This is a genomic window from Peribacillus acanthi (assembly GCF_003073175.1).
In the GTDB taxonomy this organism is placed as follows: Bacteria; Bacillota; Bacilli; order Bacillales; family DSM-1321; genus Bacillus_BN; species Bacillus_BN acanthi.
This window is the reverse complement of sequence record NZ_QBBX01000013.1, coordinates 1-57,671: the sequence shown is the minus strand read 5'-3', so window position 1 is coordinate 57,671 and position 57,671 is coordinate 1. Positions and strand designations below refer to the sequence as shown.

Below are 57,671 nucleotides of genomic sequence, written 5' to 3'. Positions count from 1 at the left end.
CCTTAATGAAAAAGGCGGCCTGGCAAGCATCGAGCAAGGGCACAATAACGGACAAGAACGTCTTAGAGATTTCTTCGACTTGGTGCATCCCACTCAAGTCGGTGGTGATTTTCGCGATGTTGGAGTTTACCCATGCTTGTTCTTGGTTCGTTTTGCTTAAGGTTTGTTCCTTTTCCATTTGAAGTTCCAACGACTCGGCCAGATAATTGAAGGAAGCTCCGACATCATCAATCTCATCATGGGTTTGGATGTCAATTCGGGTCGTCAGGTCTGATTGTCCATTTGCCACATTCTTCATGACCGTCGATACTTTGTTTAACCGCACCACGATGTCCCATACCGTCTTGCTTAAGAACCCGATCCCTACGATTACGACTAGCAAGGTAAGGATGCTACTAATGGTCATATCTCTTTGGAAATCCGTCTTCATCTTACTCAAGGATTGGTTCATGTTTCCTTCGAAAGAATCCGTGATGGAGTTTGTGATATTGAAGAAATCCTCCTGTAACTGATAGCCATTATTCAAAATGACAGTCTTCGCTCTTTCATGTTCGCCTTCTTCGACAAGAGAGGTGACCTCCTTGAGGTACTTGTTGAACGTGTCATTCTTATCTTTTAAATCACGGACCAAGACCCGTTGCTCGACATTGCTTACCATGGATTCTAAGGTGGATATGTCTCGTTGAACGGATGCTTGTTCCTTTTTTAGATACGCAAGTTCTTTTTCTATGACGTCCTTTTCCGTGAAATTGACGAGGTTTCGTATACTAATAGCCTCATCTTTGATTTTCCTTTGAATGTGGAAGGTAAGGATAGACGTATCATAGCTTTTTTCAAGGCTGTCACTATTTTTTTGGATGGAGTAGAGTTGGTACCAGCCTATTCCCACTAGAAAAAGGGTTAGGATGATTAATAGACTAAGTCCTACTACTAACTTAGTTTTGATTTTCATGTTTGCTCCCCACTTCTATGATAAGTCGTGTGCTAAGTTTTAAGATTTATAGTTTTACCGTCCTATGAGATTCCTCGATGCAAGCTTGGTAAACGATCGCCATCGCTTGCAGACGATCAGACACATTCAATTTTTGTAGGATGCGTGTGATGTGATTTTTGACGGTATGTTCACTGATGAAAAGGGTCTCCGAGATTTCCTTATTGCTCAGCCCATCTATGATTAACCTAAACACTTCGTTCTCCCGCGATGAAATGTTATACAGAGAACAGATTCGGCTGAGGGCTATTTCGGTTATTTCTTGTTTCTCTTCTTGCCTATCGGTAGTCGACTCAAGAGCCATCGGCGTTGAATCAGGAACCGCTTGATGATGGATTGTGGACTTTTCTTTGAATACCCTTTGCCTATTAGAAAGGAATGTCTCCAGTTCATGAATCGGGACAGGATGGCAAATCAAGTATCCTTGGACGGTCAGGGACTCCTTTTGTCTCAGGATGTTCAATTGCTCCTCTGTTTCCACCCCTTCAGCAATGACCGACATTCGTAAACTTTGCGCCATAGACATGATGGAATACACCAGTGAAATGCTGTCAGGCACATGAATTTTCATATCGTGGATAAAAGACTTGTCTATCTTTAGCGTCTGAACAGGCAGGTGTCTAAGATAGGTTAAAGAAGAGTAGCCTTTTCCAAAGTCATCGATGCTGATTCTTACACCCAGTTTCCGTATGTCCTGTAGAACGGATCGAACACGAGCCTCATTTTCAACGAGAATGGATTCTACGATTTCAATTTCCAGCATTCCAGCATCTATAGAATGGTCGGTTATATATCCTTTTATTTTTTCCACTAAATCCTTTTGTAAGAATTGCCTTGGGGAGAGATTGACGGCAAGACGGATCGGAGCAAAGCCATCATCCATCCAACGTTTAATCTGTACGCAAGCGGATTCGATGATCCATTCCCCAATCTCTACTATCATTCCTGTTTCTTCCGCGAGTGGAATGAATTCAGATGGCTTTAGAACCCCCCAATCTGGATGGTTCCATCGAAGGAGGATTTCTGCACTGGTGATCTCTCCTGTGTCTAGATCCATTCTTGGTTGGAAATAGAGAACTAATTCATTTCGTTCGATGGCTTTCCTTAACTCATTTTGCAAGATAAAGGATTTGTAAGAATGGATATTCATCCCAGAATGGAAGATTTTAAAGGTATTTTTTCCTTGTTCTTTCGCCCGGTACAGGGCAGCATCTGCACTCTTCAGCAAGACCGAAGAATCTTCCCCGTCATACGGGAAAATGCTGACGCCTATGCTCGCGGTGATGAATAACTCGTAGTTTTCGATATGAAAAGGGTGTTTGATCCCTTCTAATATCTTTTCGGCAATCTCGATGGCCTGTTCCCTGCTCGTGTCTGGCAACAGAATCACGAATTCATCGCCACCAAGCCGAGCCACGAAATCCTTTTCACCGACAAATCCCACCAACCGCTTGGAAAATTCCTGCAACAACTTGTCCCCAATCAAATGACCTAACGAATCATTGATGAACTTGAACAGGTCTAAATCGAGATAGAGAATCGAAAATGGAGCATGAATGCCCTTTGCCCGCTGTAATTCTGCATTGAATACATCGTGGAATTGTCTCCTATTCGGGAGATTGGTCAATCCATCATGATACGCCATATGTGTGATTAATTCTTGGTTTTGTTTTCGTTTCGTGATATCTCGGAACGTGCAAGCGATGATGCATTTATTTTTGATATACCTTTTCCCTATTTGGACTTCGGCATAGAAGGTCGTACCGTCTTGCCGCTTGGCGTTTACCTCATTGGATCCTTCCAAAAATTCATCCAGGGTATGAATGGATGCGATGATGGCATGCATGAATTGCTTCGATTTTTCGTCGGATAATAAGGAATAAATAGGTTTCCCAAGCATTTCATGCGTTTCGTACAGAAACATCCGTACAAAAGCGGGATTCACTTTTATGACAAGTCCATCACCGTTCAGCAAAATCATGGAGTCAATCGAAGTTTCGCTAATCACACTGGTGATGGCTTCGGATTCAAGCAATTCCAGGCTTTTTCGGGTTAATTCCTGGTTAGCCTTTTCGAGTTCTTTCGTTTTTTCCAAAAGAATGTCCGCCTGTCGGATGTTTCTTTGGTTGATTCTATACATTTCCACAAACACTTCGACCTTGGATTTTAGGATGAAAGGATCAAATGGCTTCAGGATGTAGTCAATAGCCCCGACTGAATAGCCTAAGAAGATATGTTTGGAATCAATATTGTTGGCCGTGATGAAGATGATGGGGATGTTTTTCGTTTTCTCACGGGCCTTGATGATCTTGGCCGTTTCAAAACCATCGACTCCTGGCATCTGAACATCCAAAAGGATGACGGCAAAATCGTATTTCAACAGCTGAATCAACGCCTCTTCCCCGGAAGACGCTTTAATAATGTTATACTCGGGGTAGCGCCAACATTTTGACATAAAACCCACGGTAAGACATTAAATAGAAATGGAAAGCTGATTTTTCCAACTCTAAGGAAAAATCAGCCTAATCTTTATATCTTTAATGGACGTAATTCATTTGAAGGTACCTTTTTTGCATCAAAAGTATATTCTCCTAACAAATTAATGTGTTCCCAACCTAATGGGGAAATGTGTGGTAATAACTCCTCTTTTAACAGTCCCTTTGCTTTTAATATATTTGTGGCTTCTGTGAGATAAACTGTATTCCAAACGATGATAGCATTTATTAGAATATTTAAGGCACTAGCACGTTGAAGTTGATCTTGCAATCCTCTTTCTCGTAACTCTCCACGTTTCCCAAAAAATAATGCTCTTGCCAAAGCATTCATAGCTTCGCCTTTATTTAATCCTCTTTGGACACGCCTACGTAATGATTCATTTGAGATATAGTCTAATATAAAGATTGTTTTTTCAATTCTGCCCATCTCACGCAATGCTGTTGCCATTTTATTTTGACGAGAATAAGACCCTAACTTTCCTAAAATAAGTGAAGCCGACACTTTACCTTCACGTATGGAATGTGCTAATCGTAAGACATCATCATAGTTATCTTGAATAACCTTAATGTTGATTTTTCCTCGTAGAATACTATTAATCTTTGAATAATCATAAGATTTATCCATGACATAAAGTTTAGAGTCTGCTAGATCTCGCATTCTAGGAGCAAAACGAAAACCTAATATATGGCTTAATCCGAACACCTGATCAGTATAACCAGCAGTATCCGTATAATGCTCTTCAATGGATAATTCTGATTCATGATGAAGCAACCCATCTATAACATGGACGGCATCTCGAGCGTTTGTGTTAATAACCTTTGTATAAAAAGAAGAAAATTGATCGCTGGTGAATCTATATATAGTAGTGCCTTTCCCTGTTCCATAGTGTGGGTTAGCATCGGCATGAAGAGAAGAAACGCCAACTTGTACACGCATTCCATCTGAGGAAGAAGTAGTCCCATCTCCCCAATGTTTTGATAAAGAAAGGTGATGTTGAAAATTTACCAAAGATGCTTGAGCTTTACTTAAAGAATCCTCATGTAAACGCCATTGGGCTGCATTAGCTAACTGATGATAGGTGATTCCCGGTGTCGCTTCAGCCATTTTAGTAAGGCCGATATTCGTCCCCATGGCCATAATCGCAGCCATTACAATAGACTTTTCTTCCCCCTTAGGAGGCCGGTTAGTAGATGCATGAGATAGGTGTTCATCAAAGCCTGTCCAATTGGAAACTTCAATCAATAAATCAGTAAGTTTTACCCGAGGTAACATGTTATATAAAGTTTGGCTAAGAGATTTTGCTTCTTCCGGTGTATCTTTCTCTAAACGATCTAGTCGAATTTTTGCATTGTCAATACTTATTCCCTCAAGAGAATCTAGGTTTTCCAGGATATAATCTAATCCTTCTTTTAAAGATGCATTTCTCTCCACTATATATTCTTGAGCAGACATACCAACGGCTAACCTGTTACCTGTATTCTTAGTTTCATCCCAATTATCTTTTGAGACCAAGTACTCCTCAAAATCCTTATGTAACCTACTTCCTACAACCCATATATCTCCAGACCGGATATGATTTTTTAATTCGGTTAATGCTGCTAATTCATAATACTTTCGATTAATAGTTCCATTTTCATCATACACATATTTTTGCCATCTCTTTGGAACAAAATCCAATGGTGCACCTTCGGGAACATGGCGTTTCTTATTTTCGTTCATTTCACGCAAGACATTAATAGCGCGAAATATAGGTTCAGAAGCCTGAGTTGTATGGAATTCCAATTTGCTGAGTAGTAAAGGTGTATACTTTCTAAGGTAAGTAAACCTGGTAACCAACAAATCTAAGTAATCGTAGTCCATAGGACGAGCTAAACGTTTTGCTTCTTCTATAGAATCAACGATCTTTTCCCAAGGCATTATCTTCTCTAATACTTTAAATGGATCTAGCCCTTCATTTCGTGCTTTTACTAAAGCTTCTCCAATATCCGCAAAGTGTAAAATCTTTTCATTGATAGATTTCCCATTCTGCTTTTGCAGTTCCTCTTGTGCTTTTCTACCCTTTGATTGTAAGATCATAATTTGTCGGTCATGAATTTCGATAGCTTGATCAATTAAATCTTGACTAAGAGTTAAAAGGTGAGCTACAAGAATAGCATATCTTTTATTCTCATTAAATCTTCGATAAGAATGAGGTTCATAACGCGCGCCTAGCCTAGCAAGCTGAAGAAGTCTATTCGAGTGAATACTTCCAAACTCTGTTGAAAGATTTAATGAACGGACATATTCTAATCTCTCAATTACTTTTAAAAAGGCATCTGGTGATGATTGACCTGGTATTTCCCTGATCCATCCAAGCTTAGTTTTTATTTTATCTGATGGAGTATCAATTAATTTCTCCAATTGTTGTTTCTGCCATCGAGATAACGGTTTAGAGAGTGAGTTGTATACTTTTTCCTCTGCCCTTCGGCGTGTTTCCCATACTAATCTTTCAATAGTTGTCATAGCTGGCAATATGATTTTTCGCTTTCTCATTTCTTGTAAAGTCATTCTTATTAAGAACATGGAATTTCCATTTTCAATCGCATGGGGGAGTAATGTCTGCGAAATAACACGATATAAATATGCAGAAAAATTGGTAAAGCCATAATATTTTCGTATTTCTTCCATATGTTCATGTTTCGTTTGCTCTCGTTCAGAATAACGATTATATTCACTTGGGTTTATTTGTAACTGTTTGGCAACATAGTTTATCACCTTATCAGGAATACTTTTTATATCTGAAATTGACCAACCTGGATAACGAAAAAGACAAATTTGAATAGCGTATCCCAAACGATTATGATCTCTTCTTCTACGTCTTATTACCTCAATATCATCTTGTGTAAGGGTATAGTAGTAGGCCAGTTCCCAATTGCTTAAAGTAGAAGGGATTGTCAAAAAGTCCTTTCTTTGATCAGGTGTAAGTAGTTCTCTTGCTCTCAGGTACATAGGAAATGCCCCCTTTTCATCAAAGGTTTAAATTTTTTCTAAGGCTCGATACAAAACAGATTTACTCACACCCGTCATATCCGTAATTTCTTTGATGCTATATTGATTAGAAGAATGTAGTTTTAAAGCACGTTCCACCAACTTAGGATCCTTTGAGGGTCTTCCACCTTTCCGACCTCTCATTCTTGCAGATTGTAATCCTGATTTTGTACGTTCACTAATAATATCCCGTTCTAATTCAGCTATGCTAGCCATTGTTCTGAAGAAAAAGCGTCCCATAGCCGTTGATGTGTCAATATTATCCTGAATGGAAATAAAATTGACCTTTTTTTCTTCAAAGGTTTCAGCTAACTCAATAAGGTGCTTTGTGGATCTTGAAATACGGTCCAATTTATAAACGACCACAGAATCTTCTTCACTTATAGCCTTGAGAAGTTGTTCTAATTCTGGGCGTTCTTTTTTCGTTCCGGTCATTTTCTCTTTGTAAATAACAGCTGCCCCTGCTTTTTCTAAAGCGTCAATTTGAAGATCTAAGTTTTGGTCTTGAGTCGAAACACGAGCATAACCAAAAATTTTCCCCATTTTATCCTCTCCTTCTGAAATAATTATTCCCAAATTCGGATAATGCGTCAATTTTTGGGAAGTAGTTAAAGGGAAAGGTTTAGGGATTGAAAATCATCAAAAATAAGTGAATTACTGATAAGTAGAAATTCCTCCCTAAAACGTTCGTTTTAGGGAGGAATTGTATCTATATAATTCTAATTATTTGGTAATTATTACTACAAGTTCTATTTAAATGAAAATGATAAAATCTAATAGGTTTCTAACCAAAAATATAAACACCATAATGAGGAGACATTACAGAAATGAGTAAAAAATTTAAAAAACAGGCTATAAGATGGTTATCAGTCATGCTTGCAACAACTATTATCTTTTCTTTTTTACCGAAGGATGGGGTATTTACAGTTTTTGCTGAAATTGATGAAAAGCCAATTGTTCAACAGGTAGAATCATCAGCTCCGAAAACTAACTTATTTAAAGAAGAAGTTAAAGAATTGCGTACTGCATATTCTAAAACTTTTCTTAAATCAAATGGAACGTTTGTAGCTGAAATTTCCCAAACTCCAATACATTTTAAAAATGACAATGATCAATGGGAATCAATAAATAATGAACTTGTATCAGATTCGAAAGAAAATGTATATGAAAATAAGGCAAATGATTTCACTGTGAAATTTAGCGAAAAACATGAGGTAGAAACACCTGTTTTCAAAATTGAGGATGAACAATATTCAACTGAATTACAGTTAGAACCTTTAGAACATACTGGGGAACAGGCCGCGAATGTGGAAGGGGTTGTAGAAGGAGAATCAATTACATATCCAGATGTATACTCAAATATTGATATAAAGTATACAGTTGGCTCAGATCGTATTAAGGAAGATATTATTTATACTGAAAAACCAGAAAAAGGTTTTCCAACTGTATTTACTTACAAAATGGACTTAGAGGGAATGAATATCAAACAGGAAGGTGAAACCTTGTACCTGTACGATTTAAAAACAAATAAGCCCGTTTATTACTTTGAAACACCATATATGTATGATTCTTTTGTTCCTAAAGGATATAAAGCGACAGAAGGAATTTTTTCTATACCTGAAGAGGCGATATCATACGATGTAAAACTTACTTATGAGGTTATAAACAATCAATTGTACTTATATTTATCTCCAAACAAACAATGGTTAGAAGATTCTAAGCGCGTATATCCAATAACAATTGATCCTACAATGGTAAAAATTCAATCTAGCACATATGTTGAAGACACCAACTTACGAAGTGGTTTTCCAACACAAACTGGAGGAAATGATTTAGAACTAGGTGGTGGATCTTCTGGTGGCAATATTATACGTACACTATTAAGATTTGATTTGACAACAATTCCATCTGCTACAACAATTTTGTCATCGAATCTTAAATTATGGTTTTCTTCAACAAATAATAATACACCAGTTGATATTAGTTTATTTAAAGTCTCAAGTGATTGGAATGAAAATGAAGCTTCTTGGACCTATTCAAAAAAATTACCCACATATACTGCTTGGAATTATAAAGGTGGAGATTATGTAACAAGCAATAAATTATCGACAGTAAGTGGGTTAACATCACCTACTACACTAGATGCTGACATGAAACAATGGGATATTCCGGTTCATATTATTCAAAACTGGCGTAATAATTTGAGTACTAATTATGGGTTTATGTTAAAAAGTGATACTGAAGCTACGAATATATATAAAAAATTCGTAGCTAGTGAAAATGCAATAGCTACCGAATATAAACCTTTGCTAGAAGTTACTTACAAAACACCAGATCAAATAGCAGAAGAATATGGCTTTACCCCTGTAGATCCTACAACAATTACACCTGACCAAACCATGGTATTTGATTCTGTTGAAGCCTTTGAACAATATTTACAAGAGGAGGATTTAAAGTCTCAATTAGCAATGGAAAATGAAGAGATAATCACAGAAAATGAAGTTACAATTGCTGGAGGCTCAACTAGTAAACTTTACAAATATACAGAAATACAAGGTGTCTCAAAAATTACAGCACTTGCTAGAGTAACAAGAGATAGTTCAAAAAAAGTAACAAATGTAGATATTTGGAGTGAGCAAACGGGAATCATTCTTGGGATTAATTGGGATGAAAAAACAACATGGCATGAGTTAAACAGTTTAAGAACTGGTGGTAAAGCTTACGTAAGAGGTATTAAGACCTATGGGATATCTGTAGTAGGACAATCCCTGGGTTATAATAAGAGTGTTACTTATAAAGTACCATTTTAAGGAGGGACAATTTTGAGCACTTGGAATATAAATTGGATTGATGTTACCGTGCAACTTGTTAATCTGGGAATAATTATCTTCCTGGTTATATTATTTACAAAATTAATTATTCGTAAATCTCGAAATAATAAAAACAATAATTAACTATTTGAATAACCTTCACATAGGTATAGTACTAGATTATAGGGATTTTTATGTGCCTAAGTACCTCAATTAATGAAATATTAATCTATGAAATGAAAAAAGCTGATTAATCGATCAGCTTTTTTCATTTTTATAGATTAGTGTTATTTTTTTCAAAATGCTGTAGATAGCCCCCTTAGTGAAAATAAGTGCGTCACTGGTATAAAAACAAATAGGTATAATTTCTTACCTTACTCCATTAACCATATTTTTTTCAAGAAAATCTCCTACTGTTAGCGTTTTTTCTTTAACTTATAAATCCACTTTCCAACACAACTACCCTCTGCTATTGCTATCGCATCGTTTTGTTGGAATAGAAATCTGATGAAAATTCTAAACAAAAAAATGTGTTAAATAATAGATTTATTCAATAAATAACTTCCATTATTTGTATTAGAGTGGGTTTTATGACAAATTGTTGGAGCTACCCCTACTCGTTTTTTTCAATAATTGCCTCCAAGGCAATCAAATTCTCTGGTCTGTCGTCCACTAAGAGGATATTTACCTTTTCTATCCCAGTCATGATAAGCACCTCCTGGTATTAAAGAAAGTTTACGATGTTCTTGGTTCTATGGATGTTTCCAATAAATTCTATAAAAATTAGTAAAAAGCAAAAATAAAACCACCTAGCGCAAGAGGTGGTTTTGGACCAACCTTTCTTCGGCAACCTGGCAACCATAGAAATGCTCTTTAGGCCCATAGCTTTGCGTCCCAAACTTTCATTTGGTTTGCGGTATCGGAAAGTATCAATGATAGTATTAGATATTTATTACTAATTCTATCATTGTAACATAAAATTGACAAAATTTTTTGAGTATTTATGCATGGGCAATTGGACGAGAAAACCCTATTCTCTTTTAACCACCTTTACCAATCTACCCAATTATTTAACTGTAATCAAAAACTATTACCATTCCATAAACCATTATAAAGGATAAGAGAATGAATTGTTAGGGAACAAAATATCCTGTTTTTGGGAAAGATGAAAATTACGTTATTCCCAATGGGTGACATTGGATTCAAGGTTTCAATAGGCAGCATTTTTAATGATAATGAGCTAGGGAACAGAAAGAATGCGTATAGGTAAAATTTCATTAATGCTCTAGTTTTACATAGCTCTCTCAGATTAAATTAAATGTACCAAGGTTCAAGAAACCACTTTTAAGTTCGTCAGAATACTCCTCTCACACACACTAGTTTTTTCCAAATACTAAGATTGAAAGGGAGTGAGTGTACATAATCCTTTTATCTCTCCCAATCAACCATATTGGTAAAAAATGTCCTTACAAACTTTACTTTGGTTCTAAGTAACGATAATATATGATTATCAATAGTTAAAAACAGACAAACCATAATCAAGGGGGGAAACTATGCTCGTACCACAACATGATCGGTTTATCGAAATGGACAAGGAAAAACTCGAGCGCATTAAATTTTACATCCAGAACTCCAAAAGCAAGAACACCCAGAAAAGTTACTCCGCCGATTGGAAGCATTTCACCGAGTGGTGCGACCTACATAAGCGCTCCCCTCTTCCAGCGGATGTCGGAACGATTTGCCTGTATCTCTCAGACCTTGCTGAAACTCATAAATTCTCTACTCTTCGAAGACGTCTCTCTTCCATCAGTCAAGCCCATCGATTTCACAGGCAAGGAAATCCCACCCGACAAATCGAGGTGCAGACACTCCTTGAAGGAATCAAGCGGGAAAAAGGATCGCGCCAGGAATCGAAACGTGCGTTAATGTTGCCGGTACTCCCTCAACTACTGGATCAAATCGACACCTCCACCTTGATTGGAATTCGGGATAAAGCCATTTTGTTGTTGGGGTTTGCCCTTGCAAGCCGGCGGTCAGAACTAGTCGCTATCAACATCGAAGACCTTGAAGTCAATGACTTGGGGATGGATGTACGAATCCGGGAAACGAAAACAAACAATGACGACCTCATCAAGGCCGTGGTGTTCACCCACAATGAGTATTGTCCGGTGAAAGCGGTGCGTGACTGGGTCAAAACATCCGGAATTACCACGGGTCCCCTCTTTCGGGCGATAGATCGTCATGGGAACATTAAGGACCGGTTAAGTGATCAATCCGTGGCCCATATTGTGAAGAAGTACATCGAAAAAATTGGGATGGACTCGAAGGACTTTGCCGGACATAGTTTAAGAAGCGGACTTTCAACGAGTGCAGCCATGATGGGGATGACCGATATCGCAATCATGAAACAAACCGGACACAAAACCAGAGAAATGGTCGACCGGTATGTACAGGCTGGTTTGAGGTATAAAAATAATGCGAGTAGTATTTTGAAGAATTTATAAAAAATGAGGTCCTACTCTTTGTCTAAAGAAAGGACCTTTTTTTGTATGTATATATAATAGAAGAAACTCGGTATTTACATTAATCTTTCACACCACGATGAATAATCTTTCCTTATCAACAAACAGCCACAATTGATTGCAACTATACAAAATGTGAAAAATGAATGGCGATCTCAAGTATTAAAAAAAATTTTTTCGCAGTCTTATTCCAAAGTTTTACTGCTGAATTTATTATACTAATTTTGTTATTTCCTTCTTCTCTTAGTGAATAATATATAAACAGCGACTCACAACTGGGTATTTGTAACTTGATAAATTCATCAACCCATAATAATTATATGCATACAAAAGAGAGTATTGCATTTAGCAATACTCTCCCCACAAATGGAATATTTGGATTAGGGCATGACCCATGCCTTCCAGTGGTATATTATAGTTTTATGCTTATGATTAAAAATTATGTATGTTGTTATATAATAATTCCCAATTCCTAGGCAATACATTAAATGAGTAAATACTGAAATTCGTTTTCTTTATTAGCTTTTTCAAATCCTCTTTTAATAATTCACTATCATTAGGTGCCAATATTTTTTTTAGAGCATACATTCTTGAGAATAAATCGGTATCATTTGGTAAAGTATTTATTGTATCAAGCCTATCAAGATGCACAATCGACGATGTCTTTCCTGTTAACATATTATGATGTGAACATGTATTCCTTAAATTTCTGATTGCAGCAATCCAAGTATCCATATTTTTAGTATCCAATTTACTGATATTTTTTCTTGTAGTATTAGGAAATCCATATCTTAGAACCTCTTTTTTCAGATCACCTCTTAGGTAGGCATATATATGTTCAATGGTACCAAAATCAAAATACATAAATGCTGTCCATGCTGGAATTCTCTTTCTGTACCTTGGTCCACCTCTTCGATAACTGTTTAATTCTGGATATAGATGTGGTTTTGCTATTAATCTATTTTCTGCTTTTTTTAAGTCAGTATAAAATTTAGGAAACTTGCTAATATAACGCGCCCTTTTATTTCTATCACTTTCTCCCTGAGAAGGAGTATATGAATTAGTATCTAGATAGAAAGTAGAATCATTTAGTTTTAATGAAACTGCATTTGCTATATGATTTTTTATTTGTATTTCTGCTTTTTGCGTATATTTGAAAAATATTCCTCTTAATGCAACGTCAAAATCATATAAATCAAATAATAGCTTTTGTTCTGGTTTAGATCGAAGGATATGTGTATATGATAAAAGGTATTTACCATACCTACTAACTCTAAAGTAACCCTCTTTTTGAAGTATGGTTCTCATTTTTGTTCTTTGTCTAAAATTCACATAAGTTTTCATTAAAAATATTTGATCTTCCAAAGTTAGGGGTGTATCTAGATTTGACATATTTTACCTCCTTTGGACAAAAAAAAAGAATGGTATACCATTCTTAATCCCGCAAATGGAATATTTGGATTAAGGCACTACCCTTGCCTTCCAACGGTTAATTTGAGTGTATAATATTTTACTAACATAGTCAAATTTATTTAAGTAATAATTGGATATTATTTATCTAAATATTATTTCTATTTTTCTACAAAATAGTTGATTAGCTATTTGATTATTTTGTTAATATGATTAGACATAAAGGCTTTCCCATATAAAATAATTAACGAGTAAACTCTTTAGCTCAAGTTCTACTTTACTGACCTTAAAGATTTCAGTAACTTTGGATAGAGTAATTTATTTTTATTACGTCTATTAAAAAGACAGAGAAATTACCTAGTTTGATTTTCGTAACAACCCATTTATTACCGTTTTAAATTTTATTCCTTTGACATTGAAACTACATCATATATATGTTCTACAATTTCATTTATATTAAACTTATCAGTACTTAACGCAAATTTATCTACCATATATGGGTTGTATTGTCGTACTTCTTCAACTGATACATTATGCCATATGGGTAATATTATTATCCTTTTTTCATTTATCTCTCGATTTAAAAAGCTTTTGAATTCATAATCAGACCAACCACTCTTAATAAAGTTGGAGGATAGGAAAACAACAACGAATCTTGAATTTAAAATCCCCATATTCATCATGTCTGTTTGACTTTGGCCTATTCTAAAAACTTTGACATCTTCAAAAACTTTTAACCCTTTTTCACTTAATTTTTCTGACAACTCTGTAACAAGTGTTTTCTTGTCAAGGCTTGAATGTGACAAAAACACATCAAATTCAATAATCTCCTTTTCCTTAGCCGTATGTTTAATATCTTCTGCCAATTGGTTAATTTTTCTTGATATTTCCGAAACACTATTCAAATAATTTTCATTCATACTTTTCTGAGATTGTATGGACTTCAGCATTATATCGTATTCCCTTTTCTTTTCCTTCTCTACTCTTTCCTTATATCTATTAATATCATCAATATTTTTACGAATCTGTTCCATTATCTGTGTCATTTCTTTTTCATATTTAAGTAGGTTTTTCTGATGTCGTTCCAATCTTTGAAAATCTGATCCTGCCAAATTTCTCTTTTTAGAGATAGTTTGGATTTTCTTTGCTTCGTCATCCCTTCTTTTTCTTACAAAAACTAACTTCCCTGTAAGATCACTATCTTTTTTTAGAGTTCTTTTTAAATTCGATTCGCTTACTGTCATAAATACACCTGCTTTATTAGTTTGTATTTCTATCGTTTCTTAACCCTCTAAAACATCGACACCTCAATCTGAACCATTAGGGATTCTATAGACCTTATATTTGTATTTGCCCTGGTTCAAGCTTGTCCACTCATTGAAGAATCACATTTCTTTTCTAATTAGATAATCTCTCATTTTACTAAATAATGACTTGTCATGCTTTATATTAACTCCTATAAATTTAAAGAATATCTCTTTACTGACTACTAGAATGGAACTATCTTCTTGGATACAATCTGGTGGTAGGAAGTTCGTTATATTTCTCTTGTCTTTTGGATTCTGAGCAAATTCATCAATTCGGATAAAAATAGAGTTATCGTGACGGACATCAAAATATTCTCGGTTGGTACGGAAGTGTTCTCTCCAGATTAACTTGCCACGATTATCGAAATCGTTGAAGATTCTCTCTGGAAACCAAGGTGGTACATCCATGCCACATTCACTAAAATAATCTTTAAAAATCTCACGAGCAGCGAATAGGAAGTCATCGGGTCTATAAAAAAGGCGATTATCATCCAACCATTTTGCCATGCGATACGTGAAGTCCCTAAATAATGTTGTATTTACGCGACTCAGAATATCATTCAAATATTTGCTAGACTCAGCACTGTTTTTCTTATCAAATGTATTGTCAATCTGAAGGGCAGCTTCCTCTTCACAACCGATACTCCCTCTGGACCGCTACCTATCAGAACGAAAACACAGAAATCATGATGGGGTTCGAAATGGAAAGCGTAAAAGATCATACCCCCCCTGTCCTCTTTGTTCAAGTCTATCGAAATAAGAACAGTGAGTTTGCAAGTAAGATGAAAAAACAGTGGGAGGGAAGCGGTGAGAAGTTTGACTACTACCAGATAGACAATCAGGAGGTATTTGCCTGGTTTGAGACTTCCTTGCTGCATTTCCTAACCCTTGATAAACAGAAGGAACGACTGGTTGAGTGGTTTTCATCGAAGCTGGAGATGACAAAGCGAATAATCGACAGCTTGTAATAACAATTGATTCTTTAAGTATTGGTAGATTTTCACTGTCCCCAAACGTGAAAATAATTTAAATGGATTAGCACCCGTTCAGCCTTACTTTGTTTAAAGGAATGCTTGGGAAGTATAGATTGTCTGATGAACCATGAAAAAAGAGCTCAAATTGAGTGCCAAAAATAAATGCTATCTTTTGTAAAAATCGCTTCCACTGATTTTGACAAAGATTTAAGGAATTTTGTCCATTTCGGAGGGAAGTGATAGCTGCTGTTTTTACGCATAGACTCCATTATGATAACGTAGAATACACCTAATAGCGGTGTATAGCTTCGGCCGGCTTACACTTAAGGGGACTTGATGCGTCTAGTCCTCTTTTAATTTGTTATTGAGAAATGATTAACCCCTCATCTTGTCAAGAATGAGGGGCTTTCATTTGAAAAGAATGCTATAACTTTCATGTGGCATCTAATTATCTACAATCATTTTTCGCATACTTTGCTTTATCCTCTAGCAATTCATTTGCCACCATTGTGAGGATGATAGAAATATTCATAAAATAGATCGTCGAATCTCTAACAGACTGACGATTATACAAAAGACAGTTTATTAAAATATAAGCTATTTCTTCGTATCCACTTTTTTGAGTTTTTTCTCTATGTCAGCAATATAAAAATCCGTAATTTTAATGATTGTTAAAATACCTTCCACCATCGGTTCAATTTCTTCTTCGTTGTATTCTAAATCCTCTTTGTCGTGAAAGGCTATGATTGATAATGATTCAAAATGATGAACATATTCAAACGATGCGATAATGGCTTCTCTATAGACCTCTTCCATAAGCAGAAAAACCTCACTACCTAACAAGGGATTTGCAATATCTCGATATAAATTAACGGCATCTTGATGTAAAGGTACAATCAAGTGGTTTAGCAACATTTCTTCGTCAATTTCATCAGCTTCTAAATCCGCTTCTAATTGTATTTTCATATTTTCATAACGATATGAAAAGGGAGATAGAATGTTACGAATCACGTATAACTCTCTAAGATGTTCAGGTGCCAATGCTTTTGAATGTTCCATTCCTAGTTCAAGTTGTAGACCCATAATGTTAATAGAGGTTTTTTGAAGGCGTATCTTCTTAAATGTTTCTATAATTTTACTCACTCTATACCTTCCTCGTTTCTAGTTTCCATTAATTATATCATATTATGGAAATATTAGGATAAATCACCCGATTAATTTAAGGTATTACCTTCCAACCACTCGAGGTATACACTACTTTTTGAACACTTTTTTAATCTTTTAGGAGTAATTTAATTGGTAAAAAGTGTTTTTTCCTCCAAGCTCTCTAATCAAAGGAAATGTGGTATTTTACCTTTATAAGTACAGGTGTTCAGTCTGAATTCACATTAAAAATATTGAATTTCAACTATTTCTCCCTAAAAAATTTTTATTACCTCCGATAATTAATCCATATAAAATATGTATAAAAGACAAAAACTCTGTATTTTTGCACATTATACTTATAATTTAGTTAGGAAAAGTGTAAAATATACTTAACAAAAAAATTCGGATGTGATATAAACCATGTCTTTTATTCCTCAAGAAAAAATATTAAAAGTGTTGATTGGCTTTAATCCATGGTGGAATACGGGGGTAATTCCCCAAAATTTGACTAAACCGGTTAAGCGTTTGGCTTTTTACGAAGCGAACAAGATTTTCTACCACCCACAAATACGTAGGGAGGTCATCTTATCTGGTCCTAGGCGTGTAGGGAAAACTACAATCATGTATCAAATGATGGAAGAGGTCCTGGAAACGACATCCCCTAAACAGGTGTTATATGTTTCATTCGATCACCCTATGTTAAAGCTATGTAATATTGGCGAGATATTGGATGTTTTCGTGAACAATATTTCCAATGCGCCTGATGAACTTTTCCTATTTTTTGATGAGATACAATATGCCTCGGACTGGGATTCATGGTTAAAGACTCTGTATGACCAACATCCTCACTACAAAATTGTGGCTACTGGTTCTGCAAGTCCGATCATATCTACAAAAATGACCGAAAGCGGAGTCGGCCGATGGACACAGATTAAAGTTCCTACCCTTTCATTTTATGAGTACATTGAGTTGTTAGGGATAAGCAAACCTTCTCTGCCTAAAGGAATCAAGCCTACTTCATTGAATCAACTCAAGCCAAATGATTTAACGAAATTGATGATTTCATTGTCCCCACTTCAAAGGCATTTCCACCACTATTTATTAATAGGAGGATTTCCTGAAGTGGCCGTTACCCAAGATATTTCTTTTGCGCAGAAAGTCATAAGAGAAGATGTTGTGGATAAGGTAATTAAAAGAGACATCGTTTCATTATTCAATGTCCGGAATGTCGCTGAATTCGAAAAAATATTCCTATACCTTTGTATGACAAGCAGTAATATTGTCGTCCAAGACACCATAGCAAAAGAAGTGGGGGTATCTAGACAAACCATCAGTAACTACTTGGAATTACTGGAACAAGCGAACTTAATCTACTCTAGTAGGCCCATTGAAATGAAAGGGAAGAAAGTACTTAAATCAAAACCTAAGGTATACTTGGCGGACCCTGCCATCCGCAACGCTGTTTTAATGCTAGGCGAAGATGTATTGACCGATCCACTTGAAATGGGGATCATCATCGAAACTGCTGTTTACAAACATATCCATACATTTTTCTATTCCCAACATTTGGACATTGGCTATTTCAGGGATAGTAAAACACAGAAGGAAATCGATATCATTGTTTCTTTCCCAATAGGGAGAATTTTGATTGAAGTGAAGTATAAGCATAATTCGACCATCGCGGAGAATGAGGCGATAGTCGACTGGGCTAACGATCCACAAACCAAAGGAGCGATTGTGGTTACTAAAAATGACGATGATTATGGAATAACGAAACATGAAACCCATACCTCAATCATTCGAATTCCAGCCTTTGCATTTTTGTACCTATTGGGTCAGGCTGAAAAAGAAGGGTATGAACAATGGTCTACTGGAAGGTAATTGATTTGTTATTTTGGGTGATTCTAATTCCTTAACTTGCAATGTCACATTCATTGCAACTCCTACACTAACGACGGCGATTAGTATGATTCCTATTGTGCAGGCAAAAGCCCTATAATACAGGTAAATGGACATGTCCATCATCTTATCATAGGGCTTTTTACATTTTAAATTATAAGTCAAAAAATATTTTCCAATCCTCGATAAATTGCGCTTCGGTTACCCCAAAATGCTTCTGTAGTGCCTCTGGTACGCTTTGCGACCTTAAACTCTCAATGAATTCGAAAAACAGCTTGTGGCCATATTTTTCTTCTATATAGAAAATCATAGATTCATAGATTGCAGATCCAGCGTATACATGCTCATTGGGTAAACTATTGATAGTTTGGATATTGCTATTGGTGGCTCTAAGGTCACCCATGATTTGTTCCTTATAGACGTCTTTATCATATTGGTATCGCATGGTGATTTGGTCCTGTTCAAGATTGTATTTGGCATAATCGATGAATTGATGTCCAACAAAACAGGCCATCCCTTCATTTAGCCACATCATATTGGACCGATTTTTATCCCTTATGGGGTTCAAATCCAATGCTACATCTTGGAAGGCATGAGCGAATTCATGAACATATACCCCAATGAAATTCTCTTCCACTCTAGTACTATAAGGCCTGAAGAAGTCTCCTTTGATGAAAATCCTTTTTTCCCTTGCAAAATATTCCCCACTCTTTGTCTTCGTTACGGGTTCATCGAAAGAAATAAAAACTGGAACTTGTTGTGGCAATTTTTTCACCCCGAAATATGGGGCGATATCTTCCATAATAGTGTCTGACAAATCAAGGATGAAATGGAATTTATCGAATGCATGCTGGGTGAGATAAATGACGGTATAGTCCGTCTTGAAACCGTACCATTTGATGGCCCCACTTGTGTCTTGTGACACGGTATTCCCATTTGCGTCCGTAAAGAGAACCTCTGCACGGCTCAACGTTTCAAGATTTTTCATTTTTAGTTCTTGCTCCAGGATGAGTGCTTCTTTTTCTTCAATTAAGTCATCCTTATTTGCCATGATTTCTTTCAAACGTTGAATTTCCTTTTGTTGTTTCTGAATCGTTCCATCTTTGGATTTAATTTGAGATTGCAACGATGCTTTTTCTTTCGTCCTTTGGTTGATGCTAGTGGTCAAGTTTTTAATCTGTTTCGTCAACTCTGCCACTTTTTTCTGGAGCTGCGCAACGGTTGGGGTCTTGGTGGCACCCAAAGCAGGCGGCCCGACTACCGTTAGGCAAAGCATGGAGATTACTATGGCTATCACTAATTTCTTCAACACTAGTATCCTCCCAAAATTCATATTAATAGTATAAATTTACCATTATACAACTCGTAATCCTACTATATTTTCAAAAGACTATTACTAGAGAACTAAAAGTTCCAACTTCATGAAAAATCCTAAAAAAAGGACGGATTCCCTCTTTCAAGAGTCGTACTCCTTTCCCAATTGGTTCCAATCTACTGATTATCTAACCTCTATTATGGAATCCTGTAAATGCTGCTATGATTACGCCCATGAATGCCTAGTGGGGATTTTCAAGGAAGACGTTACCTTTCCACCTTAACAGTTGATCCCATGCCGTTTTCGGTCAGCGCCATTTCGCGTGCTTCTATTAATTGGCCAATATCATTTATTCTAGGGCGTACTTTTAAGACTGCTTCGATATATGGGTCCATCCATCCAGAAATATATTCTTCCGAACTTGAGGCTGCATAAATATTTTTTAATTGTTTGGGTAATTGTTTTGGGTCAAAGATATAATTAGCAATGAAGTTTAGCTCGTCTCGATCTAGTTGTAACTCTTCAATATTGACCATGAACTGCTCTTTTAACACTTCAATAGTATGTATGGAATCGTCATCAATTACTTTATCTAATGCTTTCTTAGACAACTTACCACCTATGACTCCCCCAACGACACCAACAATAAACGTACCTACCACAGGAACAACGGAACCAATGGATGCACCAATGGCGGCACCCCCAACACTTGCACCTGTCGTACCGATATTCTTAAAGAATTGCCCTCCTGAAATCTTCCCATTGACGATATCCAGAATACTGCCGGTGGATAATACAACCGTTGTAATGGCCATCGTAACGATGTTCCCTCGCATCAACTTCGATAAATGATTCATCGCAGCTCCGCCATAAATGGGTGCTTGTCCAGCAGCATTACGGAAAAATGCATTAACAATTTGGGCGGATGTTTTACTTCCCAATACATTTTTCACCACATAATCAGTGGCAGGCCGTAAGCTTTTTTCAATCGCCGTTCTACCAATCTGTTGGGTCAATACATGCTGCATGACATGCTGACCGAATATTTTCGAACCATCTTTCATAGCTTGGTTCAGTGCTTCATCCGCATCTTCCCCACGCCAAATGCTTGTTGCAAAGGAGATGGTTGCAGAGATCCCAAAGCTTTGGATTCCTGTTACCATCCCTTTAGCCGCATCGAAGGTAATGCCTTCAATCGTACCTGCCTTAGCGATTCTTTGAGCGGTTTTATAGGTAATGTTGCCTTTTCGGATAATTTTCTCGGCCTCTTTTGGATCCGTAATGCCTAGATATTCCATATCCCCATTTTTGATACGGTCACGCATAGATTGCAAAGCTTGATCGTATTGATCTTTGGGCACTTCAATTTGCATCGGTTTACCGTCTAACGTATAACGGAACTTTCCTTTTTCAAAACATTCACTAATACACTTTCCGCCGGTGCTGCAATATTTCGTCTGAATGTAGTCCCCATTGACAATACGGTCTGCTCCGTCCTTGACATTGTCATCTCCCAAAATCGATGCGTCCTTGAATAAAGCTTGATCGATGATATGGTTTGCTCTCTCTGCAGCTATCCCATGCCCTCTTGTACCGTGCATTCGTACATTGTCTGCATATACATCCGCAGCATGGTACATGCTCCCACCTAAAATGCCCGATTGAATGAACATTGCATCGAGATACTCCATCTTTGGTAAGTCCTCTAAGGATATTTCCACTTCTACACCACTAACAGTTAAGTTATGATGGTACATGACATATAAGGCATCTATATATTTTTGAATGTTCCATTCATATTCCTCTACATAAGCTTCGCGCAGACCATTTTTCAAATGCATAATGACCTCGGCTTGAATAGCTCTTTGTTCTAAGTAACCAAAGCGCCATCCTGAAATAAACATACTCCAATCGTATTTTGTCGGCAGTTCAAGTTTCATAAGGTGTAGTTGGACTTCATGGCTTGCATTTAAATATCTTTCGTCTTTTTCACTTAATTTCCTTAAAGAGTCTAATAGTTCATCTACATATTCTGTCCGACTTTCATCTGGAATTTCATCGTAAGGAAAGATAAATGTGGGCAATGTATAGTTAGATTCGAAATCTTCTAGATAGTCTTTAAAATCGCCCATTTTTCGAGAATAATAGGAAGAAAAGCTTTCATCCGTTTCATATAAACCTAATGCATACCGATATCTTAGCGCCATATCATAAACTGCTAGATTCCGTTCAACCATATCATTATAGGGTGTTCCAAAATCGAATTCTACCTTCAACAGGGATTCATAATGACTGGCGACTTCCATAATCACTTCGATATCCCGATTTAACAACAATAATTCTAAGCTATGATCAGAATTCTTTAATGCATCATCCGCTTGTTCCAGTCTACTTTTAATCTTTTCACGGAAGATTGGAAACACCAAAAGCTCCATCTCAGATTTTTCAACTTCTTCACTATCAAAAGCAATACTGTCCACTGTAAGGCGTGTTTCTAAATCTAGGGTATAAACCGGTAAGTGTCTCATTCATCCGCTCCGTATATTATTATGTTAAAAACTTCCCTGCCGTTAATACGATTTATTCCTTACATACTCCAGATTATTTTCCAAGATTCCATCCGGATTGGTACGCAAATAACCCTGTCCACTTCCATCTCGATAATACCCATCTACCACTGTGCCATCTGCTCGTACGTACCCTTCGACAAAATGAGGTTGTACCATATGTAAATGTAAGGGTTGCATTTGGAACTTATTGGCGTGGAGTAGTGGGTCATGATGATGTAACAATTGTGCATTTTCCTGACCGGCCATGGCATGGTCAAAGCTATTTATGGACAAATTCGATTGGGAATCAGGAATATTGATAATCTGACTATCTGTCGAATCAAACTGATTGTCGAAAGAATCGGCTGGTAATATAGGGTACTGATTCAAAAATTCAAACATGCTCATTTCTCCTTAAGGATAAAATATACTGGTTATTGTAATTCTTTTACTAATCCGTTCACTATTGCTTTTGAATCAAGGAGTATCTTTTCTTGTTCGAGTTGGATGTCTCTATCCTTCTGTTTATTTCGTATTTCACTTTCAAGTGAGTGCATCATCCTGGTCGTTTGAACGCTAAACTGTTTTAACGTTTCCTCCTTTATCTCGTGGATTGACCTCTCAATATAGCTTTCAACAGAAGCCGTAAAGGAGTCTTTGACATAAAATAGTTGTTTCCTTGCTTCTGATTTAATTTCAGGCTTGATAGTGTCCAATTGAATCTTGAGCATTTTCTTCTGAATGAATGGAAGACCTGCCATTCCAATAATAGGTATCAATATAGGCCCTCCTAGAATCATAGCAAGTGTACTTACACCTCCTACTAACAGGCCTGAGGTCACCAATGGATCCATCGTTTCTTGATTATGAAACTCTATTTCTTGTTCTTCGGAAATTCTATAATCCCTATAACTATGGATTTTTACCTGTTCTTGAAATGACTTCGATAAACCGGAGGAGATTTCTATTTCTAGTTTCCCTAGTAAAATATGTATTTTGTCGGAATAGACTTCAATCCACTGTTTCATCATTTTTTTAATGGAGAGCGGCAGCTGGGATGTTAAAAAGCCATTGATATCGGGGCCATTATAGAATTCAATCCTTTCTTCTACTTCATCATGTATTTGGTCGAATAAGTGACCAATGGACTTTGTGACCATGAAAAGAATTTCCAACTTCCGTTCCTGGATATAGCGCTCTAATACTTGCTCTCGTTGCCCATGTTGGTCCTTCCATTGTTCAATTTGTTCGAAGTCCTTCCTTAGTGCTTCCACTTCCTTCCCATTCATGTCTAACCTTTGCTCTATGAATTGTTGCAATTGACTTAAGGAATGGATAGCTCTGGTTTTATAACGCTTGTACTTTTCTTCACTTCTTGAACCCGAATGGCAAAGCTGTTCCATCCTGGATTCGATTGGCAAGATTCCCGATAGTTGAACAAGGTCATCGTCCTGATTCATCTTACCTTCCAACGCTTCGAAGGCAGATAACGGGAAAATTTCCACTTCTTTCATGCCTGTACCGGATTCAATCCTTTTTTGAATTTCAAGCAATACTTCTTCTATTTCCTCTTCATCCATTCTATCCACAAAATTGGCGATGAATATGATGCGGTCTAACCCTTGCTTCAATAAAGTCTCAGAAAGGAAGGTGTATTCGGTCTTTCTAACAGGGGCTGTCATGTTCAATACGAAAAACACGACATCCGCTTTCGGTATGAATTGATAGGTAATGGAAGAACGAAGACGATTAATATCATTTAAACCAGGTGTATCAATCAGGACTAAATGGTTTTCTAATAGTGGAGATGGAGTTTGAATTTTTAGATAATCGACTTCATCAAAAGAAAACTCACTGGATGCCATATAGTGTTCTAGATGTTCTAATTTTACAGGTTCTTTTTCTGCAACACCTTGTTTAATGATTTGGAATCCTTGCTTTTCTCCCCATAGGAGGGCATTAATCGTTGCCGTCGTTGGGGTGACACCTGTAGGGAGTATATCTTCTCCCAGTAAGGCATTCAGGAATGTTGACTTTCCATTGTTGAATTCCCCTACCGTTACGACCATAAAAGAATCCTCTTCTATATCTTTTTCGATTACTCGAAAGGCTTCTTCACCGGGATAGGCTATATCAGACGACACGGTCTTTGCCTGATGAAGGATGTTGATCAATTTCTCTTTTTTATCCAATGTTACGGTCATCTCACACCCCCACTTTCTCTCTCAGGAAACTATTTTCGAGTTCGACGATAATTTCCTTCACTTTATTTTCACGCTGGCTGAGTTTCGCCATTAACTCTTCTATCTCAAGAGTCGACATCTGATTATTTTTGATTAAGATATCCAACTGGTTCTCTTTTTCTTGAATTTGTTGCTTAACGATTTCTTCATATTGTTCCACGACCTTTAAAGAGACGTTAGACCATTCACGTTCAAACTGTTTAGTTTTTTCAGAGATAGGCTCCCTAAATCGACGGTCGACTTCTCTTTTCAATTTCTCTTCCACATGATCACGGCCATTAAAAATGCTAGCAAATGCATTGATTCCGTCTAAAATGAAACCTCCAACTACAATCAAGCCGCCTAACAGTAATGCACCAGGCAAAAGCCAAAACGTACTGATAATGGTGCTGGCAATGAATAACCCGGTTATTTTTCCTCCGTGACTGGATATTAGGTTCATCAATTGACCCGCCGTATACTCTCCTGAGTCTGCCGTTAACATGGAAGAGAATTGATCATCAAACATGGTGAACGCATTCTCAAGTTCTCTACTCTCAACGGTAATAATCGTTGAAATTTGTGTTTCGATTTTATTTTTAAAGGATTCATGCAAGTCTTTTTCTAATGGTGCCGTAGCCAATTCGATTTCCCTTCTTACACTATCCACATGACACCCTTTATAATAATGTGTTTGTAACGTTACGTCGGCCTTATCGGCAATCTTACGTAGTTCTTGCTCATACCACCTTTTGATATTGCTACCTTCCTGGATCATTTTCATCCGGATGCTATGAGCCGTATTTTTACCGATATGACGTGTATGTTCCAACTGATCATTCAATTGTTTCGTCTGTTCCTGTAAATCAGAGATATTATTGTTTAAACTCATGCGTTCAAACGGAATATGTTTTTCTAGGATTTCCTTCGAAATCTTTAATCCGCTCTTAATGGGTTTCTCAAGCTTTGCTGCCCCACGCTCATATTGTAAGAAGTCCAGCAAAGCAGATTCAAATGCTTGGAATCCTGTTTTTTCTAGAGGGAGTAAGGGTCTCCGTTGCTTCGGTAACACATCCCCACTGGCCAAGCGACGCTGCAAAAGGGCATGGCGAGATGAAACAAAAAATATTTTCGGTTCCTTTACGATTTCGTTTAGCTCATTCTTTACATAGTGGTAGACCTTCTGGACGTCCTCTTCCGTTCGAAGATAATCCAGAAAATTAATGACAAAGAAAATCTTGTCGATATCAGATGATAAGATTCGATCCCTTAAAAAGCTCAGTTCCGAAGCCGATAAGGCGCGGGTTGCATTCAATACGATGATGGCAGCATCGCTTTTCGGAATATAATGGTTCGTGATGGCTTCACGGGCCGGGTCGAGGTCATTTGTTCCTGGGCTATCGATGATGACAATATTGTTCCTGCATAAAGGCAATGGATATCCAATTTCTGCGTGGTCAATTGATTTGATTAGTTCTATCGATCTTTTAATATATAAAAGACCATTCTCATCACCTTCTGTAGGCTCGCCGGGAGCCACGATCTTCTTGAAAAGTTCTTCATTGACCACTTTAGGGGCTAATTTAGGATTCCGATAGTGCAACCTGAATTTCGGTTCATCATTGTAATAGATTTTATTCAAGATGGCTGTCGTTGGCTTGACCGATGAGGGAAGGATTTCTTTTCCGAGTAAGGCATTGACAAACGTCGATTTCCCATTAGAAAACTCCCCCACCACAATCAGCTCAAATTGTTCCCGATGTAGGGTCAATATCGCATCCGTTACCTGCTTACTCGAATGAGGCAGGTTCATCTCTTCAGCTAAATCATCCAACCTCATAAGTTGTTTGATAACACGTTCTTTTTTTTCTTCAAAAATTTGTAATGATTGTGACAAATTTACTCCCCCATTGTTTATTTCTGATCCTATTATTTACGGGTACTTGATATAAAAATCATCTTCCCAATAATCGGTATCACTCGAACAATCTGACTTGGTAAATAGAATTCCTCCATCGACTTGCTGAAAATTAAATGTGCAACTGTCGTCCGAGTAAGTGGCTAAATCGTTATGAATCGATGCCCGTCCTTCTTTGGTTTTCTCTTCATACCCGCTGTAACTGCCGCCATTTTCATCATCGACCCAATAGTTATCGAAATAGGTCAATACAAAGTCAAAGTACTGTTCTGTTTGATTCGTTATCATTAATTCAGTGCCTACATGATTTCCTGACAATTGCCCGTAATAGCTACCCTTCCACTCATAGAAAATGGTTTGGGAATTCTCAAAAGAGCCTTCCGCTTCTTCGCTTTCTACCATGGAAGACTCCCTCACCTCTTCAGTAACAAATCTTGTATATTGAGGTTTACCTGAGATCCATTGGCCTTCACCGATTCTAATCCAATGTGCCTGTTCTTCTAGCACTTCAAATGTGTCACCGTAGGATGCAACCCCTACTTTTTCACTTTCTAAATTTGGCTCGCTCCTAATGTTCAAGCTATCAACAATCACTTCTACTTGGCCAAGAGATACAGGAGTTTCTTCTGTATCCTCAAGTTCAATGGCCACCTTTTCATCCCAAATAGAGCCGACAACCTCCACTGCTTGGCTCTTCAAATTCCACAGCTTTCTATAGCCATTAGATTGATAGAGATAAAACAAGAGAAGACTGGTTAATACAGACATCGTATAAGGTCGCAGATAAGTGGTATTCAAAGAGGGAAAATCCACCATCATAGGTTGATACTCCTGGCATATGTACAATGGGACTTGATCTTGGACATTGTAAGGAAGATCCCATCTAAACCCTATTTCCATATCGTCTTTCTTTAACGAATCACGATTCGAATGGTAAATATTCAGTAAATGGGATGACGTTTTTATCTGAAGTATTTCACTTAATCTAGTTTGTATCTGTCCCAATATTTGAAGGGGAGCGTTGTCTACCTTTTTCCAATTTTCGAATACAGGAAGCAAATCTTTAGCAATCCATCTCTGCAGTTCATCAATACATTGGTATTTTTCAATAATCAAAAGGGATGGCTGATGTTCATGATGTTCTTTTTCTAGTAGCTCATAAAACTGTTCCTTTTTTTGGTTAGCCTGCCTCCATAAGTTCTTCCTGCGATTAATCAAATCATTTTGGATTTTCACTAGGGATTTTTCCAGATAAGTTGTTAAGGTTTCCTGTTGATGTTTGATGTCTTGTACTAAATCAAAACAATACTCGTGTTTTTGCTCAAGGCGGGACAAGGATCGGTCAATTTTTGATAGGTTTTTTTTGCTTGCAAATAACTGTTTTACACGGAAAGGTCCTCTCCCCACCACTTCTACATGGTCATCCTTCACGGATAAGTAATACTCCCTAAAGTCTTTTACCTTCGTTTCATAAGTGGTGATTTTACTGAACAAGCCATCAATTTGTTCAGTAAGATGTGTATCATGTCGTTTTAAAGGAGATTGTTTCAAAATAGACTGGAACTCGGATAATGTGCTTACTTTTTTTGAAAACAAGTCTAGCTGATTGGCTTCTTGCTTCATGGTTTCCAGGTGGTTCACAATCTCTTCCTTTTTCCCGGTCAACTCTTTTTGTCTTGAATGAATCATCGTTGTCAGTACTTGGGTATGTGTATCATAGTGTTCTTTTTCTAATACACTTAAGATCTCTATTTGCAACTCTTCAAACATAGCTAAACATCGCTTCAACATTCGGTTGTTTTTCTTCGTTACATCGTTTGCGATATTCTGTAGATGTCTTTGCAGCTGGTCAAAGTTACTCCATTCCCATTTTTCTTCGTCATTTTCAAGTTTAGCCTCTAAGGCATCCTGTGCCGAGATCCCTATTAAGTCCCTAAGTCGGTGCTGATGTTTGCGCCATTCCTCTTGAAGGTACTCATCGATATCTTCATCCGATTGCTCAAAATGCAGGTCGATGGCATTCACGATACCAAGTGGAGTGATTCCTTCCGTTATGGCATGGTCAATGGCACTCGCTTCTGTTGATCTTCCAACCAACCCATAACGGAAAAGCCAAATTATATCATCTGCTCGCTTCATAAATCGAAGCGTTTCAACGGTATGTTCTTCAAAAGGGGAATTCAGTCCAGGTGAATCAATAAAGGTGATATCCTTCAAGAGATCAATTGGTGCCTGCAAGATTAGATAATCCATTTTCTTTCGAAGATGCGCCCCGAACAAATCCCCTTCAGAAGATATAGCCTTTAATTGTTCCTGATCAATCCATTCCTTATTGCCATTTTTGAATACGGCTTGATAGTAATACCTATCCCCATACGTGATGATTGTGTTAATCGCGGTGGCTGGTGTCACATCCGTAACGAGCAATTCTTCACCTAAAAGGGCATTGATAAAGGTAGATTTCCCTGCCTTGAATTCTCCCATAATCATGACCATGTTTTTTTCAGAAGAGTCATCAATCCATGTATTTAAACTTTTCAATGTGTTAGAGAGCGGTAGAGTCGCATGAAGGAATTGCTGTAAGTTGTATAGACGTTTTTGTAACTCTAAGATATTAGGCATGATTGGGATTTCCTGCTTTCTCTTTCTATTAAAAAGGGCTATTCAATCCCTGAATAGCCGGCAAAAAATAATCTTTAAAAGAGTATTCTGCAACCCGGCGATCATAGATTAAACCCTTAGACCCGTAGCTTTGCGTCCCCATCTTTCAATGGGTTTGCCAAATATTTATTTATAGAATAGTTCCGAAGATTTACTAGTTTTGAATCATCAATTAGACCTTTTCATGTGTGATATGGTGAGGGTGTCACCAAAATTTCCAATCTTCACCTACCCATTACTTTTCTACTATATTATAACAGTATTTTTCCATCTTTTGTGTTATTATTGTCTATTTCGATTTGAATAGATAGCAAAAATAGCGTGTATTGCCATGCATCTAAAGAAAATAGATCCCCTTTAAACGGATGAATAGTTCATTCCTCCCGAATCGCCATCGCATCTGGGCTACAGAAAAGACAAACAGCTACCACCCAGTAATCAACGAAAGCCTAAAGGATTGACTCTCTTATTACAGAGTTACCTTGTACACCCTTTATGTAAAATTTATAAAAATGTTTTATTTAAATGTATTTTTGAAGTATCATTAATTTAAAAATGAGCATAATTTTAAATTAAGGGAGGTTATAATGGTTGCAATACGAGAAATTATCGAAGATTTTTTATAAATATGATAGTAAGACGCACTTATTGGAATATGAAAAAAGAATATCTGGCTATGGATCCTATAAAACAAACCTTACCATCAAGCCATTCAGAAAAGGTAATGTCATCGACAAGGACGAGAATTTGTTCTTTGTGAATGTCGATAAATTAGCAAGGCTATATGAAGAAATTTTACTGAATAGCTGCACCATCCAATTGGCTGTCAAACAATTACCCCCTTTCGCAGTTGAACCATACTTTCATAAACTGATTATTAATGAAGCCCAGAGCAATAACGAAATAGAAGGCATCCGAAGTACCAAGGAAGAACTTTCACATGTTCTAGAACATGTCATCGATTCAAAATCGGCTGCAAAGAAACGTTTCCTAGGGATGATGAAGACCTACAATTTCATCGACAAGTTAGATCCTTTCGATACTGTGGAAGATTTCAAGAAATTGTATGATGAATTAGTCGCTGATGAAATTCCCAAACAAAAACAGCCGGATGGAACATTTTTCAGGGCTAAAGGAGTAAATGTCACTGACGGGGCGATAGTCACCCATAGGGGAATCGAACCAGAATCCAAAATAATAGAAAAAATTAATGAATTGATTCTTTTCTTAAAATCTTCCGAAATTCCTGATCTTTACAAATTCATGATAGCCCATTATTACTATGAATATATCCATCCATTCTATGATGGCAATGGCAGGACAGGTAGGTTGCTCGTTTGTAGCTATGTATCAAGGAAGTTGGAAAGATATTCGGCCATTACCCTTTCTTATGCGATAAACCAAGATAAACCCAAATACTACAAAGCTCTGGAGAATGTCTCCGATCCATTGAACAAAGGAGAACTTACCTTTTATTTAGTGGATATGCTGGAGTTATTGAGTTCGGGACAAAAAGCCATTATCGAGGATTTACAGCTCGGTTTGGCTAAGGCTCAACGGATAGAGGAATATATAAAAGCTATGGACTGGACCCATAATACCCTGATAAAACAAGTTTTGCATATCCAATTGGACATCTCAATGTTCGCTGGAGAGAATAGTTTATTAACCAATGCACAATTGGTAGAGGTATTGAATACATCTACCCATAAACTAAATAAGGCGATGGATGAACTTCTGGAACGGAACATCGTATATCAAGTGAAGCAACGACCTAAAACATTTGCGATAAACGATGCTTTTATAGAGAGTGTATTTGAGTGAAGCAGCTGAATCCCAAAGATGCCTTCTTTGGGATTCAGTAAAGTAGGGATGTTCCTTTTATGAAACTATAGATTTTATTAGAAACATTACCAAGAATACCTTATAAAAGATTTACCGTATGACAAATTCAAAGAAACTCTCGACAGCTGATAGTTATCCCATCATTTTTACAATGTATGACGAATCCTCAGATGGGCAGTAGAATGAAATCTAAAACTCTATCATCCAAGAATTCCCCTATTCGATACCCATAATAGACGATTCTTGCCAAAATCCACTTTACCACATTGAAAATTAAGCGGCCTGCCCACATCAAGACTCGTAGGATAATGCCTAATAATCCTACTCTCCATAAGATGAATCCGACAATCAGGAAGAAAGCACAACCTAGCCCCTCTTCTCCTGCAATAATTAATCCTGCCAATAATATAATAATAGCACCAATGATATATAACATCTTTCCTCATTAACTCCTATCAAGTCATTCTACTATACCTTCATTCCAAATCTTTACTCAGTTGTTCTCCTTGGTTTTTATCTACCAATGTCTATTTTCCATAAAAGATTCTAGCAATCTTCAAAATGTAATGTGGTCTATACATTTGAGCCCATGCAAACCATCCAGCGATCAAGATTATTCCCATAATGAAAAGATACATAAAGATGACGGCACGTCTTAAAGAATCTTTATTATTCGATTTCAAGGTTATCTCACCCCATAAGAAATACTCAAACCTTCTTATTATGAATCTAGTTAACATCATAGAGTATAAAATGATTGAATTTAGGAGGTGTCTTGGTGATATTTCAAAAGATTCCGCCTTAAATAGTTTCGGATACATGTTCTATCCAATGCAGAATCCATTAAAACTCGGTATTTCACTCGGCATGCACGATAGGAATCGATTTCTTGTTCATTACATTTTTGTTTGTTCTCATAGGAAACACATATGAAAGGTTTTTAGTTTATGTGTGCTATATCCCAATTCCTACCCATAGCATATTGTCCTTAATCTCGAATGATTTGATTGTGCCCCACGGAATATCCCTTATACTTTCCATCGCATCCAAATCCATCGTGATATGACCTGAATCATAGGTCATCATAGGAGGCTGGTTGAAGACTTTCTTTTTGATCCAATCCTGGTTGATGGGTTTCATGTCTACGACTTCAAAATTGATTTTTCTCCCAGCGGCACTCATGGCTTTCATTTCAACTTTGAAGAAAATGTTCATTCCCATTTTCTTAGCTGACCCACTAATGACCATCCTATCCCCTACAAACTGGACTTCCAAATTACTGATTCCCTCAAAGGTTTGCCTATGTAAGAGAGAAAGAATCATCTCTGAAGTGATAGGCACTGGTACATATTGGTCTTCCCATTTCTTTTTTGCTTTGGATAGGAGGCTGGAATCGTCTTCTAGCATCTTTGATATTTTTTCATTCAAGTTCGTAAATAAATTTTTCATAGGGATAACCCCTCCAATTAAGTCATACATCTCATATTTTTTTGGATAATGATGCTGGTAAAATCTAAATCAATCATGAAACAAAGGCTAATCCTAAAGACCATATTCAAATGGGCTTTAGGATTAGCCTTCCTCCCTTAATCTCACTATCCTAGTCGACGTACTGAATAATAGTTAGACCCTTTGCATCCCCATACATATTCACCGACATTCTAATTATCTTCATTTTAGAATTCAGCAGATATGCAATTGTTTAGGAACATTTACTAGCATGATCCACCCATTGATACACTTTTTCATAGAGTCTGCTATATTCTTCATAAGAAATGAGGTCATTTTCAAATCTTGTTTTTAATTTCAATAGTTGGGATACGATAGATTCCTCAATATTTGATACGTGCTGCATTCTACTCTCCTTATGGATTACTTTTATATGACATTTCAGAGTTCAATAATTTTCAAACACCTTCATCTAGCTGCTCTGTTTTTCTAATGATTTATGGTTTAAAAGGTTAAGGATTTTATCCAGCTCTTGACTGGCTTTGATGGTTTGCTTCGCTGCGAGGCCATATTTTTGGGAAACCTTAAACAGATTTTCCCTACTATTTTCAACTAAGACCGTGAAAACTAAGCTTTCCATACCATCCAGCTCCTTTTTCCTAATATATCCTTATTTTAGGATAGATGACCTAGAAAGAGAATAAGGGAATCCTTAAATGTGGATATTACGTCCTCAGATGTCAAAATCTAGTATTCTCATGGAGGAAAATAAAGTAAGCAGAAAATTTTTTTTATTTTGATTCTATTAAAGGTATCCAATCATTTTAGAAAATTGTGGTGATCAACGAATCTCAAGACCATCCTGTAAAGAAGTCAAAAGCACATTACAGACCTAATAAGAGACATAACAAGACAACCGCATTGTACATTCCTCCGATCCAAGATATTATAGGTCTATTATTTTATCGGAAAAACCATTCAAGTTGGAACGCTAGATGTATATCATCGCATACATATCCCATTGAATGAGTGGAGGTTGTCTTTGGAACAGGAATATCGGATTCTCTTGTTATCCTCTCATCGCAAAAAACAGGAATTCACCATCATGGCGAGTAGCATCTATTTTTTGAAGAAAAAATTGGTGTGGTATATGAGGAATGAAGGTTATTCCACAGCCCATGCGTGGAATGAGAACGGAGAGAAAGTCATCGATCGTTATACGAGACTTAAATAAAAGATGCTATTTTAAGAGGAAATCATTTTGAAAAATCCCTTATGACCGGATAAGGGCAAAATTATATAAGAAGTAAATGTCTGTCAAAAACATGCCTGATTGAATCTCATAGGCTTCTGCTTGAACAAAAGGCTAAGCAAGGAAAAAGCCCATTTACTAGTAGGAAGAGATTTGCCTATTTCATAGATATGGAATGGGCTCAAAAAACAGAAACTCGGGAGGGCCTTTAAATCCATTTTGGTGATGCTCCTAATTTTCCCCCATGATCCACCACGAAATAATTTCTTCGATTCTCTCGACGGTTCATGGGTAGGATTATCCAATCTTCCTATCTCCCACTATCTTGAAAGATTCCTTAAATTGTTATGGCCCGCGTTAACAGTTGAATATCCCTGCGAATTTGTTCCTTCACGAATTGATCCATGCATCTATAGTAATCATCAATCAAGCGTCCAATTTCCCTTAATAACAGTTGGGTTTCATCATATCTTATCATGGGGTGACACCTCGCTGCACAATGACTTTCATTTCTACATACCCGTAGCTAATAAATTCCAAACATGTTTATAGGTATTTTAACCTACTTATTTTTGGCTGCTGAATTTTTTTCCATCGCTTGATTTTCTTGGATATCAGTATATAAAGAATTTTAACCTGAAGTAATCACCCGACAATTCACTAACTATCATTCCTGAAATGTCTAATTTTTTCCTAAAAAGCGGGAATTTGTACCTAAAAAGAAGTGTAACCTTGTAAAAAAACGGGAAATGGAGTGTTGTTACGAAGTATTGGGACCAAAATTCGTTTCATTTTATTTGCATCAGAGAGGAAATCGTTAGATGAATCATAAAGGAAGAACTATTGCCATCATCGTGATACTGTTAAATTCTATATACTGGATCGTGTACTCCTATATTTTGCATGACGGATATACCACCTTCATGAGATTTTCTTTCGAATGGCTGCCGAGAATCGTGATTTATGTTCTGTTGTACGTCGCGGGAAAAAAATTTGATATCCTCCAGAGGCACAATCAATATGATTACTTAACCGAATGCTATAACCGTAAATACCTCGAACATTGCCTTCGTAAGATGATGAACAAGGGTACGCCGTTCACCCTCTTGGTGATAGATCTCAATCATTTTAAGGTTATCAATGATACCCGTGGGCACCTCGAAGGCGACCGCATTTTAAGGGAGTTATCGATCACGTTGAAAGAAGCACTTTCCAAGGAAGAACAGCTGGGAAGGTGGGGCGGGGATGAATTCATCGTCATTTCTCCCCTGGCTTCCCCAGAATTCCTGATGGAACGACTACGCCGATCATCAGAGCTTCTTTCGGTGCGGGAAAAAATCAACCTGTCCATGGCAATCGGTAAAGCCTTCTATCCTTACGATGGAAAGAATCTTTATACACTTATTGAAAGGGCCGATCAAGACATGTATAAAAATAAAAAGATGATGAAGGATGGAGCTTCATGACTAGGCATACCAAGGATCATCTCTTATGTGTAAGATAATCAACCACGAAATGCAATCCTATAGGGAGCAAGGATTCCGACCGGTGAAGGGACTTTTCTGTTCTTCCTTGCTTCTTATAGGATTGTGTCCAAAATCTCATAAAGTTTCTTGTCTACTTCGACCCAATATGGCCATTAAACCACATTCTGGTTTTTCTTCCAGTCCATCAAAGGAAATGCGACCGTGAAAGTGGTCCCCTTCCCGATCTCACTCGTCACATGGATGGTGCCATTCATAGCCTTAACTATGCCATATGTGACCATCATGCCTAATCCGGTTCCTTTCGCTCCCTTGGTAGAATAGTATGGCTCTCCTAGACGTTGAAGCTGCTCAGGGGTCATTCCCACTCCATAATCCTGAATCCGAATGAGGACGAAGGAGCCTTGGGAAGATGTCTCCATGTTAATCCTCCCACCATCGGGCATCGATTCTACCGCATTTTTTACGATATTTAAGAAACACTGGTGAAACTTCTGCTTATCTCCTTCAATATAGTAAGTGGTAGGAAAATGAGATAGGATTTCGACCGAATTACCATTGGCAATAGGATGCAACATATGGATGATTTTCTTCAATTCTTGATCGACGACGACTCTTTCCCTTTGCTTGATGGAAGGCTTGGCAAAGGTCAAATAATCCTGGATCACCCTTTCAGCTGATTCCAATTCTTCTTTCACAATGGCAAGGTACTCCACTTTCTTCTTCATTTCTTTTGGTTCCTCCAACAAAAGCTGCACAAATCCTAATGCAGCGGTTAAAGGATTGCGAATTTCATGGGAAATAGCCGCACCCATCTGTTCAATGGCATGTAATTTTTCTGTCTTGATCAATTGTTGGTGCATGATCATACTTTTTTTAGCAAACTCAATGCAATAGGCAATCATGAATATCGCCAAGGGGGGGACCACCATATAGGCAAACCATGCATCGAAAACATTCACAGTCGGACTGGACACACACAAGAAGGATACCGTCAGAATGCTAATAATAAAGGCGACAATGACCGAATATTTGATCCTGCCCTTTGGCGTTCGTTTCCAGAACGAGGGACGAAAACGCCAAAAAAAGAGCGCCAAGGACAGATACAGGATGACATTAATGAGGAAACCCATATCAATCCCATGCATGCCCCTCAATACGATTGTCAAGAAAGAGAGGAGTGGACCAATGCCAAGATACAGCCCGCCTATCACAACCGGTACCATTCTCAAGTCAAAATGATAGTCTGGCAATGGCTGGTAGGAAAAATGTAAGGTGATCAATAAAGAGAAAATGAAGTAAAAGGTCGCAATCTTTTTAGTGATAGACAGTTCTCTTTTCCTTTCCGTCCAAATTAAACAGATGATTAATAAAACCATCAATAAAGATAATGTAAAAAAGAAATGTCTAGTGATTTCCATGCCTTCACCGCCAATTTGGAATACTATAGGTAAATTGTATTATTATTCCTTAATTTGGACAATCGTTTCAAGGATTTATCCACCCATTTTTCTTTCAAAACAAAAATGGACTCTATTAAAACTTTTAAAAGTTTTAATAGAGTCCAAACACTGACAACATGTTGACCAATAAGGCTATAAAGAAAATTCCAAGAGCAAAATTGCTCTTTTCACATGGATCCTTCTAATCAACTTATCTGACATTTCCCTATTTAATCTAAAACAGATCAATATTTGAATGTTTAAGAATGACTTTTTAACTCTCCTGCTCTTTGTTCAGAAACAACCAAGTCAAATCCTTCTAAACCGGACATTTTTAATGCGTTTCCAATTCTTCTTTCAATAGTTTCTTTTAATTCTGTTCCTTTCTCTAATGAAATAGGATTCTGAAAGACCATATTAATATTAAATACATCTTCAACATCCTTAGCTACTGGATTAAGAGCAGCGTTTTCTTTTGTTACACTAGCATTAGATTGCGCACATAGGTTCAATAATAATACTTCTATAATCCTTACTTCTCTTTCACTTAATGCATGATCTTTTTTTGAAAGATTTACATTTGTTAAGTTAATCATTCTATGTACTCTCCTCTATGACTATCAATTTCCCTTCAATTGTTGGATGCTGGTTTCAATAGACCCATCGTTTCTTCTATACCATGGGATTGTGTTGAATATCTTACCAGTATTTATTCTAACTTTTCCCATTTTATCCTTCTTCATTTTTTCTTTTCACTCTTATTCTCCTTCTATGCAGCTATTTGCTTGCCCCATTCCATGTTTGAAAAACGAATGTCTTACGATGTTTTCTAGAGTTGGATCAGCGCAACCAATGTCATTCGAGCTTGAGTGAGTCATGGATAAAGCCTAGACAACCATTATTGTAATGAAGGAATAAAAGAATATTGGAAGAAAGGAAGAAAGGTTGGTTGCAATGAATATAACAACCAACGTATATTTCCATTTTGACGGTTTTATAAACTCGACCTAAATATGATTTGGCTTAGAGTGGAAGGGGAGAATAAAAAGGCTATGAAATCTTATAAATGGATGGGGAGTTTGTCGATCGGCTTCATATGAGTATCCTGAAAAGGGAGTTTTTTCAAAAGGGAGAAGGCTAATTAAAAATAACCTAGGTTTGAAGGAAAGTGTTTGGGAGTGGAAAGGGTCATGGTCATTCAAGTATGTGAATACCATCCCCTTCCCCTCCTTCTGGCTCCACTCCCTAAAAACCAACACATCCCTATTCTCGCACCACTTTATAATAAGAGCCTGTCTTTGAATTAAAAACAACAATCATCTTAGAGTCCTTGATTTCAATCAAGTATCTCTTACCTTCTTCTGTCTTGATGGTTTTGGGAGTTTTTCCATCCACTACATCAACATTCTCTTTTTCTTGAATGTAGATAACCGCTTTAAGATAGGAATATTGAGGTAGTGAAAAGATATAGAGCATTAGAACGAATAGAAGCAAAATAAAACTTATAGAATTTTTCCACGTAGAAGTTTTGGGTTGGTCTAAATCACTGATACCACTAAAAGCAATGTAAATCACAATCAATAGAATAGGTGCAAGCAAATCCCAGTGTGTGAGGAATGCATACTGTCTGGAACTGACACCCATAAATAACACTTCACCTAATGAAATAACTATCATCGCCACAATAATGAGTATCCTGATTCTCATAAATTTCCCCTTTATCTACATCTAACTAACAAGAAAACTACTGATGTATCATGGATGCCAACATCAAACCAAACCCTATTTCTCTATTCAAATCTAAATCTGCCTCTACTATTAAGTAAGCTATCTTTCTAATAGTTTCTCTATTCAAAAAGACATGGACCAAATAATTTACTTAATTTTACCAGTAGTTGAAACATCTGTATATTTGTTAATGTTGAGAGGAGACCTATACACGTGAGGTGAGAAATTGGACGTGAATACGAAAACACAAATGGCTAGAAGGAATGTACTGTTAGCATTAGTAACAGGTTTGCTTATTATTTCCATCTTACTCTTCATCTGGCAAAAGAATGAATATCAAAAAGACGTAATCAGGCAATACATTTTAGATCATTCGTCTACTTCTCACCAGTTATCACAAGCATTATCTGATTTTGAAAAAAACAAAGATCAAGAAATCCTGGCTAATCAGCTTGAATGGATACGTTTTTACCATTATCCTCATATGTCGAGGACTTATGGAAATGAGAAATATATTGGTAAGTATGTTCCGTTTCTCTCTAATTATCATGACTCCCTGCAATCGGTAGACCAAGTATTAGTGGATGCGATGAACAGTGCCCACCACGGATCTCTCACAGAAAAGCAGATTCGCTCCTTACAGGAAACCAGAAAATTCCTCCAAGCTTTTGATCAAGCGGTCGCAAGAAAAGATTTTTCATCTGTTAGCCTTTCCGAGTTAAAGGACCGATTGGATAAGTTTTATGCCACATACCCTAAGGAATAAATGAAGGTTGTTCCCTAACCTTAAGGAACAACCTTTAAGGTTGCATCCGATTTATTTTTTTGGATGGTTTAAACTCTCTACTGTAGCCAATAGATTCTAATACGGATCTTGGGGGCTATTTGCCGGATTATGAAGTTTTTTTTGATTTCCTGCTTCTCAAATGTATAAGCAGATATGCAGATCGAATTCAGTTGGAAAAACCACTGCTCTTGTAATTGTGCTATGCAGGTACTCCAAAAGAGAACGGCTTAATGCTAAAACTGTCTCTTTTTCCAATTCAATTCGATATCCAATTCTTATTCTACCCTTCACCAAGAACTAACGTTGAAAGGAAGATTCGAATATTTATACAAACGTTTAAACGAAGAAAAGAAGAAACCTTGATTGAAAAAATTATCGAACTAGTGTTGTTGGGATTTGCCTACTTTCGGCTTAGTCAAATATCTTCCTACGTTTATATGTATGGTCACCGCGTGAATGTTTAGGAAGTGTATTCTTTACACCGATATATATAAACATAAAACGAAGGAACGAAGATTCGAAGGAAGAAAAGAAGAAACGTTGGATGTGATTTATTGATTTGTGCGGATTTTAAGAATTGAATCCAACACCGTTGATAGCCCTGTGTCATCTTTTGAATTTTCACTCCCTACACTACCATTGTTGGAAAAGTTACTAATTACTATTTTTTGAGGCAGACAACCTAGTAACAATAAAGAATCGTGCCACCTTTATTAAGGAGATTAATAGGTTCATCTATTTAATAGATGAGATCCAATCCTTACATAATCCACGACTGATACGAATTAATTCAATATTTTATTCTCCTCTATATTTCTAAAGATTAAATATAATAGATTTACGTATAAAATTTGAATTTATTGTCTATTCTGTAGCTAGTAATGAATTTCTTCGCTTTTAAACTCCCCTCTTTGATTTATAGATTTTATATAGCAGTTCCTTTGATAGATAAACGAAGGAAGAAAAGAAGAAATAAAACAACGTTTATTGATTGGAATATAGATTGTTTGTTAATGAGGATTGTTCATCTCGCTCTTTAGGCCAATTTGTATTTGAAAACACTTTCCCTGGTGATGGTTTTTTTACTACAAATTAGACTTCCTTATACCGACTTGCAATGGTTTTGTTCCCCAATCAAGATCTCATACATTGGATTTCAGATATTCGGTCACTCGACACTCTATCAATAGGATTACTATGAATATTAGGCTGCCTGAATCTATCTTGTTTAATTCTTGCATAGAAATCCATGATACAATTTTTGTTAGAAGAAAAGAAGAAAGGAAGATTTAAAACAACGTTTCTATATTGTTGGACAGATTATACATATTGATTCTATTCCCATAGTTATTGCAAAGGATGGAGCAGATTTCTAGTTAATCTACTTCATTGATTCCTATTAATATTTTTCTTCCCTTGGATACCATCCCCCTTTTCTTGATCTCTCCTCAAAACTACTTATCCCACCTTTCAGTTAAGTTAATAATAGATAATTTCATCAAAGAGAATGAGATAAGTAGATTAGAAGAAACCAACGTTTATAGATACGAAGAAATATTTTTTTCTTCGTCTTGTTTATGTTACTAAAAACACAGACCATTCTTTGCAGTTCTTTTAATCATACTAGTTTAGATTTCCTCGTTGAATCATACTAGGAGGATTCTTGACCTGGTTATGAAATGGCAATTCGATTTATGGGAATATACGCACATAATTCAAGGAATATCTTGTTCCTCCTTAACAAAATCTACTATTTAGTTTAAAATATACAAAGAAAAGAAGAAAAGAACGTTGGAAGAAACGAAGGTGAAAAGATTGGCAATTACAATAACGATGGGAATTCAAAAAGGTGGTTGCGGAAAGTCCACGACCACAGGAATTCTTTCACACTTACTGACTGAAAATGGGTACCGTGTTTTGGCCGTCGACATGGACTCTCAAGGAAACTTGACTGAATTACTTTCTGAACAGCCCTCCAATGAATTCATGGGAAAATCCGTCCTAGAAGCTATGCAGCATAACAATGTTGACGAATTTATTGTCCCTATAAGTGATAAGCTTGACTTGCTTCCAGCCAATAACTTTCTGGCTACATTTCCAAGATGGATTTATACAGGAAAAACCTATTCGGGTGACACGATTCCATTCAAAGGGAACCCAAGTTTGATACTAGACGAGGCATTGGACCAGGTAAGGGAGAAATACGATTTTATCGTGATTGATACCCCACCATCCTTAAGTGAACAAACCACAAACGCGCTGTGTGCGAGTGAATTTGTCGTTGTACTTTTTGAATGCTCCAACTGGTGTTATTCTGCCATCCCTAACTTCATGGATTCTGTAGAGGGAGCTAGAAATTTCAGCAAGCGTGACACGAAGGTTGCGGGCATTCTCCGCACCATGAATGACGTCCGCAGAAGTGACGCAAAGGCGTTCAATGAAATGATTCAAGAAGATTATCCTGAGGAAGTGTTTGAAACCATCATTACTCGAAAAGCTCCCGTTGGAAGGCTATCCCTTTATGGCTTTAATGGAAATTCAGAACTGAAGCAGGCATTGGATCAATATGAAAGTTTCTACGAGGAGTTGATAGAACGTGTCAAAGGTTAATGACATCAAGAATATGAAGCGACAACAAAAGGTAATTTCTCCTACTCAAGCATTAGCTGAAATGGTTGGAGAAGATGAAGCTAAAGAAGAAAAAAAGATTAGTAGAAAAGAAGAAATATTGGAACCAATAAAGGTCGAAACGAACCAACCAAGAAAGGAAGATTCCAAGGTGGAAAGAAAGCGTGTTTCTTTTGATTTACGTACGGACCTACATAAGGAACTGAAAATGCAATCTCTCATGCAGGAGAAAAATATTTATATCTTGATTGAAGAAGCTTTGGAGAAGTATTTAAAAGAAAATAAATAGTCGTAGTACATAATGGAGGATGTTGAGTGCATCCTCTTTTTGATTGCTTGATTCTTCCATGAAGATTTTTTTGGATACCCCAACTTCGTTTCCTGCTTTCTCCAATGAGTGAGTTATTTCAAATCATCTAGTCGTTAATATGAAATTCCCCAAAACAAAATGGTTTCTTCATAGGAAGAAACGTTTATTCCAAGAAACCTTCTTTTTATTAATTGAATATGTTTTCATAAAAGAACTTCCTTCTATATCTAAGTAATGAACTTTGTGCAGCTCGTATTAATATGTACGTTGTTCCATTAGAGTAATATATTGCTAAACAAAGCTGCCTAGCCCTGCGAAAGGATTGTACCTTATCGTTGAGGATTAAAAAAATCTATTCTAAATCTTTCACCGGAGTGCACTTTATTAATTTCAATTGGAAGTATCATGGAGTATGAATTTTTTAGAATCCTTTATTATTTGACCCTACACTATCTAAAAAGATTAGAATCTTCGTTGTTTCCAAGAAACGTTTATTTCTTCGTTTATTTATTGTTATTATGAAGTCCCTAGTCATTATCCCTCATACAGATACTCTGATAAATCCAAAACAAATAGTCCCTTTTGTAGAATACAATGAGCGTTGAACTTCAAATGCCAATTATACATCTTCTTTTAATTTTCTTAATTGAGTAAATACTCCAGAATGGATTACAAAGACCTAAGAGTTTTCGATATTCGCTCTTTTGTTTATAGAATGAAAATCATCAACTCTTAAGAAATCTTTCATACAAAACTGGATTACCATGAAGAATATTTACATATCGAAAATGTAACCATTAATCTCTACCTAAATTCTAAGTGGCCCAACAACTATTACCTGTTACCAATTTTACTTTGACCGTATGACATCCTCCTCTCTGAAGTTAATAACAAATTCAAAATTCAGAAGAAAGATTTATTCCAATGAATAAACGTTTTTTTCTTCGTTTCTTCTATAATTTTTCTGGAAATGGATTTGAGATTGATTGTTAAGTGTAAACCCCATACTTTTCTATATAGCTTATTGATGGTTTCAGAGAGCGTCTTTTACCATTAAATTGGGTTAACTATGAGAATCGAACGTTTATTTTTTCGTCTATTGTTTGAATCCAAGTGGGACCGTAATCTTTTTTTCTACAGAAAATATATATGAATATGAAAACTTCCCCCGCGAAAGTTCTCATCTATCAATGTCACAAAACAAACATCATATCTATAAACGAAGATTGGAAGAAAGGAAGAAACGTTGGAACTAATATGAAGGTTAAATATATGTTGAAGAAAACATTACCAGTGTAAAGTAGACAACTAGAGATATCATAAATTTTCAGTAACCATAGAATAGAAATTCTTAATTAAATCTAAGATGTTCTCAATAAGAATCATACATTCGAAAGAAGATGCTAAAGAAGAGTTAACCAAAAGCTTAGGCTAAGTGGATCTGTATTAAATCAGTAATGTAGAAATCACTTTTTGTATGTTATTCAAACTTCTCCTACACAATGACCATTCTTCATCGATTCATAACATTTCCTACTTATTGAATAAAGGAAGGTTCGTTCCTAAGAAGAAACGTTTATTTCTTCGTTTATTTTTCGGAAACTGATGATCACCTCATGCTATGCTGCATTTTTTTGTACTAACTTCATGTAACCAATAATGTCCGTGATTACAGTTTTCCTCAAACAATACTACTAATCGGATGAAGATCTAATTATTAGGCTGGGATAAAATATTAAGGAGGGAACGAATATTCGAACGTTCGAAGAAAGGAAGAAACGTTTAAAATATGGTGAGAGATAGGATCAAATTCAATTTGAAATTCTTAGTTCTTGCCTTACAGGACTTATCTGTAATTCCTACTACTAATTAGATGGGGACCATTACAAAATGGATTATATTATTTTACTTCCTGAATGAAAGATTTCCATCCCCTTTGAATTAGCTCTTATACAATCGCCAAAATATATAGCCTGATTCCAAGAAGAAATGTATCAATTCAAAACAAGTAAGACTATACTTCACATGAAGATTTTTCTTATCTTAGTTAACATCCACTTCGTCTCAACCACCTCGCAATTGTCCTAATATCATAAAAATAATATTTTCATTAAAGAATATTTCTTCTTAGGAAGAAACGTTTATTACTTCGTTTATTCATCATAATGTTTAAAATCACCTTTTTGTTTTCTCTTTCTTGTTATTACGGGTGTCTTTGATATTCCACGGCATCTGGATCAGAACGATGGAAAGAGAGTGGTAAGAATAGGATCATGGATTTTTCAAATGGATGACTTATGCAGAACCCCAAGAAATATGTTTTGAAGACCCTTAAAAGAATAAACGTTGTTTTCTTCCTTTAAAGATTTCTTCTTATTGATAGAAACTTAAACTCATAGGTAAGTATTTCTTCCATGAAATTTAGGGGATGTATTTAGACAGCTTTTCTCAGATAAATCACCCTAAACTCTCTGCATTATTACAGGGTCCTTAAAAATTAGGGAGGTGAGAAGTGATTATTCCCCCGCTCGTTTAAAGTCTACTCAAACAAACATTAGAAGAAACGAAGATTGGAAGAAACGTTTAAAAGAAGGAAGTTAGAAATCATTGTATCAAGATAAGTAAATCACAATAGCTTGCAAGTATGTTAAAGGCTAATTAAGGCATTCACCTATTTTCAACAACACCCTTATAGGAGGAACTGATTTTCCTCTAAGGAATTCAAACATTCTACTTTAAATTAAGTGGTTGATAAAGATTTTGAATCTATTCCATGTAGGGTCGAATGTACTCGTTTAAAGTCACATAATTTATTTGCTATTAATTTTTTCAACACCATCAAATCATCTATGTCAGCTTGAACGAGTTCCTCTTAGCTTTTCTTATTGAAAGCAAGACGTTTACGAAGAAATAAAATAAGATTCATCCAGTCCACCCGTTGGTCAGTAAAAAGATTTCTCACCAACAGGGAAAAGGAGCGGGATAGTAAATCGGGTTAAAGTTTGAATAAACAAACGTATAAAGGAAGGTTCGAAGAAAAGAAGGAACCAACGTTGGAAGGTTGTTTTATTTTGGATTACGTATCAAAATTTAATCTTACATTATGGGTTTAGCCACTAAAAAATAGATTCATCTATCGCCTTAAACACAATGATGATGAATCGCACAATGTGAACCATATCTCAGGGTATTTGATAAGACCAGGGATTTAGTTATAGGATTTTGTGCAGGATGTGAAAGCAAACGTCTATTTTATACGGGGATGTGCAACTTCCATCCTAAAGTTGAACAGAAATGGAGAGTGAAGGTGTGAAAGCAAAATCAAACCATGAGTAGTGTCATTGAAAAAACGGCAAATTTTAGATGAAAGAGGATCCGGCTATCCTAAATTGTATGATTATCGATTCTTCGATTTTGAAATAGCGTAACAAGTGCCTTTTCATTTGGTTAATCCTCTATCATATCCTTTACAACCATTCATTAAATCTTCATTTAAGAATCCTTTCTGGTAATGAGTAATAAAGAAGCATAAGCCTCCATATAGACTTGTATACGATTTGTATTTATTAAAATTATCCCTTTATACAATTCTCTCGTAAAAATACAACACCCGTAAAATTCTCATTAGTAATAAAAATTTTCAATAGTAATAAAATAATACAGTAAATAATAGGCTCACTTGGGAAAAGAGGGGTGAGACCACGATTCCCAAGATTCCGAGCCTTGGGCTAAGATCGCCTTTATCGTCATTTCCACTTGTTCAGAAAACAAGGAGTGATGGATTCACATTTACACACGTTAAGGGTTGCTATATTCCCATTTTCACAACTCTATAAGAAAATTTTCCCCAAATCCACAAGTGCATTACCGATATACAATATTAGAAAAAAGAATCCCTCCGCGCTATTTGCGAAGGGATTCGTACGTTTTATGGCCATAAATTGGTTCCAGTGTCACATAAGGGACAGTGGAGCCGTTGTGAACTCAAGCCGAAAAGCCCTGTGAAAATTCATTTTTTTCACAAGGCTTTATTATGTATTCAACAGTTGGAAAAGAGCGGGCTTTTGGCCAGTCTTCATATATTCCCTCATGTTGGCTTCGTGAATCATCCCGTACGGAAGCTCCTCGAGGGCATGAGGAAGGAATCTTCGGAACGCTTCTCGGAAGAAAGCGCCAATCGAGAAGAAATGGAAGGTACCTTTTCGTTTCCGTTCTTCCTCGATATGGTTTCCAATGTTGTCCATCGTCTGGATGAAGAAATTTTTGATGAACAGATTCCTAGTCGAATAGCTGTTGCTGCTATCTAACAGATATTGAAGTTTGTTGACCACCTCTTGCTTGAAGGAAATCATCACGTCTAAGCCGTCCTTCGGTTTATAACGGATTTTGTGTCCATCTAGGAAGTAAGTCAGTTCCTTTGATAGCTTGGCCATCAAAGGATGGACTTGGAATTCGTCGGTATTTTCTTTCACGCACTCTGGTTTCAATTTGAACGTAAATTTTTTCACCCACACCTGGTGGCCACGGAACTCTACCCCCACCGTTTCCATGTCAAACAAGGCCTCCAAAATCACGAGAATTTTTCGGACGCCCTTGGCATTTTTGTTCAATTGTCCCTTCAAGGTCTTCATCGTACGCTCTTGCACGATGTTGCCGATTTCCCCTGTTTTGCTGTAGCCCATTCCGGTCCTAAATTGATTTAGCAGAGATAGAAGAAGCTCGATCCCCTCTGGATTGGCTGTGCGCACGAATTCTCCGATGATGTTCGTCTCAAAAAGAGAGTGCGGGATGACGAGATAATTGAGTAAACCTCCGTTTTTTTCCGGGGTGTTGTACTTTTCCACATCCTTCAACACGAGGACTGGCAATCCTTCATGGATTTCCTCTCTGATGAAATGATGGTCTTCCAAATACTTCTTTCCACCCCAAAGAGTAGAATAGGAGATTCCTAGTTTCCTAGACCAGGATGCCAAATTGTATTCCTTCAGGACCCCACGCTGGTTCCCTTCTTGATCAAGCTGTTTCAACATCGTCAAGTATACGGCGTAGGCGGAAGCAGGAGGGCGCTCGTATGATTCGTCACGCAACAGACGGAATTCTTCTAAAATGGCGTGGTGCATGCGGAAACCATCGATTTTAATCGTAGACTCTTTCATTCTAAACCCTCCTTTTTCACCGTATTTATTAGTAAGATTATAGCAAACTGGTAGATTAGGGAATTTTGTCCTTTATTAGAGAGAAAGAAAAGTTGCACAAACCAGGTTAAACCCTTGTGGCTGCTGGGATGGATAGATTCGTAAATATTTTTTGTGAGACAGGAAACGTCAAGGTTTGCACCTTTATTTGCATATTGTGATGGCAAACGTCATCATCTCTCAAACATGATTGCCTCATAAATCTTATCAAATTAGGATGTTGACCTACATTCGTAAGGGGTAAACATATGACTTGCACAAGAGATTGTGCAACCAGTGGTGAAAGTAAACGTCATGTTTCTACAAAAAAATGAAAGATAGGGAGTTCTTCTGCAGTTATAAATCTTGGAAGATGAAGGAGCGTCGCTAGCATGAACGAAAGTCCATGCAATGTCTAGACGTTTGAAACCAATCTAGCAAGACTAGTTATTTTAGACATGGTTACTATTAATATATGAAAAGATTCTTGTTTAGGGGCGTGGAGATGAAAAAAATTTTATAAATATGAAAAATGTCGAAAAAAAGTGGGAGCGAGAGGATCAAAGCTGTTTTATCTTTAAAATTGTGCACTATGTGAAGGTTAACGTCATGAACGAACCAGATGTGTGCATATTGTAAACGGAAACGTCATATTATGTGCAATTTAACTTCCTCTTCACGGTTAAGCTTATATCCCATGGTGCATGGGCCACGGGTATGCTCCTTCTCTATTTATGTTGGACGATTAAACAAGCGATAGCCTTTTAGGCATAAACAGTCAGAGAGTGATGTTACATAAGAATGGAAAGGATGGTATATGCCAACAAAGTTCCCACGTGCTATGTAAAAACGGATAAGTTGCAAAGATCCCTTGAAGGCTTTCTTTAGGGGAGCTCATTTTACTTTGGGAAAAATGTAGAATTAATGAAAGAAAAATCATTTGATTCAAGGATCTATTCGTAAAAAATCAACTTCTATAAAGAAAGCAATATTCATAAAATAAATCAAAAGTAATAAAAGAATCAGTACTAATAGGCTCCAAAAACAAAATGGCCGATGAGCCTTACTACTCTAGCATTTCCCTCAAATAGGATGGGGTATCTAGATGGAATCTTCACACATTCACACCTATACCAGGATAGTATCCACTTTTTCAAAAAGATGTGAACGGTATCCTCACATATTCAGAGGGATTTATAGATGATACTCACTTTCCCACAAGTAATGATCCGTTATAAGGTAGGACAAAAAAATCAACCCCCAGTGCAAAATGGGGGTTGTTTCATGGTTATGAAGAAAATAGTGCGATAATAGGGGTGTTTCATTGTGAATAATCAAGGATGGAAGTAACACGAATAGCCCTGTGAAAGGCCATTTTTTTCACAAGGCTTATGTTTATGTATTCAATAGTTGGAAGAGGGCGGGTTTCTGACCGGTCATCATGTATTCCCTCATGTTGGCTTCATGAATCATCCCATACGGAAGCTCCTGCAGGGCATGAGGCAGGAATTTTCGGAACGCTTCTCGGAAGAAAGCGCCAATGGAGATAAAGGTAAAGCTGCCTTTTCGCGCTTTTTCCTGCTGGATGTGGGTCCCGATACGGTCCATCGTCTGGATGAAGAAGTCCTTGATGAACAAATTCCTAGTCGAATAACTATCTTGTTGATCTAACAGGTATTGCAGCTTGTTGACCACCTCCTGCTTGAAGGAAATCATGACGTCTAGGCCGTCCTTCGGTTTGTATCGAATCTTGTGTCCATCCAGGAAATAGGTCAGTTCTTTTGCTAGCTTGGCCATCAATGGATTCACCTTGAACTCGTCGGTGTTTTCTTTCACGCACTCCGGTTTCAGTTTGAAGGTGAATTTTTTCACCCACACCTGATAGCCACGGAACTCCACCCCCACGGTTTCAATGTCGAACAGAGCCTCCAAAATCATGAGGATTTTTCGGACCCCTTTGGCATTTTTGTTCAATTGTCGTTTTAGAGTCTTCATCGTACGTTCCTGCACAATGTTGCTGATTTCCCCTGTTTGGCTGTAGCCTATCCCGGTCCTGAATTGGTTCAGCAAAGAAAGAAGCAATTCAATTCCCTCTGGATTGGCTGTGCGTACAAATTCCCCGATGATGTTCGTCTCAAATAGGCTATACGGGATGGTGAGATAGTTAAGGATTCCCCCATTCTGTTCCGGAGTGTTGTATTTTTCGACATCCTTTAACACCAGAACTGGCAGCCCTTCATGGATTTCTTCTCGGATGAAATGATGATCTTCCAGATACTTCTTTCCACCCCAAAGAGTAGAGTAGGAGATTCCTAGTTTTCTTGCCCAGGAAGCCAAGTTGTATTCCTTGAGTACGCCACGTTGGTTTCCTTCTAGGTGCAACTGTTTCAATAGCGTCAAGTATACCGCGTAGGCGGAAGCGGGAGGTCGCTCGAATGATTCGTCACGCAACAGACGGAATTCTTCTAAAATCGCATGGTGCATGCGGAAACCATCGATTTTGATTGACTCTTTCATCCAAACCCCTCCTTTTCCACCCTTTTTGATAGTAGGATTATAGCAAACTGACAGAATAGGAAATTTTGTCCTTTATTAGAAGGTTGTGAAAGTTGCACAAGGTGTTCAAACCCTTGGGACTGTAAGGGTGTATGAGTGGGCAGAATTTTTTCAAGAGACAGGAAACGTCACGATTTTCCCATCGGTTTGCACGGTGTGAAAGAAAACGTCATGTTAGAAATTAATGAAACCTCGTAAAATTAAGGTTTTTTCATAGAATCGTCGAGTCTTCCGGTCTAAGTTGCACAAAATCTGTGCAACTTATCGTGAAAGGAAACGTCAAGATTCCTCATATTTTTCAAGTATGGAAGAGTTTTGTTTTCATTTCGAGTTCAGTTGGTTTTGTGCATGTTGTGAAGGAAAACGTCAATTAGTCAGGGGAACTTTTAGAAATGTGCACGATGTGAGAGAGCTATTTTATCGAAGGAATGTGGATAGCTGTTGAAAAAAGGCAAGATCCATGATGGAGCTGGCGCATACTTAATCCTACTAAACCAAGTTTCGTGCAGTTTGTGAAAGGAAACGTCACTATCAAAGTGTGATGCACAGGGAGAATAATTGCGTGGGTTCTTTTGGCTTCATTGTGCGGAATGTGATAGCAACCGTCATAATTACATATAGGCACATTGCACAGTTACAGTTCTCTCAACAGGGAAGGAGAAAAGCATTGAATAGGAGACTGATTCACATCAATCTTAAGGAAAAACCGCTAAAAAGTGCTGAACTCATTGTGCAGTTTGTGAAAGCAAGCGTCCAGTTCAAGTGCAAAAACGGATGAAGGAACGAAATCTGCACACAAAAAACTTAGGGAAACAGGACAGATTACATATTTGTGCATGTTGTGAAGGGAGACGTCATTTTTATCTGTGTTGTGCAGATTATTGATTAAACATCGTTGTAATGTTGGATTTTGATCGCCCGTTTTGTTGAAATTCTTCTTATACAAAAGGGGGGGGCGTTTAACAAGGTATAGTGAATGTATGGTATTGTAAAATTTAGTAAGTGGCAGGATGATTGAATATCAATGAATAGAGTGGATGAGGGGAAATATGGAAAAGATTTTACATGAAATAGCTCATTTGATTATCGGTACAGAAAAAAGAATCATCATTGGGATATCGGGACATGGTGCATCTGGAAAAACAACGTTCGCTCATAATCTTGTAAATATTTTAGGACAAGAGAATGTGAATTATGTCAATACAGACACCTATATCATAGGTTCTAATCTTAGGAAATACACTTTAATCGACTATGAATATAAAAAGGAACACCATCGTGATAAAATGACAGCTTGTCATCCTTTAGCTCATCATATATCTGCTCTAGAGAGAGACATTCAAATGATAAAAGATGGTGTAGATGTTTATACAATTGGTACGAATTATACAAAGAGCACCTTAATTTCTTCGCAAAACAAAATAAATATAGTAGAAGGTATGACCGTTGCCTTTACGGATCTTGATTTCTATGAACTAAAGATATACCTATATACAGATGGAGAAACCGAATTAATGAGAAGGAGTATACGTGATGTTTCTGAAAGAGGAACAGATATTTCTTACCTTAGAAAATCTCATGAAGAGCGTAGAATTCAATATGAGATATTTATGCATCCGTATCATAACAATTTTGATATTGTTATCAAAAATTCCAATGAAAACTATACACTTGAAAAGTGGTGTATTCCTAAGCTTGTGTAAAAATGTGCATGTCGTAATGGGAGCGTTAATCAAAGTAGGATTCTCGCTCTATTTTTATACTGAAAAGAAAAAAGTAGCTATCGTACAAAATGGCCAGGTTGTTTTTACAAAACAGTCCTTAGGGGGAAAGATGTGGATTTTAAAGAAAGCAAGGTTCAATGTATAAAAATTAGACCTATAACTATGGATGATTATAGATTTGTATTAAATTGGAGTAAAGATGACACTTTTTGTTCAGCAAATGGTTGGGAAAAAAACAGAAATGAGGAAGAACTTTTTAGATGGTGGCATCAATGTGTACATAATATTTCTAATGATTTCATTCGTATGGGTATAGAATTAGAAGCAAGGTTAATTGGTTATGCTGACTTAGCATTTATTAAAGATAATCAAGCTGAATTAGGCATTGCAATTGGTGAGTCTATATTATGGGGTAAAGGAATTGGATATAAGTCTAGTATCAGTATGATGGATTATGCGAAAGAGCATTTAGGAATTACAGTTTCTAATGCTGAAACACATGAAGCGAATAATCGTTCGAGAAAAATGCTTGAGAAAATAGGATTCAAAGAAATTAGTAGGATTGGTAGTGAGGAATATTTAGGAACGGAAAGCAAACTAATTCAATATAGGTTTTATTTTTGCAGCTAATTCTCATTTTCTACTAAAGAGTCCGTTTAATTGAAGATGTTGGATGTTAAGTTAATTTATTTCGTAAAAGGATTATCCACCTTTAATATTCAATAAACAAATTAGGACTAAAATTGTTTGGAGGGCTCCTTATTAGAACAGTAGTTAATAGAAAAATGAGACTTAAAACTACTCAAATTATAGGATTAGTTATTATTGCTTTGGTTATAGTGGGAAATTTTAATGCTATTTATAATGCGATTAATAAATTTTTTGTTCAACACACTATAATAGAGTCAACCGTTATCAAGACTTTAACAGTTCATGAAATTGATCAACTTGAAACTAAACAAGAGAAACTTGCACAAAAATATGATAAAACAACAACTGAATGGCTCCATGAAGAGATTGAGCAGGGTGCATTCCTTATGAGACGCAACGGTTATTCATTTCTTTTACATAATCCTGAATATGATTCAGCAAAAATTAAATATACAGTAACACAGTACAAAATTAATGGTCAAACAGTTGATTTTATTAGTAATAGCATAATATTACAAGTTCATTCGGAAAAAGGTTGGAAAGAGTACAAACCTGATTAAAAATTTTCTTAACGAGTATCTACCTTCGCTCTTGCCATCAGAAGACAATTGTTACTACTTCAAAAGAGCGTGGTTTTTTTATCAAAGATCGCACTCTCTTTTTTTCGTTTAATGAAACTGAGAACTTATTAAGGAGATCATGTAAATGAGTATGGCAACCTATATTGGCTTGAATTTTGAAGTAAAAATCAATGAATATTATACGGAGGAAGAAGTTGAAATTGATTATGTTTTCTCTGATGAAGAAAATCGTAATGTAGTTCAGCAGAAGCATTTTACTACCCCGTATATTTATGAAGTTTCTGAAAAAGGTCATCCTATTTGGCAAATGAATGAGGATCAAAGGATTCATTCACCCCATAACTACGAAAAATCTAAAAAAACTTTTCTCTATTTATGTGACCTACTCAAACAGTTGCTTCCAAAGGGCGATTATTGTGAAATCTATATTTGCTGGTTGGGTGAAGAAGATGAAGAGCGGGAGAAAATTACGGAAATTCATTTAAATAATCTTCAGATTAGAAGCATAGATATTGAAGAAAAATGTTTCATCAGAGTAGAAAACTAATGTCGTTATGAAAATAGGAAAGTGATTTGGCGTTTCTTGGAAGGAGAAATGCTTTTTATTTTGCATAAAACAGAAATATACAATAAAAATGTTACTATTTTTAATAAAAAAATATTGTAAAACGATAAAAAATTCATTAAAATCAATATCATAATAAAGAGGTGAGGTGCTACTTATGGAAAAAGTAACAACATTGTTTTTAAAAATAGCTGTTTTTCTTTTAGGCGTCCCTGTACTGGCTCTGTGTATCTTTTTAGTGCCGGAGATGGCGACTCTTGCAGCAAAAATGCTTCCAGAGTTTGCTCTAATAAAATATCTCGTTTTCATCGGGTTTGATGCATCGGCGATCCCTTTTTACTTTGCTTTGTATCAGGCTTTCAAACTCTTACGCTATATTGACAATAATCAAGCTTTCTCGGATTTATCTGTAAAAGCTTTAAAGAAAATCAAATACTGTGCCATTACAATCAGTATGTTGCATGTGCTAGTTTGGCCGCTCTTCTATATCTTTGCGGAAGTTGACGATGCACCAGGAGTGATCTTGGTCGGATTGGTTGTTCCTTTTGCTTCGATGGTTATCGCAGTCTTTGCGGCTGTTCTCCAAAAACTTTTACAAGAAGCCATTACTATAAAATCAGAAAATGATTTAACGGTCTGAGGTGAATAACAATGCCAATGATAATCAATATTGATGTCATGTTAGCCAAAAGGAAAATGAGCGTAACCGAACTTTCGGAGAAGGTGGGAATAACAATGGCGAACCTTTCTATTTTGAAAAATGGAAAGGCAAAAGCGATTCGATTATCCACTTTAGAGGCCATTTGTAAGGCTTTAGAATGTCAGCCTGGAGATATTTTAGAATACAAAAGTGCCGAAGATAGTTAAACATTGTGGAGGAAACTACTAATAATTATTAGGAGAGGGATAACGATGGACATTACCAATTTAATTAGGGAGAATAAGGCTAACCCTCATGAGCTGGAGAGAATGTATAGAAACGACCCGAAAGCTTTTAAAAAGTCCTTCTCACACGCATGGAAACAATATCCTGATTCTCAGGTTCTTGACGTTTGGAATGAAAGATTGCATTTTAAGGAGAAGGCCAATAGCGAAACCTCTTCCTTCCTTCAAAAAGGCTTCTTATTTATGGGCATTTTAGCCATTTTGGCCGGAATAAGCACTAGGATCATTTTCCATTTTGTCGAACAGGAAGCCATTGCTCCCATTAACCTGGCCTTTGGTATAATTCCCTTTATTGCGGCCTATTTTGTTTACAAGAATACTCCGAAAAAAAGTGTTATTTATTCCCTTGCTGCATTGTTCTTAATTTCCGGTGTGTACCTGAATATGCTGCCATTAAAGTATACAGATAGTATTATCCTTGCCTATTTACACCTGCCCCTATTCTTATGGGTATTGGTAGGGCTTGCATTTACAGGAAATGAATATTCAACAGGCAGTATCAGATTAGCTTATCTTAAATTTAACTTGGAATATGGGATTCTCTACGCCAGCATGGCCGTTAGCGGAATGGTTCTAGCAGCATTAACCATGCAGTTATTTAGCTTTGTTGGTTTGGATATCGAAGACTTCTATTTTAGTAATGTCGTTTTATTTGGTGCGGCCGCTCTCGCGATTGTGGCTGCATACCTGGTATCCATGAATCTTAAATTTGCTAAAAATATTACACCCTATCTAGCGAAAATTTTTAGTCCACTTGTCCTGGTCACCTTGTTGGTCTATCTTATAACGGTTATATGGGTCGGGAAAAATCCATTCTTGGACCGCCATTTCCTGATAGCCTTCAACGGAATTCTGCTTGGTGTATTGGCTGTTACTATATTTTCCATTACCGAGAGCGATTCAGATGAGAAAAAGAACCTATCAGATTATATAAATTTTGCCTTAATTGTTCTTGCGCTAATCATTGATAGTGTGGCTTTGTCTGCCATTGTGTTCAGACTTTCTTCTTATGGGATGACGCCTAATAGACTGGCTGTTTTAGGAGTAAACATCCTGATCTGGGCACATCTAATTTGGATTATGCTCTCCTATATGCGTTTTCTACAAAACAAATCCGGACCATCCACTATTCAAGATGCCGTTACGAAGTATTTGCCGGTCTACGGACTTTGGGCAGCATTCGTTATCTTTGCTTTTCCTATAATTTTTTAATTAGAAAGGTCTGTTAATGTAACGAAAAGCTAATCTTCTATAACGAATAAAAATCCGGTGAGCCGATAACAGAAGACATAAAAAATAGCTTAAAAATAATTACCAAGCAAATGAGTACATCATTCCTTTTAAGAAGTATAAAGACTAAACAAATAATAAGCTGTCATTTGGCAGCTTTTCTTTTTATGCTATAGGGAGATTAGTGTAAAAAAACCTTCAAATTAATGAAGGTAGCTTTAAACGGGTCTAAATTTGTTTTTGAAAAGAATTAAATTTATTACCACAGAAAACAAAATAGAGGAAAAAATGAATATTTCTTCATAGCCGCTTTTACCAAAAATATAGAATGTTGAAAAAGGAGCACTTACTGCAAGTAGTAAACTTATAGGGGGTTTACTTTTTACATTCAAGGTAGCCAGTGAATAATTAAACATAGATTGGGAGACAAAGAGATGAAAAGAAGAGAATTACCGAAAATCCAATTAAGAGATTTAACTCTTTTTGACGTTGAAGATCGTTATCAATGGTGTTTAGATAAGGAAGTAACAAAGCATTTGAATATGCCCGAGAGGTATCCGCCTTTTAGTAGAGAAGAAACTAAAAATTGGATACAAATGTGCATACACAAAACAAATGGATATGAACAAAAAGCCATTGTCACAGAAGAGGGAAAACATATTGGCTGGATTGATTTAAAAAACATCGACAAGTTAAATAAACACGCTGAATTAGGGATTGCGATAGGAGATAAAAACTATTGGGGTAAAGGTTTTGGACTTGCGGCGATGAGAGAAATGCTTTTATCGGGATTTAATGAATTAGGACTTAATAAAATTTGGCTGAGAGTGGAAGTAGACAATGAAAAAGCCATCAAATCGTATAAACGTATGGGCTATGTAGAAGAAGGTATTTTAAGACAAGATAGAGTAAGAAATGGAGAATTTATTGACCGACTTCGTATGAGTATGTTGAAAGACGAGTTTCTACCAAAGGAAGAGATAAAATGAAAAATAGACCTGATCCCATAGAAGCAGCCTTTGGGTTTATTGACAAACATTTTCCTACTTGTCAGGGAGCTATATTAGCTGGGAGTGTTGTTCGTGGACAAGCAACCGAAACCTCTGATTTAGATATAGTGATTTTTGATGAAAGTCTATCTTCTTCTTATCGTGTATCCCTTATCGAATGTGGATGGAATATTGAACTATTTGCACATAATTTATCCTCATACCGATCCTTTTTTGAAAAGGATTGTAACGAAGCAAGACCTTGTATGCCAAGAATGGTAAGCGAAGGGAAGATTTTAAAGGATACAGGTGTGTTGTCGGAAATAAGAAAAGAAGCTAATGATTTATTAGATCAAGGACCCAAAGAGTGGTCAAGAGAAACCATTGATATGAAGCGCTATTTTATCACGGATGCGTTAGATGATTTAATCGGTTGCCAAATTAGAAGCGAAGGAATTTTTATTGCAAATAAACTTGGTGAATTAGTAAGTGAGTTCATTCTTCGTAGTAATCGGAAATGGATTGGATCATCAAAATGGGTGGTTCGTTCATTAGTTCATCACGACAAGAAACTGGCAAATGAATTCGTTGAAGCATTTGACACGTTTTATAAAACAAATGAAATTGATCAGATTGTAAGTTTCACGGATAAAGTCCTTGAACCCTTTGGGGGAAGATTATTTGAAGGCTTCTCTTTAGGGGAAAATTAAACCAATTGTTAAAAACGCTCAGAATGAACTGAGCGTTTCAGACTGTAGACAAACTCTAAGAATTAAGAGTTTGTCTACAGTCTTTTCAATTAAAATAATTTATATACTAGATAATCCGTTGATTTCCGTTCCTGGCGAACGCTTTCCGCGGGGTGAGACTTGAGCCTCCTCAGTCGCTATGCTCCTTGCGGGGTCTCAAGCTTCACACTCCTCCCGCAGGAGTCGTCGCCCTCCACTCCAATCAACTAGTAACCGGTTAATATGGAAGAGGTGACGTACAAAATGATGACAAGAAACCAATTAAATGAACGTGAACAATTAGAAGTGTGGGCGATTGATCAACTTGTGCCTGATGACCATTTAGTACTAAAAAT

At 36.7% G+C, this 57,671-nt stretch carries 44 protein-coding genes and 2 riboswitches (1 of these 46 running past the window's edge); of the genes, 19 read left to right on the top strand and 25 right to left on the bottom strand.

Annotated elements, in window-relative coordinates:
• The 4 genes from DBX25_RS13775 to DBX25_RS13760 all read right to left on the bottom strand — a co-directional run.
• A protein-coding gene (locus DBX25_RS13775) for a response regulator (RefSeq protein ID WP_108671395.1) crosses the window boundary here: on the bottom strand, positions 1-952 show its 5' portion. 2,315 nt of this gene lie to the left of the window's left edge; the window shows 952 of its 3,267 coding nt (coding positions 1-952); the start codon lies at positions 950-952; its stop codon lies beyond the left edge, outside the window.
• Positions 953-998: 46 nt separating this feature from the next.
• Positions 999-3,446 carry an EAL domain-containing protein gene (locus tag DBX25_RS13770; protein WP_108671394.1) on the bottom strand — a complete coding sequence of 816 codons (2,448 nt, stop codon included), beginning with the start codon at positions 3,444-3,446 and terminating at the stop codon, positions 999-1,001.
• A gap of 74 nt (positions 3,447-3,520) precedes the next feature.
• On the bottom strand, positions 3,521-6,475 hold the full coding sequence (locus tag DBX25_RS13765) for a Tn3 family transposase (RefSeq protein WP_108671393.1): 2,955 nt from the start codon (positions 6,473-6,475) through the stop codon (positions 3,521-3,523).
• Positions 6,476-6,502: 27 nt separating this feature from the next.
• A complete protein-coding gene (locus DBX25_RS13760) occupies positions 6,503-7,057 on the bottom strand; it encodes a recombinase family protein (RefSeq protein WP_108671392.1) in 555 nt (184 codons plus the stop codon).
• A gap of 284 nt (positions 7,058-7,341) precedes the next feature.
• On the opposite strand from DBX25_RS13760, the gene DBX25_RS13755 reads away from it, so the two are divergent.
• The gene (locus DBX25_RS13755; protein ID WP_108671391.1) at positions 7,342-9,324 is read left to right on the top strand and encodes a DNRLRE domain-containing protein; all 1,983 of its coding nucleotides are present in this window, start codon (positions 7,342-7,344) and stop codon (positions 9,322-9,324) included.
• Between the two features lie 842 nt (positions 9,325-10,166).
• A riboswitch (cyclic di-GMP riboswitch) is annotated at positions 10,167-10,250 on the bottom strand.
• 627 nt (positions 10,251-10,877) lie between these two features.
• Positions 10,878-11,828 carry a site-specific integrase gene (locus DBX25_RS13750; RefSeq protein WP_108671390.1) on the top strand — a complete coding sequence of 317 codons (951 nt, stop codon included), beginning with the start codon at positions 10,878-10,880 and terminating at the stop codon, positions 11,826-11,828.
• A gap of 450 nt (positions 11,829-12,278) precedes the next feature.
• Here DBX25_RS13750 and DBX25_RS13745 read toward each other — a convergent pair whose 3' ends face one another.
• From DBX25_RS13745 to DBX25_RS13735, 3 genes are all read right to left on the bottom strand, one after another.
• Positions 12,279-13,238: an Abi family protein gene (locus tag DBX25_RS13745; RefSeq protein WP_108671389.1), complete on the bottom strand. Its 960-nt coding sequence runs from the start codon at positions 13,236-13,238 to the stop codon at positions 12,279-12,281.
• 419 nt (positions 13,239-13,657) lie between these two features.
• Positions 13,658-14,500, bottom strand: a complete 843-nt coding sequence (locus DBX25_RS13740; RefSeq protein WP_108671388.1) for a toll/interleukin-1 receptor domain-containing protein — start codon at positions 14,498-14,500, stop codon at positions 13,658-13,660.
• Positions 14,501-14,641: 141 nt separating this feature from the next.
• Positions 14,642-15,070, bottom strand: coding sequence for a hypothetical protein (locus DBX25_RS13735; RefSeq protein ID WP_108671387.1), 429 nt, complete (start codon positions 15,068-15,070; stop codon positions 14,642-14,644).
• A 194-nt stretch (positions 15,071-15,264) separates the two neighbouring features.
• On the opposite strand from DBX25_RS13735, the gene DBX25_RS13730 reads away from it, so the two are divergent.
• On the top strand, positions 15,265-15,531 hold the full coding sequence (locus DBX25_RS13730; protein ID WP_108671386.1) for a hypothetical protein: 267 nt from the start codon (positions 15,265-15,267) through the stop codon (positions 15,529-15,531).
• A 603-nt stretch (positions 15,532-16,134) separates the two neighbouring features.
• On the opposite strand, the gene DBX25_RS13725 is transcribed toward DBX25_RS13730, so the two are convergent.
• A complete protein-coding gene (locus DBX25_RS13725; protein WP_108671385.1) occupies positions 16,135-16,680 on the bottom strand; it encodes a hypothetical protein in 546 nt (181 codons plus the stop codon).
• 423 nt (positions 16,681-17,103) lie between these two features.
• On the opposite strand from DBX25_RS13725, the gene DBX25_RS13720 reads away from it, so the two are divergent.
• Positions 17,104-18,564 (top strand): ATP-binding protein, encoded by a 1,461-nt coding sequence (locus DBX25_RS13720; RefSeq protein ID WP_108671384.1) that lies wholly within the window; start codon positions 17,104-17,106, stop codon positions 18,562-18,564.
• 172 nt (positions 18,565-18,736) lie between these two features.
• On the opposite strand, the gene DBX25_RS13715 is transcribed toward DBX25_RS13720, so the two are convergent.
• The 6 genes from DBX25_RS13715 to DBX25_RS13690 all read right to left on the bottom strand — a co-directional run bounded on the left by DBX25_RS13715 (position 18,737) and on the right by DBX25_RS13690 (position 29,208).
• Entirely contained in the window at positions 18,737-19,894 is a 1,158-nt protein-coding gene (locus DBX25_RS13715; RefSeq protein ID WP_108671383.1) for a hypothetical protein, read from the bottom strand.
• A gap of 269 nt (positions 19,895-20,163) precedes the next feature.
• Positions 20,164-22,425 carry a hypothetical protein gene (locus DBX25_RS13710; RefSeq protein ID WP_108671382.1) on the bottom strand — a complete coding sequence of 754 codons (2,262 nt, stop codon included), beginning with the start codon at positions 22,423-22,425 and terminating at the stop codon, positions 20,164-20,166.
• 42 nt (positions 22,426-22,467) lie between these two features.
• Entirely contained in the window at positions 22,468-22,848 is a 381-nt protein-coding gene (locus DBX25_RS13705; protein WP_108671381.1) for a DUF3892 domain-containing protein, read from the bottom strand.
• A gap of 32 nt (positions 22,849-22,880) precedes the next feature.
• Positions 22,881-24,650 (bottom strand): dynamin family protein, encoded by a 1,770-nt coding sequence (locus DBX25_RS13700; RefSeq protein WP_108671380.1) that lies wholly within the window; start codon positions 24,648-24,650, stop codon positions 22,881-22,883.
• A gap of 1 nt (position 24,651) precedes the next feature.
• Positions 24,652-26,565: a dynamin family protein gene (locus DBX25_RS13695; protein ID WP_108671379.1), complete on the bottom strand. Its 1,914-nt coding sequence runs from the start codon at positions 26,563-26,565 to the stop codon at positions 24,652-24,654.
• 36 nt (positions 26,566-26,601) lie between these two features.
• Positions 26,602-29,208 carry a dynamin family protein gene (locus tag DBX25_RS13690; RefSeq protein ID WP_108671378.1) on the bottom strand — a complete coding sequence of 869 codons (2,607 nt, stop codon included), beginning with the start codon at positions 29,206-29,208 and terminating at the stop codon, positions 26,602-26,604.
• Between the two features lie 85 nt (positions 29,209-29,293).
• Positions 29,294-29,377, bottom strand: a riboswitch (cyclic di-GMP riboswitch).
• A 461-nt stretch (positions 29,378-29,838) separates the two neighbouring features.
• Between DBX25_RS13690 and DBX25_RS13685 the strand changes: the two genes are divergently transcribed.
• Positions 29,839-31,071 carry a Fic family protein gene (locus DBX25_RS13685; RefSeq protein WP_108671377.1) on the top strand — a complete coding sequence of 411 codons (1,233 nt, stop codon included), beginning with the start codon at positions 29,839-29,841 and terminating at the stop codon, positions 31,069-31,071.
• A 187-nt stretch (positions 31,072-31,258) separates the two neighbouring features.
• Here the strand turns inward: DBX25_RS13685 and DBX25_RS13680 are convergent, their stop codons facing one another.
• The 5 genes from DBX25_RS13680 to DBX25_RS13670 all read right to left on the bottom strand — a co-directional run bounded on the left by DBX25_RS13680 (position 31,259) and on the right by DBX25_RS13670 (position 33,181).
• Complete coding sequence (locus tag DBX25_RS13680; RefSeq protein ID WP_108671376.1) at positions 31,259-31,528, bottom strand: hypothetical protein; 270 nt, start codon at positions 31,526-31,528, stop codon at positions 31,259-31,261.
• 91 nt (positions 31,529-31,619) lie between these two features.
• Entirely contained in the window at positions 31,620-31,775 is a 156-nt protein-coding gene (locus tag DBX25_RS20655; RefSeq protein WP_157950968.1) for a hypothetical protein, read from the bottom strand.
• A 271-nt stretch (positions 31,776-32,046) separates the two neighbouring features.
• The gene (locus DBX25_RS13675; RefSeq protein WP_108671375.1) at positions 32,047-32,541 is read right to left on the bottom strand and encodes a hypothetical protein; all 495 of its coding nucleotides are present in this window, start codon (positions 32,539-32,541) and stop codon (positions 32,047-32,049) included.
• A 253-nt stretch (positions 32,542-32,794) separates the two neighbouring features.
• On the bottom strand, positions 32,795-32,947 hold the full coding sequence (locus DBX25_RS20650; RefSeq protein ID WP_157950967.1) for a hypothetical protein: 153 nt from the start codon (positions 32,945-32,947) through the stop codon (positions 32,795-32,797).
• 66 nt (positions 32,948-33,013) lie between these two features.
• Positions 33,014-33,181 carry an aspartyl-phosphate phosphatase Spo0E family protein gene (locus tag DBX25_RS13670; protein WP_108671374.1) on the bottom strand — a complete coding sequence of 56 codons (168 nt, stop codon included), beginning with the start codon at positions 33,179-33,181 and terminating at the stop codon, positions 33,014-33,016.
• Between the two features lie 402 nt (positions 33,182-33,583).
• On the opposite strand from DBX25_RS13670, the gene DBX25_RS13665 reads away from it, so the two are divergent.
• Positions 33,584-33,775: a hypothetical protein gene (locus tag DBX25_RS13665; protein ID WP_108671373.1), complete on the top strand. Its 192-nt coding sequence runs from the start codon at positions 33,584-33,586 to the stop codon at positions 33,773-33,775.
• Positions 33,776-34,130: 355 nt separating this feature from the next.
• On the opposite strand, the gene DBX25_RS20850 is transcribed toward DBX25_RS13665, so the two are convergent.
• Entirely contained in the window at positions 34,131-34,271 is a 141-nt protein-coding gene (locus tag DBX25_RS20850) for a hypothetical protein (RefSeq protein ID WP_170110134.1), read from the bottom strand.
• Positions 34,272-34,614: 343 nt separating this feature from the next.
• Here DBX25_RS20850 and DBX25_RS13655 point away from each other — a divergent pair, with 343 nt between their 5' ends.
• Positions 34,615-35,259 carry a GGDEF domain-containing protein gene (locus tag DBX25_RS13655; RefSeq protein ID WP_108671371.1) on the top strand — a complete coding sequence of 215 codons (645 nt, stop codon included), beginning with the start codon at positions 34,615-34,617 and terminating at the stop codon, positions 35,257-35,259.
• A 173-nt stretch (positions 35,260-35,432) separates the two neighbouring features.
• Here the strand turns inward: DBX25_RS13655 and DBX25_RS13650 are convergent, their stop codons facing one another.
• From DBX25_RS13650 to DBX25_RS13640, 3 genes are all read right to left on the bottom strand, one after another.
• Entirely contained in the window at positions 35,433-36,698 is a 1,266-nt protein-coding gene (locus tag DBX25_RS13650) for a sensor histidine kinase (protein WP_108671370.1), read from the bottom strand.
• A gap of 281 nt (positions 36,699-36,979) precedes the next feature.
• Positions 36,980-37,315 (bottom strand): hypothetical protein, encoded by a 336-nt coding sequence (locus DBX25_RS13645; RefSeq protein ID WP_108671369.1) that lies wholly within the window; start codon positions 37,313-37,315, stop codon positions 36,980-36,982.
• Positions 37,316-37,982: 667 nt separating this feature from the next.
• Positions 37,983-38,426 (bottom strand): hypothetical protein, encoded by a 444-nt coding sequence (locus DBX25_RS13640; RefSeq protein ID WP_108671368.1) that lies wholly within the window; start codon positions 38,424-38,426, stop codon positions 37,983-37,985.
• Positions 38,427-38,679: 253 nt separating this feature from the next.
• Between DBX25_RS13640 and DBX25_RS13635 the strand changes: the two genes are divergently transcribed.
• The 3 genes from DBX25_RS13635 to DBX25_RS13620 all read left to right on the top strand — a co-directional run bounded on the left by DBX25_RS13635 (position 38,680) and on the right by DBX25_RS13620 (position 42,151).
• Positions 38,680-39,213, top strand: a complete 534-nt coding sequence (locus tag DBX25_RS13635) for a hypothetical protein (RefSeq protein ID WP_157950966.1) — start codon at positions 38,680-38,682, stop codon at positions 39,211-39,213.
• 1,836 nt (positions 39,214-41,049) lie between these two features.
• Positions 41,050-41,844: a ParA family protein gene (locus tag DBX25_RS13625; RefSeq protein ID WP_108671452.1), complete on the top strand. Its 795-nt coding sequence runs from the start codon at positions 41,050-41,052 to the stop codon at positions 41,842-41,844.
• Positions 41,831-42,151 carry a hypothetical protein gene (locus DBX25_RS13620; RefSeq protein ID WP_108671365.1) on the top strand — a complete coding sequence of 107 codons (321 nt, stop codon included), beginning with the start codon at positions 41,831-41,833 and terminating at the stop codon, positions 42,149-42,151. Before DBX25_RS13625 ends, DBX25_RS13620 begins: the two co-directional genes overlap by 14 nt.
• Positions 42,152-46,203: 4,052 nt before the next feature.
• On the opposite strand, the gene DBX25_RS13615 is transcribed toward DBX25_RS13620, so the two are convergent.
• Both DBX25_RS13615 and DBX25_RS13610 read right to left on the bottom strand, forming a co-directional pair.
• The gene (locus tag DBX25_RS13615) at positions 46,204-47,292 is read right to left on the bottom strand and encodes a hypothetical protein (protein ID WP_240620308.1); all 1,089 of its coding nucleotides are present in this window, start codon (positions 47,290-47,292) and stop codon (positions 46,204-46,206) included.
• Between the two features lie 1,449 nt (positions 47,293-48,741).
• Complete coding sequence (locus DBX25_RS13610) at positions 48,742-49,863, bottom strand: hypothetical protein (RefSeq protein WP_108671363.1); 1,122 nt, start codon at positions 49,861-49,863, stop codon at positions 48,742-48,744.
• Between the two features lie 1,088 nt (positions 49,864-50,951).
• Here DBX25_RS13610 and DBX25_RS13600 point away from each other — a divergent pair.
• From DBX25_RS13600 to DBX25_RS13560, 9 genes are all read left to right on the top strand, one after another.
• Positions 50,952-51,605 carry a uridine kinase family protein gene (locus tag DBX25_RS13600; RefSeq protein ID WP_108671361.1) on the top strand — a complete coding sequence of 218 codons (654 nt, stop codon included), beginning with the start codon at positions 50,952-50,954 and terminating at the stop codon, positions 51,603-51,605.
• 132 nt (positions 51,606-51,737) lie between these two features.
• Complete coding sequence (locus tag DBX25_RS13595) at positions 51,738-52,256, top strand: GNAT family N-acetyltransferase (protein WP_108671360.1); 519 nt, start codon at positions 51,738-51,740, stop codon at positions 52,254-52,256.
• Positions 52,257-52,411: 155 nt separating this feature from the next.
• Positions 52,412-52,837, top strand: coding sequence for a hypothetical protein (locus DBX25_RS13590; protein ID WP_108671359.1), 426 nt, complete (start codon positions 52,412-52,414; stop codon positions 52,835-52,837).
• 145 nt (positions 52,838-52,982) lie between these two features.
• Positions 52,983-53,405, top strand: coding sequence for a hypothetical protein (locus DBX25_RS13585; protein WP_108671358.1), 423 nt, complete (start codon positions 52,983-52,985; stop codon positions 53,403-53,405).
• 175 nt (positions 53,406-53,580) lie between these two features.
• A complete protein-coding gene (locus DBX25_RS13580; RefSeq protein ID WP_108671357.1) occupies positions 53,581-54,063 on the top strand; it encodes a DUF2975 domain-containing protein in 483 nt (160 codons plus the stop codon).
• A gap of 11 nt (positions 54,064-54,074) precedes the next feature.
• The gene (locus tag DBX25_RS13575) at positions 54,075-54,290 is read left to right on the top strand and encodes a helix-turn-helix domain-containing protein (protein ID WP_108671356.1); all 216 of its coding nucleotides are present in this window, start codon (positions 54,075-54,077) and stop codon (positions 54,288-54,290) included.
• 45 nt (positions 54,291-54,335) lie between these two features.
• A complete protein-coding gene (locus DBX25_RS13570) occupies positions 54,336-55,580 on the top strand; it encodes a DUF4153 domain-containing protein (protein WP_108671355.1) in 1,245 nt (414 codons plus the stop codon).
• A gap of 452 nt (positions 55,581-56,032) precedes the next feature.
• The gene (locus tag DBX25_RS13565) at positions 56,033-56,587 is read left to right on the top strand and encodes a GNAT family N-acetyltransferase (RefSeq protein ID WP_108671354.1); all 555 of its coding nucleotides are present in this window, start codon (positions 56,033-56,035) and stop codon (positions 56,585-56,587) included.
• Positions 56,584-57,297 (top strand): nucleotidyltransferase domain-containing protein, encoded by a 714-nt coding sequence (locus DBX25_RS13560; protein WP_108671353.1) that lies wholly within the window; start codon positions 56,584-56,586, stop codon positions 57,295-57,297. The genes DBX25_RS13565 and DBX25_RS13560 overlap by 4 nt, the downstream gene beginning before the upstream one ends.
• Positions 57,298-57,671 lie beyond the last annotated feature (374 nt).

Excerpts from the sequence above, each read along its gene's own strand:
- DBX25_RS20850 (WP_170110134.1), bottom strand. The coding sequence starts at position 34,271 with ATGATAAGATATGATGAAACCCAACTGTTATTAAGGGAAATTGGACGC.
- DBX25_RS13740 (WP_108671388.1), bottom strand. The coding sequence starts at position 14,500 with ATGACAGTAAGCGAATCGAATTTAAAAAGAACTCTAAAAAAAGATAGT.
- DBX25_RS13590 (WP_108671359.1), top strand. The coding sequence starts at position 52,412 with ATGAGACTTAAAACTACTCAAATTATAGGATTAGTTATTATTGCTTTG.
- DBX25_RS13760 (WP_108671392.1), bottom strand. The coding sequence starts at position 7,057 with ATGGGGAAAATTTTTGGTTATGCTCGTGTTTCGACTCAAGACCAAAAC.
- DBX25_RS13600 (WP_108671361.1), top strand. The coding sequence starts at position 50,952 with ATGGAAAAGATTTTACATGAAATAGCTCATTTGATTATCGGTACAGAA.
- DBX25_RS13610 (WP_108671363.1), bottom strand. The coding sequence starts at position 49,863 with ATGAAAGAGTCAATCAAAATCGATGGTTTCCGCATGCACCATGCGATT.
- DBX25_RS13575 (WP_108671356.1), top strand. The coding sequence starts at position 54,075 with ATGCCAATGATAATCAATATTGATGTCATGTTAGCCAAAAGGAAAATG.
- DBX25_RS13570 (WP_108671355.1), top strand. The coding sequence starts at position 54,336 with ATGGACATTACCAATTTAATTAGGGAGAATAAGGCTAACCCTCATGAG.
- DBX25_RS13735 (WP_108671387.1), bottom strand. The coding sequence starts at position 15,070 with ATGGCAAAATGGTTGGATGATAATCGCCTTTTTTATAGACCCGATGAC.
- DBX25_RS13580 (WP_108671357.1), top strand. The coding sequence starts at position 53,581 with ATGGAAAAAGTAACAACATTGTTTTTAAAAATAGCTGTTTTTCTTTTA.
- DBX25_RS13655 (WP_108671371.1), top strand. The coding sequence starts at position 34,615 with ATGAATCATAAAGGAAGAACTATTGCCATCATCGTGATACTGTTAAAT.
- DBX25_RS13710 (WP_108671382.1), bottom strand. The coding sequence starts at position 22,425 with ATGAGACACTTACCGGTTTATACCCTAGATTTAGAAACACGCCTTACA.
- DBX25_RS13650 (WP_108671370.1), bottom strand. The coding sequence starts at position 36,698 with ATGGAAATCACTAGACATTTCTTTTTTACATTATCTTTATTGATGGTT.
- DBX25_RS13720 (WP_108671384.1), top strand. The coding sequence starts at position 17,104 with ATGTCTTTTATTCCTCAAGAAAAAATATTAAAAGTGTTGATTGGCTTT.
- DBX25_RS13615 (WP_240620308.1), bottom strand. The coding sequence starts at position 47,292 with ATGCACCACGCCATTTTAGAAGAATTCCGTCTGTTGCGTGACGAATCA.
- DBX25_RS13645 (WP_108671369.1), bottom strand. The coding sequence starts at position 37,315 with ATGATTAACTTAACAAATGTAAATCTTTCAAAAAAAGATCATGCATTA.
- DBX25_RS13765 (WP_108671393.1), bottom strand. The coding sequence starts at position 6,475 with ATGTACCTGAGAGCAAGAGAACTACTTACACCTGATCAAAGAAAGGAC.
- DBX25_RS13730 (WP_108671386.1), top strand. The coding sequence starts at position 15,265 with ATGGAAAGCGTAAAAGATCATACCCCCCCTGTCCTCTTTGTTCAAGTC.
- DBX25_RS13680 (WP_108671376.1), bottom strand. The coding sequence starts at position 31,528 with ATGTTATATATCATTGGTGCTATTATTATATTATTGGCAGGATTAATT.
- DBX25_RS13640 (WP_108671368.1), bottom strand. The coding sequence starts at position 38,426 with ATGAGAATCAGGATACTCATTATTGTGGCGATGATAGTTATTTCATTA.
- DBX25_RS13560 (WP_108671353.1), top strand. The coding sequence starts at position 56,584 with ATGAAAAATAGACCTGATCCCATAGAAGCAGCCTTTGGGTTTATTGAC.
- DBX25_RS13690 (WP_108671378.1), bottom strand. The coding sequence starts at position 29,208 with ATGCCTAATATCTTAGAGTTACAAAAACGTCTATACAACTTACAGCAA.
- DBX25_RS13705 (WP_108671381.1), bottom strand. The coding sequence starts at position 22,848 with ATGTTTGAATTTTTGAATCAGTACCCTATATTACCAGCCGATTCTTTC.
- DBX25_RS20650 (WP_157950967.1), bottom strand. The coding sequence starts at position 32,947 with ATGCAGCACGTATCAAATATTGAGGAATCTATCGTATCCCAACTATTG.
- DBX25_RS13700 (WP_108671380.1), bottom strand. The coding sequence starts at position 24,650 with ATGACCGTAACATTGGATAAAAAAGAGAAATTGATCAACATCCTTCAT.
- DBX25_RS13770 (WP_108671394.1), bottom strand. The coding sequence starts at position 3,446 with ATGTCAAAATGTTGGCGCTACCCCGAGTATAACATTATTAAAGCGTCT.
- DBX25_RS13585 (WP_108671358.1), top strand. The coding sequence starts at position 52,983 with ATGAGTATGGCAACCTATATTGGCTTGAATTTTGAAGTAAAAATCAAT.
- DBX25_RS13565 (WP_108671354.1), top strand. The coding sequence starts at position 56,033 with ATGAAAAGAAGAGAATTACCGAAAATCCAATTAAGAGATTTAACTCTT.
- DBX25_RS13750 (WP_108671390.1), top strand. The coding sequence starts at position 10,878 with ATGCTCGTACCACAACATGATCGGTTTATCGAAATGGACAAGGAAAAA.
- DBX25_RS13745 (WP_108671389.1), bottom strand. The coding sequence starts at position 13,238 with ATGTCAAATCTAGATACACCCCTAACTTTGGAAGATCAAATATTTTTA.
- DBX25_RS13675 (WP_108671375.1), bottom strand. The coding sequence starts at position 32,541 with ATGAAAAATTTATTTACGAACTTGAATGAAAAAATATCAAAGATGCTA.
- DBX25_RS13755 (WP_108671391.1), top strand. The coding sequence starts at position 7,342 with ATGAGTAAAAAATTTAAAAAACAGGCTATAAGATGGTTATCAGTCATG.
- DBX25_RS13670 (WP_108671374.1), bottom strand. The coding sequence starts at position 33,181 with ATGGAAAGCTTAGTTTTCACGGTCTTAGTTGAAAATAGTAGGGAAAAT.